This window comes from Kitasatospora sp. NPDC001309 (genome assembly GCF_042896295.1).
Lineage (GTDB): Bacteria > Actinomycetota > Actinomycetes > Streptomycetales > Streptomycetaceae > Kitasatospora.
The window spans coordinates 1-54,475 of record NZ_JBIAXC010000029.1 but is presented as its reverse complement, the minus strand read 5'-3'; the positions used below and the strand labels follow the sequence as shown (position 1 = coordinate 54,475).

Below are 54,475 nucleotides of genomic sequence, written 5' to 3'. Positions count from 1 at the left end.
GCACCGGTGTCGGTGCCCCACACCTCTTCGTCCTCCGCCAGCCAGGTGGTGCGCTGGCGGTCCTTCTCCCCCTGGCCGGCGCCCATGCCACCGCCGCCCATCGGCCCCATCGGCATCCCGCCGCCGCTGGTCTGCATCGAGCGGCCACGCATCGCGGCCTCCTCGGCGGACATCGCGGAGGCCTTCTGCATGGCCGCCTTCTCGGCTGCGGCGGCCTCGGCCGCGGCGGCGGCCGCCGCCTTGCCGCCCGGAGCCAGCCCGCCGCTGTTCTCGACGGCCCGCGCGCTCAGCCCGCCGCCGGAGCTGACCAGCTTGGGCAACTGGCCGCCGCCCGACCCGACGCCGCCCCCGCCGATGCCGCCCGCTCCCCCGCCGCCCAGCAGACCCGAGTAGGCGCCCAGCCCGCCGGCGCCCGCGCCCGAGCCGTGGTCGTCGAAGGCGCTGCCCAGGTCCAGCTTCCAGTCGGAGCCGGTGGTCGGCAGCCGGGTGCCGCCGCCCGACCCGATACCGCCGCCCCCACCCCCGCCGCCGCCTCCGCTGCCCATGATCGTGTCGATCGCGTGCTGGCGGTCGGTGTAGCGCTGGGAGACGTCGGAGATCGGGCGGCCGGTGGAGTCCAGCAGGGTGCCGTCGGCGGCGATGGAGCCGCCCTTGGCCAGCACCACCGGGTTGCCGTCGCGGTCCAGGACCTCCTTGCCGTCGGGCCCGATGACCGTCCCGTCCTCGCGGACCCTGGAGCCCTTGGGCACCTTGGCGTTGGTCCCGTAGATGCCGCCGCCGGTGCCGGGCGGCACGTCCGAGCCCGGCGGGACGACGACGGGCTTGCCGTCCTTGCCGATCACCTTCTGGCCGTTGGCGTCGTAGACCTGGCCGTCCTTGCCGATGTAGCCGCCCGGGGGCAGCAGCACCGGCTTCTTGTCGGCGCCCAGGACGGGCTTGTGATCCTTGTCGAGGATCGGTGTGCCGGCGCCGTCGCCGATGCCGGAGCCGCCGCCACCGCCGGGGCCGATGACGGGGGGCGGTGGCGGCAGGTGGGTCTTGTCGCCGCCCTTGCCGCCCCCCGCACCGCCACCGGCACCGCCTGAGCCGCCGCCCAGGTCGAACTTGCCGTTGCCGTCCTTGCCGTCGCCCCCGCCGCCGCTGCCGCCGCCCAGGTCGATGTTGCCGTCCTTGCCGCCGTCCTTGCCCCCGTCCTTTCCGCCGTCCCCGGCGCCGGTGGGCGGGCCGGTGGGCAGGTCGAGGGTGGCGTTGCGGTAGCCGAAGCCGAAGTCGGCGTCCAGCCGGTTGAAGGCGTCCTGCAGGACGAGCATCGGGTCACCCACCTTGCGCAGGCTCACCGCGGCCGTGTTGGGATCCTCCGTCTGGAAGGCGTAGGACCGGTCGTCGAGGTACTTCTTGACGTTGTCCAGCCAAATGGACTTGGCCTTGAGCTCCAGCTGGTCGTAGAAGCCCTGTTCCCGGGGGTCGCCGAGGGGGGTGGTGATCGAGCTGATGGCGTGCGCGGTGGAGTCCAGTTGCGGCACGACACCCACCAGGGCCGTCGACAGGGCCTCGTAGATGGCGTGCGAGGGCCACAGCTTCCCGCTGTCCCACCAGCGCTGGTGGACGGTGTGGAGCTTGTCGACGGTGGCGGGGAGCAGGTCGGCCACCGCCCTGAGGTCGGCCTCGTACGGGCTGTTCTCCAGCTGGACGCGGACGGTCTCCAGCTCCAGCGCGTACTGCTTGAGCAGCACCTTGAACTCCCCGGCCGCGTCACCCTGCCAGTTGCTGTCCGGCCCGTTGACCAGCTCCGCCCAGTGCTGCACCCGCGGGTGCCAGAGGTCCAGCCACGCCCGCACCTGGGCGATGCCGTCCGCGGCGTACCGCAGGCTCTCGGGCTTGACCGTGTCGTTCCCGGGCCCGCCCGAGCCCAGCGGCGCGAAGATCCCCTCGTGCTGGTGGATGAACTGGGACAGCGGCTTGTCCGCGTCGTTGCCCCAGTCCGTGTAGTTGACGCTCACCGTGATCCGGATGCTGTGCGCCAACGTGCCGTGCATGTAGTTCCACGCCCACCAGACGTCGGGGGTGCCCATCCCCGAGACCGCGCCCTTGTCCGTGGTGCCGTTGTAGAAGTTGTTGAAGTCGAAGACCAGCTTGTCGATCGGGCGCAGCCAGGGCTTGTCCTTGGAGGGTCCCGCGACCTGGTCCCTGGTGACGATCTTGGAGCTGCGCTGGGCCTCGGAGGCGAAGAAGCCGAGCACGCTCTCCCAGTTCAGATCGGCCATGGGGGTTCGTTTCTCCAAAGGGTGTCGGGCGGTCGGGCCGGGGCGGGGGTGGCGCTAGGACGACGTGCTGGTCTTGGGCGGGGTGGCGGACGAGACCTTGCCGAGGATCGCCATCATGTCGGCGGCCGTCATGGCCTCCTCGTGGGCGGCCTCCATGAGGGTCAGCGCGAGCCGGATCCTCAGCTGGCCCTCGGTCATCTGGGTGCCCATGGTCTTGAGGTCCGTGGAGATGCCCCCGGCGAGGGTCTTGAAGTCGGTCTGGATCTTGGTCGCGATGGACAGCGCCGCCGGCGAGCCGTGCCCCAGCAGCAGCGTGGAGTAGTCGCCGCCGCCCTCGCCGGCGAAGGAGAGCATCGCCCGGTAGCCGGGGTTGCCCGCCAGGTCCTTGAGGAAGGCGCCGAGCTCGGTGTCCGCGAAGTACTTGAGGTCGTCGTGCTTGACGCTGAGGGTGTGGTTGTAGTCCGGCTCGGTGGGCGTGGCCATCAGCCGATACCCGCGGCGGCCCGCTTGTCGGCGTCGCGCAGCAGGCCGTGCATGGTGCGCAGGGCCTCGACGCCGGCGGCGATCTCGTTGTTCATGTCGGTGTTGTTGTTGGACAGCACCGTGTTGAACGCCTCGGCGGCCTGGGCGAGGCTGCCGCTGAGGTGCTCCTGGTTGCTCTTGATGGCCGCCATGCAGCTGGTCATGGCCTCTGCCATGGCCCGGCTGGCCTGCTCCATCTCGTCGGCTGCCTGGTCGATGTTGGCGTGGTTGAGCAGGATGTTCGCCATCGGGGTTCCTCGCTGTGAGTCGTGGTGGTGGTGCTGGTGGAACTTCGGGTCAGGCGGGCCGGGTCAGGGGTTGAGGCCCTTGTAGACGCTGTCGGAGTGCCCGCCGCCCCAGCCGCCGCCGACCCCGGTGGCCTCGTCGTGGGCGTTGTTGACCTGCCGGTGCCCGGCGGCGAAGGCCTCCTGGAAGGTCCGGTAGGCGCTCTGGAGGTTCGCGTACTTGCCCTCCCAGGCGTTGAGGTTGTCCGTGTACTTCGTGCTGCACGCGGCCTGGAAGTGCTGCTGGACCTCGGTGTTGATGTCGTGGATCCGCGCGGCGGCCCGCATCATCGACTCGATCTGTTCCTCCAGGGTGGCGTGGGTGCCCTGGACGGCGTTGTCGTTCACCTTCAGGTTCACGGTGGTTCCTTTCCTCGGCCCGGATTCGGATTTCCGGGTTCATTTCAGGTCAACGGGGTCGTGGGGAGCGTTGGTTCAACGGGCGCACGCGGGGCCCGGTAGGGCGGTGGCGGCGGGGCTCGCGGCGGTACTCGGGGCGGGGCCGGTGAGGGCGGCGGGGTCGAGGCTGGGGCCGGTGGGCAGCAGGGCCAGCAGGGCGGCGGGCACGCCCGCGGGGGTGACGTCGGCGTAGCCGAGCTGCTTGGCGACGGCCGGTGAGGCGAGCGGGTACTTGGCGCCGTTGTCGGTGACCAGGTACAGCGTGGCGCCGGTGCCGGCGGTGGACAGGGCGCGCACCAGGGCGCCGCCGCCGGGGCGTACGGCGATGGTGTCGGCGGGGGTGCAGGCGGCCTCGATGCCGGGCTGGGCGGCGGGGCCGGGGCCCTGGACGGCGGTGTCGTCGACGAGGGTCAGGGTGGTGGTGGGGCCGGGGTCGCCGGGGCGCAGTGCGGTGCACAGGTCGCGGCCCTGGGGGGCGGTGACGAGTTCGGGCACGGTGCTGGGCAGGGCGGCGGCCGGGGCGGGGGTGGCGGGCGCGGTGTGGGCGGCGAGGTCGGCGGCGCCGATGGCGGTGGGGGTGGCGGCGGCCTTCTGGTAGGCGCTCTCCTGGGTACGGGGGTCGGCGAGGACCAGTTGCAGGGCCATCGGGGTGAGCGGGGCGAGTCCGGCTGGGGTGAGCAGGTACGGGTCGCCGCCGGGGCCGGTGAAGAGCTGGCCGACCCGGGTGGGGCGGGTGGCGAGGTCGGGGCCGGGGGTGCCGCGCTGGTCGAGGTCGGGGCCGGCCAGGTCGGGGCCGGCGGGCAGGGCGTCGAGGAAGGCCTGGGTGACGGGCTGGGGGGTGACGGCGGCCTGACCGAGGGCCTGGCGGGCGCCGTTGCGGGTGTCCAGGCGCAGTCGGCGCCCGTGCCACAGCAGGTGCTGGGTGCCGTCGGGGGCGGCGACCAGGAAGGCCTGACGGTCGGTGAGGGCGGTGCCCTGGGTGGTGGGGTCGATGGCCAGGGCCAGGCGGGGGCGGCGGGTGCCGGAGGGGTCGGGCTGCCAGCTCGCGCAGGCGAGCCAGGGGGCGGTGGCCAGGCGCTCGGACTGCGGCAGGCCGTCGGGGGCGCCGGGGATGCCCAGGGGGGTGCCGCGCGGGGTGTCGGCCAGGGAGTGGACGCTGACCTGGTCGACGGTGAGCTGGTCGCCGGCGAGCAGGCGGGCGGTGGCCTCGTTGAGCACGGGGTGGAGGGCGCCGTCGACGTAGAGGTAGCGGGCGCCGCTCTCCTTGACCAGGACGAGGGTGCCGGGCTTCTTCCAGCCGGTGGCGCCGCCGGGGACGAGGACGCCGTAGACGGCGGCGATCAGGGCGGCGAGGGCGGCGACGACCAGACCGGTGACGATGCCTCGGGAAGTGCGCCCGGTGGGGACGTCGGGGGCGTCGGGCTCGCCTCGGAGCATGCCGGTGGCGAGGCGGCCCATCACGAACAGGTGGGCCTGCACCTGGTCGCGCTTCGACTGCATGGTGGCGGTTCTCCTCGGTGGCGGGGCTCAGCGGGTACGGCGGGTGCGGCGGGTCGTTCGGGCTCAGCGGGTACGGCGCGCTCAGCGGGTACGGCGAGTCGTTCGGGCTCAGCCCGCGAGGGCGCGCAGCGCCTGGAAGGCGCCGGCCGCGGCGAGGGCGAGCGGGAGGACGGCGACGGCCGCGAGGGTGTGCAGGAGGTCGGCGGCGCGGCCCCAGTAGGGCAGCAGCCGTCGGCCGGGGACGGTCCAGGAGGCGGCGGCCAGCAGGGCGGCCGCGGCCAGCAGCGCGGCCAGCAGGCCGGTGCGGGTGGCGGGGGCCAGCTCGGTGGCGAGGCGGGCGGTGAGCAGCACGGGGCCCCAGACGGCGGGGACGAGGACGGCCAGCCGCTGGGGGACGGAGCCGATGCCGCGGGCGTGCAGGGCGAGCAGCAGGGCCAGGGTGCAGGTCAGGGCGGTGGGGGCCCAGCCCTCCTGCCCACTGAGGGCGGTCAGGGCGAGGAGGAGGACGGGGGCGAGGGCAAGGTGGAAGGCCGTCAGGAAGCCGTCGGCGACGGTGCTTCGGGCGCGGACGGTGGCGGCGGGGACGGCTTCGATGCCTTCCTGGAGTTCCTCGGCGTTGCGGGGCAGGGCGGGCAGGCGCAGTCCGGACAGGCGGAAGCACACGCCCGGCAGGAAGGCGGCGGTGGCGACGGGGGCGACGGCCAGGGCGGCGGCGGTGGCGGGCACGGTGAGTCCGGCCAGCAGCAGGGCACCGGCCGCGGTGACGTGCAGGGCGAACAGGACCAGGCCGAGGAAGAGCGGGGCGGCGCAGCCGACGGCGGCCATGGCCAGGACGGCGGCTCCGGCGCCGGCGCAGCCGCCGGCGAGCAGGCGGGCGCCGGCGGCGGACGGTCCGGTGTCGGGGGTGAGGAGGGCTCCGGCCAGGGCGAGGTAGGACACGGCGGTGGCGCCCAGGGCGGTGCCGGCGCCGGCGTCGCCGACGGCGCGGGAGGCGCTGAGGGCGCCCAGCAGCAGGAACAGGGCGGTGACGGCGGCGGCACCGGCCCGCAGTTGGGGCGGGCCGGGCAGCAGCAGGAGGGCCAGGCCGCCGGCCAGGACGGTGACGGCCAGGGCGAGGGCGGTGTGGTGGGTGAGGACGGGGCGCCAGGTGTCGGCGCGTTCGCGCATGCCGGTGGCGAGGCCGTCGGGGAGGTCGTCGTAGTGGACCTCGGGGAGCGGGTCGCGGCGGGGGCGCAGGTGGAGGTCCTCGCCGTCGCGCAGGCCGAGGGCGTCGGCGCCGAGTTCCTCGTCCAGGGGGGCCTGGCCGAGGCGTTGGAGGATCCAGCCGTCGTGTTCGGCGCCCTGTTCGTCGAGGCCGTCGCCGGCGTGGTCGAGGACGGCGGGCAGCAGGTCGGCGAGGGGGACGTCGGCGGGGACGACGAGTTCGAACACCGTGTCGGGTGCGTGGAACCTCAGTCGGCACAGTCCGGTTGCCGTGGTCCCGGTGGTGCTCCCGTTCAAGGTTCTCCTCGTGCTCGCGTGCGGCGCTTGCCGTACCCGCCCGTGCGGCGGTTGCCGTACCGCCCGCGGGGCGGCCTCCTTCCCGGGGGACGGGCCGGGGCGGGTGCGGGGTTCAAATCCGGTCCGAACGGGTCGAGCGGGGGCCCGGCTGAACCCCGGAGGGGGTGCCGTCCGTCGCCCCAGGAGGACGGCGTCCCGCGCGGCGGGGCACTTCGCCGCCGTCCTTCCCGGGTGCGAGGAGCGCTTTCGTTGAGTGTGGTAGTGGTCGAGCGTGCGCCGCGGCGCCCCGGGCCGGCGATGCCCGACGGCGAGATCCAGTTGCAGGAGCCGCCGGTCCTGCCGCAGTCGCAGAGCGGCATGTCGAGCATGATCACGATGGCGCCGATGGCGCTGAGCTCGCTGTCGATGGTGTTCGTGTTCCTGCGCCCGGGTGAGGGCGGCGGGATCATGACGTACGTCGCGATGGGCATGATGGGCCTCTCCGCGGTGGGCATGCTGGTGACGTCGCTGCTGCGCGGTTCCAGCGACCGTAAGCGGGAGCTGCGCGCCGAGCGGCGCGACTACCTGCGCTACCTGGCGCAGATGCGCCGTCAGGTGCGCGGGCACATCGTGCGCCAGCAGGAGGCGCTGGCCTGGCGGCACCCGGCGCCGGGCTCGCTGGCCTCGCTGGTGCGCACCTCTCGGCTGTGGGAGCGGCGCGCCGCGCACCCGGACTTCGGGGACGTGCGGGTGGGCGTGGGACACCAGCGGCTGGCGGTGCGGCTGGCGCCGTTGGCGACCAAGCCGGTGGAGGACCTGGAGCCGTTGTGCGCGCACGCGCTGCGCCGGTTCATCCACGCCTACGGCACGGTCGCGGACCAGCCGATCGCGGTGTACGTGCGCGGCTACGCCCAGGTGCTGGTGCGCGCGGACGAGCGGGAGGCGGCGCGGGCGCTGGCACGGGCGATGCTGGCGCAGCTGGCGCTGTTCCACGCGCCGCAGGACCTGCGGATCGCCGTGGTCTGCGAGGCCGGGCAGCGCCGGGCGTGGGAGTGGGTGAAGTGGCTGCCGCACGCGCTGCACCCGGTGGAGACCGACGCGCTGGGGCCGGTGCGGCTGATGGCCGGGTCGGTGGCGGAGCTGGAGCAGGTGCTGGGGGCGGAGTTCGCGGGGCGCGGGCCGTGGGAGCCGGATGCGCAGCCGGGCCGGGACGAGCCGTTCACGGTGGTCGTGCTGGACGGTGTGCCGGTGGGCGCGGGCAGCCGGGCGGCGCTCGCGGGGTGGCGCAACGCGGTGCTGCTGGACCTGGGTGAGGCGCTGGAGTGGAAGCCGCTGCGGCACCGGTTGCGGCTGCGGATCGACGAGGGCCGGCTGGCGATGGTCGGTGCGGACCGCAACCACCGGGACGAGGAGACCGACCTGGGGCGGCCGGACGCGCTGTCGCTGCCGGCGGCGCGGCGGCTCGCGGCGCTGATGGCGCCGTACCGGATCGGGGACGGCTCGGAGGGCGGCGAGCCGCTCGCCGGGGACTTCGACCTGGCGTCGCTGCTGGGCGTCCGCGACCTGCACGGGCACGACGTGGCGGCGGGCTGGGCGCGCGGCGTCGCCGACCGGCTGCGGGTGCCGCTGGGGATCGCCGCCGACGGCACGCCGGTGGAGCTGGACATCAAGGAGTCGGCGCAGGGCGGCATGGGGCCGCACGGGATGCTGATCGGGGCGACCGGGTCGGGCAAGTCGGAGCTGCTGCGCACGCTGGTGCTGGCGCTGGCGATGACCCACTCCTCCGAGGTGCTGAACTTCGTGCTGGTGGACTTCAAGGGCGGGGCGACATTCCTGGGGCTGGAGCGGCTGCCGCACACCTCGGCGGTGATCACCAACCTGGCCGACGAGGCGGCGCTGGTGGACCGGATGCGCGACGCCCTGCACGGGGAGCTGGTGCGCCGTCAGGAGCTGCTGCGGGCGGCGGGCAACTACAGCTCGCTGCTCGACTACGAGCGGGCCCGGGCCGGCGGGGCGGCGCTGGAGCCGCTGGCGACGCTGTTCGTGGTGGTCGACGAGTTCTCCGAACTGCTGGCCGCGCACCGGGACTTCATGGACCTGTTCATCATGATCGGACGACTGGGGCGCTCGCTGGGGGTGCACCTGCTGCTGGCCTCCCAGCGCCTGGACGAGGGGCGGATGCACGCCCTGGAGTCGCACCTGTCCTACCGGATCGGCCTGCGCACCTTCTCCGCGATGGAGAGCCGGGGCGTGCTGGGCGTCCCGGACGCCTACCACCTGCCCTCGCAGCCGGGCAACGGGTTCCTGCGCAGTGACATCGCGACGCTGACCAGGTTCAAGGCCGCGTACGTCTCCGGGCCCTACCGGGCGCCGCGCCCGGTCGCGGCCCGCCGTCAGGCCGCGGCCGGGCAGGTCGCGGCGTACGGCACCGAGTACGTGGCGCCGCGTCAGCCCGCCGTCCTCCCGGCGGAGGTGCAGGAGGCGCAGGAGGAGGAGGCGTCCGGTCGCAGCCTGCTGGAGATCGCGGCCGAGAAGCTGGTGGACGCCGGTCCGCCGGCCCACCCGGTGTGGCTGCCCCCGCTGGGTGTGCCGCCGACCCTGGACCAGCTGCTGGCGCCGCTGGCGCCGGTGCCCGGGTGCGGGCTGACCGCCGAGGACGATCCGGGCCGCGGCGCGCTGCGGGTGCCGGTCGGCGTGGTGGACAAGCCCTTCCAGCAGGTGCGCGACCTGCTGGTGGCGGACCTGTCCGGGGCGGGCGGGCACGTGGGGGTCGCGGGCGGGCCGCAGAGCGGCAAGTCCACCCTGCTGCGCACCCTGGTCGCGGCGCTGGCGCTCACCCACACCCCGCGCGAAGTGCAGTTCTACTGCCTGGACTTCGGCGGCGGCACGCTCTCCTCGCTGCGCGGCCTGCCGCACGTGGGCGCGGTGACCGGCCGGCACGACCCGGAGCGGGTGGTGCGCACGGTCGCCGAGGTCAACGCCATCCTGGCCCGGCGCGAGCAGAGCTTCGCCGAACTGGGCCTCGACTCGGTGGCCGCGTTCCGGCGCGCCCTGGCCGAGGGCGCGCTGCCCGGGGAGGGCCACGGTGACGTGTTCCTGGTCGTCGACGGCTGGAACACCGTGCGCCAGGAGTTCCCCGACCTGGCGCCGGCGCTGACCCTGATCGCCCAGCGCGGCCTGAACTACGGCATCCACCTGGTGGTGGGCACCACCCGGTGGGGCGAGGTCAGCGGCGCGCTGCGCGACCTGCTGGGCACCCGCTTCGAGCTCCGGCTGGGCGACCCGGTCGACTCCGCGATCGGCATGCGCATCGCGGCGACCGTGCCCAAGATCCCCGGGCGCGGGCTCACCGGTGAGGAACTGCACTTCCTCACCGCACTGCCCCGCCTGGACGGCCGCGGCGCCACCGAGGACCTGGGCGAGGGCGTCGCGGACCTGGTCGACGCCGTCGCCGAGCACTGGACCGGCCCGCGCGCGCCCGAGGTCCGGATGCTGCCGCTGCACCTGCCCGCCGCCGCGCTGCCCGCCCCCCAGGGCCGGCTGCGGGTGCCGTTGGGCCTGCAGGACGTCTCGATGGACACCCTCTGGCACGACTTCGAGGAGTCCCCGCACCTGGTCGTCGTCGGCGACAGCGAGGCCGGCAAGACCAACCTGCTCAAGCTGGTGGCCGCCGGCATCACCGGCGCCTACCGGCCCGACGAGGCGCGGATCATGCTGGTCGACTACCGGCGCGTCCTCCAGGGCGCGGTGCCGCCGGAGTACCGGCTCGGGCACGCCGTCGCCGTGGACGTGCTGCGCCAGATCGTCGACGGCGCGGCCCGGGCGATGGCCAACCGGCTGCCCGGGGCGGACATCGCCCCCGAGCGGCTGCGGCTGCGGGACTGGTGGGAGGGCCCCGAACTGTTCATCCTGGTCGACGACTACGAACTGGTCTCCGGCTCCCCCGGCGGCATGCAAGCCCACCCGTTCGCGCCGCTGCTGGAGTACCTGGCGCAGGGCGCCGAACTGGGCCTGCACCTGATCGTGGCCCGCAGCGCCAACGGCGTCGGGCGGGCCTCCTCCGACCAGCTGCTGCGCAAGCTCGAAGAGGTCAACACCCCGGCGCTGCTGCTGTCCTGCCCGCCCAGCGAGGGCTTCCTGTTCGGCAACACCAAGCCGCGGGCGCTGCCGCCGGGCCGGGCCCTGCACATCACCCGACGCCGGACCGTACAGGTGCAGACCGCGCTCGTCGACGACGGGGGCGGCGGGGGCAGCGCGGACGGGGAAGGGGAGTCGCGTCAGTGAGCACCATCGAACAGGCCTCCGGGGCACGCCGCTGGCTGAACCGCCGGCGCACGGACAACGACACGGCGGCCGAACCGGCGGGCCCGGCCGCGCTGCACGAGGTGGGAGCGCACTTCGTCATCGCGCCCGGCACCGACGCGGCTGCGCTGCCCGCCGCGCTCACCGACGCGCTGGCCGCGCTGGAAGCCGTACCCGGCACCGTCACGGTGCTGGCCGCGGCCCCCGATGCCCAACCCGTCCTACTCGGCCGCCTCGACGACCTCGCCCGCACCGCCGCCGACCGCAACGCCGCCACCCTGGTCCTGGCCGCCTCCGCCCTCGCGGCGACACCCGCCTCCGGGCGCCGGCCCGCGCAACGGCTCGCCGAACTGGCCGCCACCAGCATCGTCGCTCCGGACGGGCTCGTCACCCTGCGCCCCGACGGCACCCTGCTGGCCAGCGGTGCCACCGACGCCGATCCGTCCTCCTGGTGGCTGTTCACCCCGGACGGACGCACCCGCCGACTCGGGCCCGTCTGGCCGCTGCCCCGAGCAGGCACGGGCACGGCGCCCGGGCGCGCGGGCACCGGCGCGGCGCCCGGGGGCGCGGGCACCGGCAGCTCCGGGAACGGCACGACAGCAGCCGTGACGGTCACCGCAGCCGCTGTGGCGGCCACGGCGGCTGTGGCGGCCACACCGACGGCACCCGCGACGACCACGGCGGGAGCGTCCGGCGAGCACCTCGGCGCCCCGCACCCCCTCGAAGCGGACCCCACCCCCCGGCCCGCCACACCGGCCCTACCGGCGGCGGGCCCGCTGCCCTCCCCCGCCGCCCCCGTGCCCCGGCAGGCGGCCCAGCAGGCCGCCGTACCGGACCCAACTCCCCTTCCCACCAATCCCGTCGGAACGAGCGCCCCGGCACCCCGCGCCGGGGAGCCGACCGTGGCCGGGCCCGCGGAGAGCACGGTCGAGGCGCTGACGGCCGTACTGCCGCACGGCTTCTGGTTCCCCGGCACGACCGTCCCGGCCGCCGTGCCGGACCCCCTGCTCCGGGCCGCCACGGCGCCCGGCACCCCGGTGCTGGTGGTAGGCCGACCGCACGCGCCCTTGCCACCGGCCGCCGACGTCGCCGCAATCGCCGCCGCCGCCGTCGCCGCTGCCCGGCCCGGCCCGCCCGGCGCCCGTCCCGCCGAGCTGCTGATCAGTGCGCCCTGGGCCGACCCCGCGCAGCTCGTGGCCCTGACCGGGGCGCTCGCGGCGGCCCTGGGCCACGACGTGCGGGCCGCTGTCGGCCTGCCGACACGGACCGCGAGCGGCTGGTCCGCCCGTGTCCTGGGCGCCGACGGGGCCCCGGGCTGGGAGCCGTGGCTGACCGAGCTGACCGCCTGCCGCGAGCTGGGGCGGGTGATCGCCTCCGCGTGGCGCCCCCTGCCCGCGGCCTTCGCCGACTGCGGGCCGGCGCTCCATCAGGCCCCGGTCGCGGGCTGGCGCCTGGAGGCCGTTCCGGCCGGGCTGTGGCTGCGGCCCGACCAGGTGCCGGACGACCGCGGCCCCCGCCTGCTCGCCCCGGACCCGACCCGGCCGACCCTGATCGCGGGTTCGGCCGACCGGCCGGCGCCCGCCGAGGTCCTCGCCGTCCTGGAGGACCTGGTGTCCGCCCTCACCGAACCGGGCGCCCCCGCCCCGCGGCTGCTCCTGCCCGCCACCCCCACCGTCCGACGAACCCACCCGGCCACCCCTGCCACCCCCACCCCGCCGGAACCCATCGCCCCGGCCACCGCCGCGACCGTCACCACCCAGAGCACCACCCCCGACACCCCCGCACCGACCCCCGAACCGCACACCCCGCCCGAACCCATCACCCCCGCCACCGCCGCGACCGTCACCACCCAGAGCACCACCCCCGACACCCCCGCACCGACCCCCGAACCGGCCGGCCCGCAGGACCCGCCCACCCCGCAGGCCGAAGGGGCGGGCCCCGGCGAGCCACCGGCCCCGCCGCAGGGCGCCATCGTCCCCGGCTCCCCCGACTCCCCCGACACCCCCGGTCGTGCCGCCGCGCCCCGCCTCCTCGTCCCGCCCACCGTCGGCACCACCGCCGCCGGCCGCGCGTCCACGCCCGCCGAGCGGGCCGCCTTCCGGGCCCTGCTGGGTGCGGACTTCCACCGCTACGCCGGCCGCGCCGAGCAGGCGGCGCTGCGGATGCCGGCGCTGCGCGCCCAGGCGCGGGACGACCTGAAGGACGACCTGGCGGCGGTCTACCTGCACCACGCCGACACCGGTATCCCGGTGCACCGCGCCGAGTTGGTCGAGGCCGCCCGCCGCGGCGACCACGCCACCGGGCCGCTGGCCCCGTACCTGGCCTGTCTGGGGTCCGGGTTGCGGCGGCTGCCCAACCACCGGGGCGCGGTGCTGCTGGGCGCCGAGGCCGGCGAGGAGGTGCTGGCGCAGTACGTGCGCGGCGCGCTGCTGGTGGAGCCCGCGCCCGTGGTGGGGACCGCGGAGGCGGAGGTGGTGCCGGGCACGGGCGTGGAGTTCCTGGTGTGGTCCGCCACCGGCCGCCGCACGTCCGTGATCGCCGAGGAGGGGGATCCCGAAGTGGTGTTCCCGCCCGGCACCCGTTTCCTGGTGCTGGACGTCCTGCCCGCCGGCGAGGACCGCCCGGCCCGGGTGCTGCTGCGGGAGACCGGCCAGGCACCCGCGCCGGAGGGGGAGGGGGCCGGGGACGAGCAGGACCGTTCCCGTCTGCTCGCCTGGCAGGCCCGCCGTGACCAGCTGCCGCCCGAACGCCTGCGGGCCCCGGCCCGCCCCGAGCGCCTGCGCCTGACCCCGGGCGTGCGGCCCGACGACCCACGAGGAGTTCCCTCATGACGCATCAGGAGCAGTACACGCTGTACCGGCAGGAGGCGAAGCTGCTGGCCGCGGTCGGGGAGCACGTCCACCACCAGGTCGGCCGGGTCACGGTGCGCCTGCCCGCGGAACTGGCCCGCGCCGCGATGGCGGCCTGGGAACGCGACGACGAGGGCGAACTCGGCGAGGAGACCTGGGAGGAACGTGAACAGAGGGACCAGGCCGGCGAGTTGGCACTGATCGGCCTGGCCCTCACGGAGGACGGCCGCCACGATGGCGGGGAGGTCGTCGTCGACCTGCACGTCAGCTCCGCCGGGGCCGCCTTCCGCGCGTACATCGAGGCGGCGGGGCCAGCGTTCCGGCAGACGGGCCCGGCCTACCCGCCGCCCCCGCAACCGGACCCCGACGCCTGACGCCCGTACCACCCCCCGGCGCCCGGGGCGCGGCGGCGCGCCCCTGTCGGATGTCAGGGACCGCCCTGGCCCGCACGTTCCTACGCTGGCGAGCACTGGCCCCGACCGCAGGTGGGGGCCGCCGCACCAGCGAGGGAGTACACCATGCGAAGGATCACCCGTGCCCTGACCGCCGTCGCGATCACGGCCGCCGCACTGACCGCCGTGGGCACCGGCGGCGCCGGCGCCGCCGTCACCGGCGACTGGGCGGGCTGCCCGTCCGGCGCCGTCTGCGTCTACCCGCAGGACCAGAACCCGGCCGTCTCCCCCAGCGCCGTGTACTGGAGCTACGGCGCCCACAACCTCAGCGGCCAGTACGGCAACCACTGGGTACTGAACAACCAGACCGGCGGCGCGCACGCCCACCTGTGCAAGAGCAGCGGCGGCGGCAACTGCGTGTACGACATCCCGGCCCAGAACGGCGTCTACTACGACCTCGGGCCGATCAACTCCATCACCCTCGACCGGCCCTGACGATTCGTCAGGTCGGGCTGTCCGACGACCGTGAGGTGCCCGCCGCATCAGGGGAGCGGCGGGCACCTCGCCGTCTCCCCGGCAGGACGGCGCGGCACTCCTGCCGCACGGCACCGGGCTCCCCCCGCCTACCGAGAAGCCGAGCCGTTATCCCGACACCACCATCATGTCAAGCGCACACGCCGGGAAAACCAAAAGCGTTCACGAAGATAACGAATAGCAGGCGTTCGCTCGGAGTCTGGTTTTACTTCTTGACGCCATGTACGCGGTCAGGGTTGACTCCCCCCACCCCGCCGCACCGTCGCGGCGCCCCAGGGAGAGGCACCCGTATGAACGCCGTACTGCGTCGCGTACTCGTCCCGACCGTCGGCCTCGCGCTGGCGCTTTCCATGACCGCCGCCTGTGGCAAGGCCGGCGGCGACAAGAAGGACTCCGCCGCCTCCGGCGACAGCACCTCCATAGGCCTGCTGCTGCCCGAGAACGCCTCCTCCGTGCGCTACGAGTCCTTCGACCGGCCCTTCATCGAGGCCAAGGTCAAGTCCCTGTGCGCGGGCTGCAAGGTGCTCTACAACAACGCCGAGGGCAGCGCCGCCAAGCAGAAGCAGCAGTTCGACACCCTCCTCACCCAGGGCGTCAAGGTCATCATCCTGGACGCCTTCGACGCCAAGTCCACCCAGAGCTGGGTGCAGGAGGCCGCCGCCAAGGGCGTCAAGGTCCTCGCCTACGACCGCCTGGCCACCGGCCCCGTCTCCGCCTACGTCTCCTTCGACAACGAGAAGGTCGGCGAGCTCCAGGGCCAGGCCCTGCTGGACGCCCTGGGCCCCCAGGCTCCCGACGCGAACATCGTCATGATCAACGGCGACGAGGCCGACCCCAACGCCGCCCAGTTCAAGACCGGCGCGCACAAGGTCCTCGACGGCAAGATCAAGAAGGTCGTCTACGAGCAGTCCGGCCAGTGGAACCCCACCGTCGCCGGCCAGAAGATCGCCGCCGCCGTCACCCAACTCGGCAAGAACGGCTTCCAGGCCGTCTACTCCGCCAACGACGGCATGGCCGGCGCCATCATCACCCAGCTCCAGGGCTCCGGCATCAAGGTCCCCGTCGGCGGCCAGGACGCCGGCCTCGACGCCATCCAGCGCGTCGTCAACGGCGACCAGGCCTACACCATCTACAAGGCCTACAAGCCCCTCGCCGAGTCCGCCGCCGAACTGGCCGTCGACCTCCTCCAGGGCAAGGACGTGAAGTCCGTGGCCACCACCACCGTCGACAGCTCCACGGACAAGAACATCCCGGCCAAGCTCCTGGACGCCAAGGTCGTCACCAAGGCCGACATCGCCCAGACCGTGATCGCCGACGGCCTCTACAAGGCCTCCGACATCTGCACCGCCGACTACGCCGCCGCCTGCACCGCCGCCGGCCTCAAGTAGCCCACCGCCCCCGAACATTCAGGATGGTTCATGTGACAGGCGCACCCGTCCTCCAGCTGCGCTCGGTCTCCAAGCGCTTCGGCGCCGTCCAGGCCCTCACCGACATCGACCTCGACGTCCACCCGGGCGAGGTCCTCGCCCTCGTCGGCGACAACGGCGCCGGCAAGTCCACCCTCGTCAAGACCATCGCCGGCGTCCACGCCGTGGACGAGGGCACCATCACCTTCCGCGGCACCCCCGTGCGCCTGGCCCGCCCCCAGGACGCCACCGCCCTCGGCATCGCCACCGTGTACCAGGACCTCGCCCTCTGCGACAACCTCGACGTCATCGCCAACCTCTTCCTCGGCCGCGAACAACTGCGCCACGCCCTGCTCGACGAAGTCGCCATGGAGCAACGCGCCCGCGACCTGCTGGACACCCTCGCCATCCGCATCCCCGACGTGCACGCCCCCGTCGCCGCCCTCTCCGGCGGCCAGCGCCAGGTCGTGGCCATCGCCCGCGCCCTGGTCGGCGAACCGTCCCTCGTGCTGCTGGACGAACCCACCGCCGCGCTCGGCGTCGAACAGACCGCCCAGGTCCTCGACCTGGTGGAACGCCTGCGCGACCGCGGCCTCGCCGTGATCCTGATCAGCCACAACATGGCCGACGTACGGGCGGTGGCCGACACCGTCGCCGTCCTGCGCCTGGGCCGCAACAACGGCGTCTTCCCCGTCGCCGACACCACCCAGGAACAGATCGTCGCCGCCATCACCGGCGCCGACGACAACGCCCACGCCCGCCGCCGGGCCCGCCGCGCCGAGGAGGAGGACGCCGCATGACCGCCCCCGCCCCCGACCCCCGCCTGCACGTCACCGCCCCGACCTGGGCCGGACGAGCCGACGCGGCCCGGCGCCGGCTCGCCTCCGGCGAACTGGGGTCGCTGCCCGTGGTCGTCGGACTGGTCGTCATCGCGATCGTCTTCCAGTCCGTCACCCACCACTTCCTGCAGGCCGACAACCTCACCAACATCACCCGCTTCATCGCCGGACCGGGGCTGATAGCCGTCGGCGTCGTCTTCGTCCTCATCCTCGGCGAGATCGACCTCTCCCTCGGCTCGGTCGCCGGCGCGTCCTCCGCCATCACCGCCGTCCTCGCCGTACGCCAGGGCTGGCCGGAATGGCTCGCCATCGCCGCCGCCCTCGCCGCCGCCTGCGTCATCGGCGCCCTGCACGGCCTGCTCTTCGCCCGCGTCGGCGTCCCCGCCTTCGTCGTCACCCTCGCCGGCATGCTCGCCTGGAGCGGCCTCCAGGAATGGGTCCTCGGCGACGCCGGCACCGTCAACAACCCCCACGACGGCATCGTCGCCGGCCTCGACTCCACCTTCCTCGGCGACGGCGACATCGCCTACGCCTGGGGCCTCGCCGTCCTCGCCCCCGCCCTCTACCTGCTCGCCCAACTGCGCACCGCCCGGCGGCGGTCCGCCGCCGGCCTGGCCTCCCGGCCGCTCGCCGACACGGTGCTGCGCACCGCCGCGCTGGCGGTGCTCGCCCTGGCCGCCGCGTACGCCCTCAACCAGGACCGCGGCCTGCCGCTGTCCCTGGTCGTCCTGCTCGGCGTGGTCGTCGCCACCGACTTCACCCTGCGCCGAACCCGCTTCGGGCGGCAGATCTTCGCCCTCGGCGGCAGCGTCGAGGCGGCCCGGCGCGCCGGCGTCAACGTCGCCCGCGTCCGGGTCACGGTGTTCATGCTCTCCGCGCTGCTGGCCGGCCTCGGCGGCCTCTTCTACGCCTCCCAGCAGGGCTCCGCCGACAAGCAACTCGGCAGCGGCAACGTCCTGATGATGGCCATCGCCGCCGCCGTCATCGGCGGCACCAGCCTCTTCGGCGGCCGCGGCAACACCTGGTCCGCGCTGCTGGGCATCCTGGTCATCCAGTCCATCACCACCGGCCTGGACATGGTCCACGCCGCCCAGGCCATCCAGTACATGATCACCGGCGCGGTCCTGCTCGCGGCCGTCGTCCTCGACTCCCTCACCCGCCGCACCCGGGCCGCCCGCAGATAACCCCGGCCGCCCGTCAACCCGCTCCCCGCCACCCCGCCACCCCGGGACGGCGGGGAGTGACCGTTACTCCTCAGGGGCGGTCGGATCCTCGCCGACCGGCACGCCCTGAACGAAGGTGACGTCGGGTTCGGAGGCAGGGTTGATGGGAGTTCGGCGAGGTCTGAACCTACGGCAGCCTTCCGCACCGCCGCCCCGGAAGCCGGGGCGGCGGGGCTTCGTCGTCGGCCGGCCTCAGGCCGGGTGGAGGCCCGGGTTGCCGGCCTCGGTCACGAAGGACGCGGCCGTGGAGACCGTTCCGCCGGGGCGGGTGATGTGGGAGACGGTGCGGTAGTCGGCGCGGGCCCGGTGGCGGTCCAACGTCAGGGTGGTGTAGCCGCGGCGGCCGTCGTAGAACTTCATGTGGGGGTTGGCGGCCGTCAGCGTGGCCCAGTTGGAGGGCTTCTCCTCGCCGTCGCCGTCGCTGCTGACGGAGGTGCCGACGATCTCCACGCCGACCGTCCGGGAGCCCGGGTCGTCGAAGTCCCGCTTGACGTCCATCGCGTAGGCGACGTGGACGTCTCCGGTGAGCAGCAGCAGGTTCTTCGTACCGGCCTCGTCGACGGCCTTGAGGAAGCGCTCGCGCGCCGCCGGGTAGCCGTCCCAGGCGTCCATCGACAGCTTCGAGCGCTCGGCGGTGGTGTTCTTGCGGCGGGAGAACACCACCTGCTGGGGCACCACGTTCCAGGTCGCCCGGGAACGCCGCAGCCCCTCGGCGAACCAACGCTCCTGGGTGGCGCCCATCAGGGTGCGGCGCGGGTCCTGGGACTCGGGTGTCGGGTACTGCCAGCCGTCGCCGTTGGCCTGGTCGTCGCGGTACTGGCGGGTGTCGAGGATGTCGAACTGCGCGAGCTGCCCGCAGTGAACCCGCCGGTAGAGGGTGAGGTCGGTGCCGCGAGGCTGGGGCAGGCGCAGCGGCTGGTTCTCCCAGTAGGCGCGGTAGGCGGCGGCACGGCGGGCGACGAAGGGGGCCGGGTCCTGGTTCTTCTCGGGGATGCCGGCGGCGTAGTTGTTCTCGACCTCGTGGTCGTCCCAGGTGACGTACCAGGGGTGGGCGGAGTGGGCGGCCTGGAGGTCGGGGTCGTTCTTGTAGAGGCTGTAGCGCAGCCGGTAGTCCTCCAGGGTGACGGTCTCGTGGTCGAGGGCGGCGGGCAGGACGCGGTCGGTGTACTTGCGGTCGCCGCCGGCCGCGTCGATGGCGTACTCGTAGACGTAGTCGCCGACGTGGAAGACGGCGTCGAGGTCCTCGTCGGCGAGGTGGCGGTAGGCGGTGAAGTAGCCGTCCTCGTACGCCTGGCAGGAGACGACGGCGAAGCGGGTGCGCTCCGGGCAGCGGGTGCGGGCGGGGGCGGTGCGGGTGCGGCCGACGGGGCTGGCCCAGGCGCCGACGGTGAAGCGGTAGAAGTAGCCGCGGGCCGCGTCGAGGCCGTCGACGTCGACGTGGACGGCGTAGTTGAACTCGGCGTGGGCGCGGACGGAGCCGCGTCGCTCGACGCGGCGGAAGCGCTCGTCGCGGGCGATCTCCCAGCCGACCCGGACGGATCCGGCCGGGGGCAGGCCGCCGCCGGGTTCCAGGGGGCGCGGAGCGAGGCGGGTCCACAGCACGACGGCGTCGGGCAGCGGGTCGCCGGAGGCCACGCCGAGGGTGAACGGGTCGTCGGTGATCAGGCGCGGCGCGAACTCGGGGGTGTCGGCGTGGGCGGAGGGCAGGTTGACGGTGAAGGCGAGCGTGGCGGCGGCCGAGGTGACGGTCAGGAAGCGGCGCCGGTCCAGGCGCGCGGCGGCCTCGCGCAGCAGGCGGTCGGGCGAGGGGCGTTCGGCGGGACGGGGCATGGCGGGGCGGCCTTTCGCTGCTGGGGGCAGTTCGACTCCGGGGGGTGTGCGAAGGAATTGGAGTGGACCGCTCCGTACGCTGGAGGTCCGGACCCGGGCGGCGGGGTGATCATCCGATGGGAGATTGGTGAAGGTCCGACAGATGCCGTGATACCTGGAGGAATCCGGGCGATGAGCCTCCTTTCGCAGGACACGGGACGGACCATCGTGCGGGAACGGTGCACGCCCGGGCCGTTTCCGGCCCGGGCGTGCAAGGGGTTGGTCAAGCGGGTGTCCTGGGGATCGGTCAAACGGGCGGGCCGCGCCGGATCCTTCCGGACAGTCAGATCCTGCCGGAGAAGGTGTCGCACTGAGTCATGTCGCCGCCGCGGTAGCCGGTCGTGAACCACGCCTTGCGCTGCGCGGAGGAACCGTGCGTCCACGCCTCCGGATTGATCCTCCCGGTGGCCTGCTTCTGGATCCGGTCGTCACCCACCGCCGCCGCCGCGTCCAGGCCCTGGGCGATGTCCTGATCCGTCAGCACCGAGATCAACGGACGCCCCGTGGAGGCCTGCGGGGTCGTGGTCGCGTGGTGCGCCCACACCCCCGCGTAGCAGTCGGCCTGCAGTTCCAGGCGTACCGAGGCGCTGTCCGCGCCCTGCCGGTCGTTGCCGACCTTCTGCATGGTGCCGAGCAGGTTCTGCAGGTGGTGCCCGTACTCGTGCGCCACCACGTACGACTCCGCGAACGGGCCGCCCTTGGCGCCGAAGCGGCTGGACAGCTCGTCGAAGAACCCCAGGTCGAAGTACGCCATCCGGTCACCTGGACAGTAGAACGGACCCACCGCCGACGTCGCCGGACCGCAGGCGGTGGAGACCCGGTTGGTGAACAGCACCGTCTGGGCGGGCTTGTACGCCACCTTCGTACGGGCCGGCAACTCCGCCCCCCAGAACTCCTGCAGGCTGTTGGTCACCGCCGTGATCCGGCAGTCCTGACGCTTGTTCGCGTCCACACCCTTCTTGCAGGACTCGCGCACCTCGCTGTCCGTCCGCGCCCCGGTGGTGGAGGAGCCGCTGCCACCGCCGTCGGACAGGCCCAGCAACTGCGGATCGACCCCCAGGATGACCGCGAACAGCACCGCGATCAGGCCCACCGCTCCGCCGCCGAGGGCGACCTTCCCACCCGGAATGCCCCGCCGGTCGTCCACCTGCGAGGTGTCGAGGTCGCCCTCGTCATCGAACTGCATCGCCCCTGCCTGCCCGCTTCTGTCGATCCATCGGTGTGCCGGTGTGCCGGTGTGCCGAGGTGTCGGTGTGTCGACGTGTCGGCGTGTCGCGTTGGTGACGTTCTGTTCCGTCCCCGGCCCGCTCAGCCTACGGGGCGCCGGGCCGGACACGCGGCAGCCGGCGCAGCACGCGAGCGAGGTCACACCCGCCCGCACCGGACCGACGCTCCGACCGACCCTGCGGGCGGGCGCACGGTCCGCACGCCCGCCCGGGCGTCACACCCCGGCACCGACCACCCGCAGCAGCTCCAGCCGCGAGGCGCTCTCGCTGCCCACCGCGGCCGTGTGCACCAGCAGCAACTGGTCCTCCCCGCCCGCGGCCAGCACCTCGCACTCCAGCACCAGTTCCCCCACCACCGGATGGCACACCCGTTTGGCCCCACTGCGCCTGCGCGCCACCTCATGGCGCCCCCAGTGGGCAGCGAACTCCGGTCCCGTCGCCAGGAGTTCGGCGAGCAGTCCGGCCACCCGCGGATCACCCGGGCGGGCCGCGTACGCCGCGCGCAGGCCCGCCACGTGGGCGCGGGCCAGGGACTCGTGGTCCTCCGACGGGAAGAGCGCCCGACTCGCCGGGTCGGCGAACCAGCGCAGCAGCAGGTTGCGCCGGCCGGAACCACCGGCGTCCCCGAACACCGCCGCCGCCATCGCGTTCTGCGCCAGCACGTCCCCCGCGTCCGAGACCACCTGTGCGGGCACGTCGTGCAGGCGGTCCAGGATCAGCAGCAGTCCGGGCCGCACGTGCGCGTGGGCGCCGTGGCGGCGCGGCGGCTCGTGGCCGGCCAGGTGGAACAGGTGGTCGCGCTCGTCCTCACTCAGACGCAGCGCCCGCGCCAGGGCCGCCAGCAACTGCGGGGAGGGCTGCGGGCCGCGGCGCTGCTCCAGTCGCGCGTAGTAGTCCACCGACAGTCCGGCCAGCTGCGCCACCTCCTCCCGGCGCAGCCCGGGCGTACGGCGCCGGGCACCGGGCGGCAGGCCGAGGTCGGCGGGCGTCAGACGGGCACGGGCGCGGCTGAGGAAGTCGGCGAGGGCCTCACGGTCGATCATGGTGCCCAGCATGGCGCGCTCCGGGGCCGGTAGCCAGGGCCTACCGGTCCGGGGCTGGGCGGGCTCCAGGGTCGGTCGGGCTCCAGGGTCGGTCGGGCCTCGGGTGGTCTAGAGTCGTGGCCCGTGTCCGGATCCTCGTCACCCTCCTCCTCGTACCTGCGCACGACCGCCGACGCCTACGACGCGCTGGCGGAGCGCTACGCCGACTTCGTGAGGGACGGCCTGGCCCACCTGCCGCTGGACCGCTCCCTCGTCACCGCCTTCGCCGACCTGGTGCGCGAGTCCGGGTCCGGCCAGGTCGCGGACCTGGGCTGCGGGCCCGGCTACCTCACGGCCGCGCTGGCCGAGCACGGCCTGGACGCCTCCGGCATCGACCTCTCCCCCGCACTGATCGCCATCGCCCGCCGGCGGTACCCGCGGCTGCGCTTCCGGACGGGATCGATGGATGCCCTGGCGGTGGGCGACGGAGGGCTGGGCGGGGTCGTGTCCTGGTACTCGCTGATCCACACCCCACCCGAGCAACTCCCCTCCTACCTGGCCGAGTTCCGCCGCGTGCTGGCCCCGGGCGGGTACGCGCTGCTCGGGTTCTTCGAGTCCGAGGGCGATCCCGTCACCCCCTTCGACCACAAGGTCACCACCGCCTACCGCTGGCCCGTCGACCACCTCGCCCACCTCGCCCGCGAAGCCGGCCTCACCGAGAACGCCCGCCTGCTGCGTGAGCCCGGCGAGGGCGAGCGCTTCCGCCACGGCCGGCTCCTGCTGCGCGCCGTCTAGTGGCTCGTCTCCGGCAGGAGCCCGTCGACCAGGTGCGGACACAGCTCCCTCAGCATGGCGAGAATCGCATCCGCGTCCGCGAAGGTCAGCTCCTCGACGAAGAAGGACTCCGCATGCTGCGTCGCGCACTGCGGCGTGGGCCGGTATTCGTCTCCGAAGAGGCAGCGGGCGTGCTCCGTCAGCGTGCTGTGCATGCCGGCCAGCCTACGACGGCATGATCCGCCGGACGGGCGCGGGCCGCCCCCGGGTACGGCGCACAGCACCCGGGGCGCGCCGCGCGGGGCGTGGCGCGATCCGTGGGGTGCTCGTCGTTGACGCCGTCGACGCCGCTCGGACAGCCTGGCAGGCATGCGTCAGGTGGTGTTCGTGGTGTTCGAGGGATTCCAGTCGGTCGACCTGGTCGGCCCCCATGCGGTGTTCCATTACGCACAGGAGGCGGTCGGCGGCTACGACTGCCCGGTGGTGGCCCCCCGCGCCGGTGCGGTCCGCTCCTCCAGCGGGCTGACGATGCACGCCACCCACGGGATCGCGGACCTCGCCCCCGAAGGACTGGACACCCTGGTCGTGATCGGCGGCCCCGGCGTCAACGACGCGCGCCACGACCCCGCCCTGGTCGCCTGGATCACCGCGGCCGCGTCCGGCGCCCGCCGGGTCGCCTCGGTGTGCAGCGGTGCGCTGCTCCTGGCCGCCACCGGCTTCCTCGCCGGACGGCGGGTCACCACCCACTGGGCCCGCGAGCGCCAACTCGCCCAGGAGCACCCCGAACTGACCGTGGACTGCGACCCGATCTTCATCCGGGACGGGCCGGTGTGGACCTCCGCCGGCGTCAGCGCCGGCATGGACCTCGCACTCGCCCTCGTGGAGGACGACCACGGGCCGGAGCTCGCCCTCGCGGCAGCCCGCGAGATGGTGCTGTACCTGCGCCGACCCGGCAACCAGTCACAGTTCAGCGTCCCCCTGTGGTCGGCGCAGCCGACCAGCGGGCCCGTACGCACAGCCGTACGGGCCGTCCAGGACGACCCCGGCGGGCGGCACGGCCTCGCGGAGCTGGCCGCCCGGGCCGGCCTCAGCCCCCGACACCTGCAGCGGCGCTTCGCCGCGGAAGTCGGCACGGGACCGGCCGCCTACGTCGAACGCGTACGGATGGAAGCGGCCCGACGGGCCCTCACCGAGACCGACGAACCGGTCGCCGCACTCGCCCGCCGCCTGGGCTTCGGCACCGCCGAGACCATGCGCCGCACCTTCCACCGCCACCTCGGCATCGCCCCCGACCACTACCGCGAACGCTTCGGCCACTCGACCACCCACGCACTCCCGGAGAACTGACATGAAGGCACAGCTCGTCACCGTGGTCACCGGCGGAAGCCGCGGCATCGGCGCGGCGATCTGCCGGCGCCTCGCAGGCGAGGGCCACGACGTCGTCCTCGGCTACCACACGGACGGCGCCGCCGCCGAGGCCGTAGCGGCGCAGGTCCGTGACCGCGGCCGCACCTGCCTGACCGTACGGGCCGACACCGCCGAGGAGGCGGACGTCGAGCACCTCTTCGACCGGGCCGCACAGCTCGGCCCCCTCACCGCCCTGGTCAACAACGCCGGGACCAGCGGCCCCAACGGACCACTGGCCGAAGCCGACCCGGCCGGGATCCGCCGCGCCCTGGACATCAACATCCTCGGATACCTGCTGTGCGCCCGCCGCGCCGTCCAGGACATGGCACCTACGGGCGGCGGAGCGATCGTCAACATCTCCTCCGCCGCGGCCACCCTCGGCAGCCCCGGACAGTACGTCCACTACGCCGCCTCCAAGGCCGCCGTCGACGCCATGACCGTCGGACTGTCGAAAGAAGTCGCCGGACAGCGCATCCGCGTCAACGCCGTCGCCCCCGGCACCATCTGGACCGACTTCCACCAGGACCCCCAACGCCCCGCCAAAGCCGCCGCCAACATCCCCCTCGGCCGCGCCGGCCAGCCGGAGGAGATCGCCGCGGCGGTCTCCTGGCTGCTGTCACAGGACGCCTCGTACACGACCGGGGCGATCCTCCGAGTAGCGGGCGGACTCTGACCCGAACCCGACACCCAGGGGGGTACCCCCCACTCACCAGAATGACAACGGGACGCCGCACGTGGACCCCGCAGGAACGCGCCATGCACCCCTGACACCCCGCCCGGCCGTCACGGCCGGAGCTGGCGGGCGAGCCCGGCACAGGTCGTTCGAGAGAGCCCGACCGACGGACCGGGCACCTCGCGATCAGACGTTCGCCGGCCCAGGACGAGACCCTGCGCATCGGCGAGAGCCGCCCCCGCCCACCGCGCGGAGCGTTGCCAGTCGCCTTGACCGAGTCGGCCAGAACCGCCGCCGACCGGGCGAGGGGGCCGCGCGCGGCGGCGGGGCGGCGGAGCCGGTGCCGGGGTGCGGCCGGACACTGGTGGGCCCGGACGCCAGGCAGGAGAAACCCCATGGACGAGCGCAGCCTCCCCCACCTCCCGGGCCGCCCGGACCCCGGCGGGAGCCGGCCGGGCGGCGGGCAGGCCGGGGTGCTGGGCACGGCGCTGGCCGGGGTGCTGGCGGCCGCGCTCGCCTCGGGGTCCTGGCAGTGGTTCTCCACCTACCTCGGGCTGACCCTGCTCGCCGTGGTCTTCGCCTTCGCCGACCCGCCACTGCGCTCAACCCGTGCGCACGGTACGCCCGGTACGCCCGGTGCGGGGTTCGGCGGCGGTCGCCTGCGGTCGCTGGCGGCCTACTCGCTGGTCGTCGGCCTGTGCGCGGCCCTCGTCCTGGCCCCGGCGATGCAGCGCTGGGCCTGGCTGCTGCCGATGCCGGGCACCCGCGCCGAGTGCGCGCGCCTGGGCGACTACGCGGCGCTGAACGCGCGGGCCGCCCTCGGCGCGCTCGCCGACCAGGGGGCCGACGCGCTGGCCTCCGCGCAGCGCACCCAGGGCCGGGTCGCCGTGAACGACTGCCTGGCCTCGACGACGACGCTGTGGCTGCCGGTGTACGCGTCGGCGGCGGCGCTGCTGACCGCCCTCGCCGTCCACCTCGCGGGCCGCCCCCGCGCGGCACGCAGCGGCCCGGGCCGCACAGGCGACAAGGAGCGGTAACAGGACCGGCGGTCCCAACCAGGGATCGGGAATCCCTGGATCAGCGGGTCTCTGTCGGCGGCCGGGCGGGGCGGGCAAGCTGGTGCACGTCGGAGAGCACAACTCCTGTGAGGGGAAGCAAGCATGACGAAGATCCTGGTGACGGGGGCGACCGGTTCGGTGGGGCAGCGTCTGGTGCCGCGCCTGGCGCGGTGGGCCGGGGCCGAGGGTGGCTCGGTGCGGGTGCTGGTGCGGGACGCGGCCAAGGCGCAGGCGGTGGGGCTGGAGCTGGACGGGGTGGAGACGGTGGTCGGGGACGTGTGCGAACCCGCCGACCGGGCGCGGGCGTTGGCGGACGTCGACGTGGTGCTGAACGTGGCGGCGGCGCTGCGCGGGGTGCCGGACGAGCAGGCGTGGGCGGTCAACCGGGACGCGGCGATCGCGCTGGGCCGGGAGGCCGCGAAGGCCGGGGTGGCGAGGTTCGTGCACACCAGCACCAACCTGGTGTACGGGCGGGGACTGGGCCGCCCGGCCGTGGAGGAGGACCGGTTGGCGCCCGACCCGGCGTGGGGGGTGTACGCGCAGTCCAAGGCGCAGGCCGAGGCGGGACTGCGCGAGCTGGCGGACGAACTGCCGCTGGTGGTGGCCAGGTTGGCGTTCGTGTACGGGGAGGGCGATCCGCACCTGGCGCAGTCGCTGCACTGGGCCGCGTCCTGGCCGGCCCACCAGCGGCTGGCGGTGGTGCACCACGCGGACGTGGCGCAGGCGCTGTGGCGGGCGGTGGTGACCCCGGGGATCGAGGGCCGCACCTACAACGTGTCGGACGACGCGCCGCTGACCGCCTGGGACCTGCACGTCCTCAACGACCGCACCCACCCCGGCACTTCGGCGCCGGAGGCGGAGTTCGACCCGTGGGAGGGGCAGGTGTCGACCGCGGCCGCCCGCCGGGACCTGGGCTGGCGTCCGCTGTTCCCGTCGGCGTGGGCGGCGGCACAGGCCGGGACACTGTGACCACCGCCCACCCCGGGCCGACCGGCGATCAGGCGCTCGGGTCCCAGTCGATGAGCTGCTGGAAGACCTGACGGTCGCCGTCGATGTTCATGGCGTCCAGCGAGAAGCGGCCGTAGCAGAAGAGGACCAGCTCGGAGGCAATGCCACGGGCGGAGACATCCGCAGGCGTGGCGGCGGCCCCGGTCGGGTGGTCGGTCAGGCGCTCGACCTGGACGCCGTCGGCGCCCAGGTGCAGGCGCCAGGAGCGGCCCTCGGTGGCGTGGTAGTCGATGACCGCGGGGGTGTGCGGCCAGGCGACGGGGGTGGCGACGCAGGTGAACTGGAACTCCTCGACGCCGTCGAGCGCGACCTCCTCGGGCAGCATCTCGGCCGCGCCGTTGGCGAGTTGGGCGTCGTAGGTGTGCACCGCGCTCTCCTGGACCCGGTGGCGGGCGACGCCGCCGGCGCTCTGCGGGGTCTGCGAGCCGGGCCACCACGTCCAGCAGTCGGCCTCGGCGCCGACGGCGCGCAGGGTGTCCAGCAGCTGCTGGGTGGAGTCGGCCAGCCAGGCCGTCAGGGCCTCGCGCTCGCGGGGTGCGACGATGGCGGCGCGAGCGGCGACGGCCTCGGCGGGGGGCCCGTCGGCGGGGCCGGCGGCGACGATCGCGGCCCAGAAGCGGTCTCCGCTGCCCAGGTGCCGGGCCAGGTCGTGGAGCGTCCACTCGGGGCAGCTGGGGACCTTGGCGTCGAGGTCGGGGGCGGCGGCGATCGCGGCGCGGAAGGCGGCGGAGCGGTCGTCGATCAGACGCAGCAGGTCGGGGAAGTCCGGGTTCTTGTGCACCCGGGAGTTCTACCACCGTACGGCGACGGCGGACCAGCGGTTTTCTCGGGAGGCAGGGCCCGGCCCTCCCCCGGACGGGGAGGGCCGGGCCGCGCCTCAGCGGGCCGCCCGGCCGGCCGCGGGGGCCGCGGGAACCGTGGGGGCCGCGGGCGCCGAAGCCGCTGCGGGCGCCGGGGCGTAGCCGGCCGGCCGGGTGGTGAAGGTGCCGCGCCCCTGGGTACGGCTGCGCAGCCGGCCCGCGTAGCCGAAGAGTTCGGCCAGCGGTACGAGGGCGTCGACCTGGGCGGTGCCGCCCGGGCCGGGCCGGGTGCCCTGAACGGTGGCGCGGCGGGCGGCGAGGTCGCCCAGGACGGTGCCGAGCGCGTCCTCGGGCACGGTGACGCTCACCTGCGCGAGGGGTTCGAGCAGGTGGAGCCGGGATGCGCGCAGCGCCTCGCGCAGGCCCTGGCGGGCGGCGGTACGGAAGGCGAGCTCGGAGGAGTCCTTGGGGTGGGTGAGCCCGTCGGTGAGCGTGACCGCGACGCCGGTGACCGGGTGGCCGCCGAGCGGGCCCTCGGAGAGGGCGTCGCGGCAGCCGGCCTCCACGGCCTGGACGTACTCGCGCGGGACGCGCCCGCCGGTGACGGTGGAGGTGAAGGCGAAGGCCTCGTCGGCGGGGGCCAGGTCGAGGACGATGTGGGCGAACTGGCCGGACCCGCCGTCCTGTTTGGCGTGCCGGTGGGTGAAGCCGGTGACGCCTTCGACCAGCGTCTCGCGCAGCGCGACACGGGGGCGGCCGGCGACGGCCTCGACGCCGGCGTCGCGGCGTACCTTCTCCACGGCGACCTCCAGGTGCAGTTCGCCCAGGCCGGACAGGGTGCGTTGGCCGGTTTCGGGGTCGGTGGCCAGGCGCAGCGAGGGGTCCTCGTCGGTGAGGCGGGCCAGGGCGGCGGTGAGCTTGTCGGTGTCGGCGCTGCGGCGGGCCTCGACGGCGACGGTGACGACGGGTTCGGCGCTCACGGGTGCCTCCAGGAGGATCGGGTGGTCGGGGTCGCACAGGGTCGCGCCGACGCGGGTGTGCTTGGGGCCGATGACGGCGACGATGTCGCCGGCCAGGGCGTGGTCGGTCTCGGTGTGGTGGTCGGCCTGGACGCGCAGGATGCGGGCGATGCGTTCGGTGCGGCCGGTGGCGGCGTCGAGCAGGGTGGCGCCCTTGTGCAGGGTGCCGGCGTACAGGCGCAGGTAGGTGAGGCGGCCGGTGGGCGCGGTGGTGACCTTGAACGCGAGGGCGGTGACGGGCTGCCCCGGGTCGGGGAGGCGCTGTTGGGAGCCGTCGGCGGCGGTCACGGGCGGGGTGTCCAGGGGTGAGGGCAGGTAGGCGAGGGCGGCGTCCAGGAGGGGTTCGACACCGCGGTTGCGGTAGGCGGAGCCGGCCAGGACGACCACGGCATCGCCGGTGCGGGTGAGGTCGCGCAGGGCGGTGGTGAGGGTGTCGGTGCCGAGGGTGGCGTGGGTGCAGAACTCCTCCAGGGCCCGGGGGTCGAGTTCGGCCACGGCTTCCTCCAGAGTGCGGCGGCGGGCGGCGGTCTCGGCCGCGAGGTGGTCGGGGACGGGGCCCTCCGTCAGGGTGCCGTCCGCGTCCCAGGTGAGGGCACGCAGGCGGACGAGGTCGACGAGGCCGGTGAAGGCCTCCTCGGTGCCGATGGGCAGGTGGACGGCGAGCGGGTGGGGGTGCAGGCGTTCGCGGATGGAGGCGACGGCGGCGTCGAGGTCGGCTCCGGCGCGGTCGAGCTTGTTGACGAAGGCGATCCGGGGCACGCCGTGGCGTTCGGCCTGGCGCCACACGGATTCGCTCTGCGGCTCGACGCCCGCGACGGCGTCGAAGACGGCGACGGCGCCGTCCAGGACGCGCAGGCTCCGTTCGACCTCGTCGGCGAAGTCGACGTGGCCGGGGGTGTCGATGAGGTTGATCCGGTGCCCGGCCCAGGCGCAGCTGACGGCGGCGGCGAAGATCGTGATGCCGCGGTCGCGTTCCTGGGGGTCGAAGTCGGTGACGGTGGTGCCGTTGTGGACCTCGCCGCGCTTGTGGGTGGTACCGGTGAGGTAGAGGATCCGTTCGGTGAGGGTGGTCTTGCCGGCGTCGACATGGGCGAGGATGCCGAGGTTGCGGACGGCGGCGATCGCGGCGGTGCCGATAGTGGTGGTGGTGTGGGTGCGCATGGCCCGGTGCCTTTCGAGGCGGTGCTACGGGTGGAAGCGCGATTGGCACAGTGCTGTCGCTGAGTTCTGACATTCCGTCAGATCATTGACGAGAATGGGCCCTTGACAAGTTTCTACGGGCGGCGTTCTCAGACGGTGACGGCACTGTTCCGGTGCCGGCCGCGCAGCGGGCACCGGAAGGGCGAGGACACCAGGATCACCTCGTACCGCGAGGCGGGAGAGGGAGCGGCGGCGCTGTGCTTCGGCATGGCCGTCCCGCCCCCTCTCCGATTGCTGTCGTCACGGTCGGCCGCGCATTCGAGGCGCGGCTGCGGGGCGAGTCTAGGGAGGGCGGACTCGCGTCGGCGAGGGGTTTTACGGTGCGCGGAAGCGCAGGACCGGCCCCGACCAGTCCTCGCGGCCGCCGACTCCGGTGTCCAGGGCGGCGTCCAGAGCGGCGCCGATGGCGCGTTCCTCGTAGGCGAAGTGCGACTCCATGATGGCGGCGAGGCCGTCGAGTTCGCGCCCGACGGCCTCCAGGTCCGCAGCCCGTACGGCCTGTTCGGCGAGGTCGCGGACCCGGGCGAGGATGTGGGTGATGAGGTCGTGGTCCTCGGCGAGTTTGGCGACGGTGGGGGCGAGGTCGGGCCGCTCGCGCACCAGGGCGGCGAACAGGCCCTGATCCTCGCCCTGGTGATGGTTCGTCAGGGCTGTGCAGAAGGCGAGGCAGTGGGCGCCCAGGGAGTCATCGGGCATGGTCCGGCGGCCCAGGCCCGTGCGGAGGTTGGTCAAGCGGCGGCGCAACTCGTTGTGCGCCTGGGAGAGTTGGAGACTGAGAGCGGCCGTTCGGCCGCGCGAGTACGGGGAGGCCACGAGCGGGCGGTCCCTTCGGTTCCGCACCTCCATGCCTGGCGCGGTCCGCCATCGGCACGCGATGCTGCCCGCCATCCGATCACGTGCCACGACACCGCCGCAAGCCCGGCCCCGAGGCCGAGGCCGTCGGCGCCGTGGGGTCGGCGGACGCACCGGTGTCCGGCACGGCCGCGCGGGTGCGGGGGCGCCCGAGCAGGATCCCGGCAGCCACCAGCACCAGGCCCGCCCCCTGCCGCAGCCCCAGTGTGTCGCCGTCCAGCGCGGTGCCCAGCAGCACCCCGGCCAGCGGGTTGAGCAGTCCGAGCAGGCCGACGGTGCCGGCCGGCAGGTGCCGCAGGCCCGCGAACCAGCAGGCGAAGGCCAGCGCGGTGGCCACCAGCGTGACGTAGCCGAAGGCCAGCAGGGTACGAGCCGAGAGCGCCGGCGGGGCGCCCTCGGCGAGGACGGCCGGAGGGAGCAGCAGCAGGCCGCCGGCCGTCAGCTGCCAGGCGGTGGCGGCCAGCGGGTCGGCGCCCTCCCGCCAGCGGGCGGCCAGGACGTAGCCGACGCAGGAGACCAGCATCGCGCCCGCCGAGGCCGCCAACCCCCTCCCGTCGGGCATCCCGTCGCCGCCGAGGACGGTGAGCGCCACCCCGCCCAGGCCGATCATCGCCCCGGCCAGGTGGGCGCGGTGCGGGTGCTGGCCGGCCAGCACCCGGGCGGTGAGCAGCATGGCCAGCGGGGAGGCGGCCATGACGGTGGCGGCGGTGCTGGTGGGCAGCAACTGGGAGGCGAGGTAGAGCAGGACGAAGAAGACCGCGGTGTTGAGCAGGCCGAGCACGGCGCTGCGCCACCACCAGGGGCCGCGGGGGCGACGGCGGGCGAGGGCGAGCAGCAGCAGTCCGGCGGGCAGGGCGCGCAGGGCGGCGCCCCACAGGGGCTGGTCGGCGGGCAGGTAGGCACGGGTGACCCAGTAGTTGGTGCCCCAGGCGAGGGGGGCGAGGGCGGTCAGCAGGACCCACCGGGCATTGGCTTCCATGGAAGACAATATAGCTTCCTTGGAAGCTACTGGAGGTAGGATGGGCCCATGGACCCCACGGACCACGCTGATCACACCGATCACGCCGACCACGTCGCCCTCATCCAGGCCCAGTGGCACCGCGAACGCCCCGACCTCGACGTCTCCCCGCTGGCCGTGATCGGGCGCCTGCACCGCCTCGCCGACCGCCTCACCGCCGAACTCACCCTCGTCTTCCAGCGCTACGGGCTGAGCGAGGGCGAGTTCGACGTGCTCGCCGCGCTGCGCCGCGCCGGCACCCCCTACGAGCGCGCCCCCGGGGAGCTCGCCGCCCACACCATGGTCACCACGGGCGCGATGACCAAGCGGATCGACCGCCTGGAACGCGCCGGCCTGGTCACCCGCCGCCCCGCCGAGGACGACCGGCGCGGGCGCGTGGTCGCCCTCACCGACGCCGGGGTGCGCCTGATCGACGAGGCGTTCACCGCCCACCTGCGCAACGAGCACCGCCTGCTCGCCCACCTCGCCCCCGAGGAGGCCGCCGCCCTCCAGGCCCTGCTCACCGCCTGGCACCGGCGCCTGGACGCCCCCGGAACGCCGGGGCCCGGCACGACCCTTCCGGCTGCTCCCGACCCCGGCCCGGGCTCCGACCCCGACTCCGGTCCCGACCCCGACCCTGACCCTGACCCTGACGACGGTCCCGGCCACGGGCGCCGGCCGCGCACAATGTGACGCATGAGCACCCCTCCCTCGCCCGGCCCCGACCCCGACCCCGGCCGCCCCGACGAGTCCTCACCCCCGCCGCCGGGCTGGGAGAACCCGGCCGTACGGGCCGACCGACGCCTGGTCGAACTGCTCCAGGAACTACGGGTGCTGCAGACCGGCGTCCAGATCGTCTTCGCGTTCCTGCTCGGCGTCGCCTTCACCCCGCGCTTCTCCGAACTCTCCGACGCCCAGCAGGACATCTACGTCACCACCCTGCTGCTGACCGTCGTCGCCGCCGCCGTCCTGGCCACCCCCGTCGCCCTGCACCGCGGCCTCTACCGCCACCCCGGCAAGGCCCGCATCGTCGACGTCTCCGCCCGCATCGCCCAGTACGGCCTGCTGCTGCTCGCCAGCGCCCTGACCGGCGCCGTGCTGCTGGTGCTGGACGTCGTCCTCGGCCCTGCGCCCGCCGTCGCCATCACCGCCGTCATCGCGCTGATCTTCGCCACCCTCTGGTTCGCCCTGCCGTGGGCGGTGCGCCGCGCCGCCACCCGCGAGCGGCCCTGACGGGCCCCGTCGGCCCCGTCGCCCCCGCCCGGGTCGCCGGACCCGTTGGCCGTCGCCCGCGTGCCCGTAGCGAGTACGGGCACGCGGGCGGCGGCACCGGGACCAGACCGTGGGCCGGCTTCCGGGCGCCGGGGGCCTGGCCGCGGGGCGCCGCTCACCGGGCGTCCCGCCTTCCCCACTCCATAGAGTCCACCGGCACCCGAAAACGATTACCGCCCTCCTCTAATGTGACGGTATGCACACCGACCACCGTCCCTGGGACGTCCTGCTGATCGGCGGCGCCTCCGGCCTCGGCAAGAGCCGCGCCGCCGAGCGCCTGGCCGCCGAGCACGGCGCGTTCACGGTCGAGTTCGACGACGTCGTCGCCGCCCTGCAGGCCGCCACCACCCCCGCCACCCACCCCGCGCTGCACCACTTCGCCCCCTACCGCGACCCCGAGCGGGAACTGGGCGCCGACCGCGTCCTGGAACTGCAGATCGCCACCGCCCACGCCCTGGACGAAGCACTGCTCGGCGTCGTGCGCAACCGCCTGAGCGTGGACGTGCCGGCCGTCGTCGAGGGCGACTACCTCACCCCCGCGGCCGCCGTACGGGCCGCCGCCGAGGCCGCCGCCCTCGGCCGGCGCCTGCGCGCCGTCTTCCTCCACGAGGGCGACCCGCGGCGCATCAACGCCAACTACGCCCACCGCGAACCCGACGCCGGACCCCAGGACGCCCGCGCCGACGTCAGCGCCCGCTACTCCCACTGGCTCGCCGACCGGGCCCGCGCCGCCGACCTGCCGGTGGTCGAGTGCCGCCCCTACGACACCCTGCCCGCACGACTGACCGCCGCCCTGGCCTGAACCCGCGGCAGCCTCCCCCTACTGGCCTCCGGCGGGGGCGTCCTCGATGTCCGAGATCAGCTTGGTGCTCAGGTCGCTCTGCACCGCCAGCCGGGTGTGCCCGGCGTCGGGGCCGGTGCCCCAGGTGAGCGTGACCGTGGTGAACAGGTGCCCGGCGCCCGAGTCGTGGTAGCGCACCTCCCAGGCCGTGGGCACGTCCTGGGCACGCAGCACGCCGTCGGCGTGGTTGGCCTCCTCCCACGCCGCCAGGCGCTGACGGAAGTCCTCGGTGAGGTAGTGGGCGCGCAGGCCGTCCGACAGGTCGTCGGTGCCGTCGGAGACGGCGTCGATGTAGGCGCCGTAGAAGTCGGCCACCCGGTCGACCGCCGAGTCCGGGCTGCCGCCGCGCACCGCGTCCCCTGGCTGGGTCATGATGGTCCCCTCCGTTTCGTACGGGCCCGCGCGCCGTCGAGACGCCGCCCGGGCGGGTCGGGCCGGTCCGTCGGTCCGCCCACCGGTCCCAACGATCGCCGGGCGCCGGAGGTTTCGGGTACGAAGTCCCAACGGGCTTGACCGGCGAGCGGGTTGGACGGGAGGCAGGCGTTGCTGATCGTGGTGAGCGGCGGGCCGGGCAGCGGCAAGACGACGCTGGCGCACGCCCTGGCCCGGGCCGTCGGCTGCCCGGCGGTCGTCCGCGACGAGTTCAAGGAGGGCCTGCTGCACGCGGGCACCCGTACGCCCGAACCCGACCTGGCGGTGCGCGACGCGTTCTTCGACGTCCTGGGCGTACTGGTGGACGCCGGGATCAGCGTGGTCGCCGAGGCCGCCTACCAGGACCGCCTCTGGCGCACCGGCCTGGCCCCGCTCGCCACCCGCACCGACCTGCGCATCGTGCACTGCCGGGTGGCCCCCGCCCTGGCCCGGCGCCGCATCGCCGAACGCCTGGCCACCGGCGCCCACCGCGCCGCCCACGCCGATCACGCCCTGCTCGCCGCCCCGACCGGCCCGGGCAACCTGATCGACGACTTCACCCCACTGTCCCTGCCCGTACCCCACCTGCACGTGGACACCACCCACGGCTACCACCCACCACTCCCGGACATCACCGCCTTCACCCGCCCATGAGCGCCGGGCGCTGGAGCCCCAACCCAGGCAGCCCGCGCACCGGAAGTCGGCCCCGCCGACTTCCCGCGCAGGCGCCGCCGAGCAACCGGTGGCCGGACCGGCCGTGCTCACGAGAGCGCGGTGAACACCCCCCTCGACCAACACCGGCACCACGGCACTGGCGTCCAGCTCGACCGCGACCTCCACATCCTCCGCGAGACCACTGTGCGTCAACTTCCGCCTCGACACGCACCCGTACCACCTTCCCCGACATGACCTACCGAGGCTCCATCCGACAGGATCGGTGCCTGGTAGCCGCCGGCAGGTGGGCCTCATCTCCGGCGACAGCGCCGACGCCCAGGGAATCAAGGTCGTGACGCGCGCACAAGACCCTGATCTGGGAACGCACCCGCATCACGCAGCGGCTGCGGCACGCCCTGCTCGACTACTTCCCCGCCGCCTTGGAGGCGTCCGACGACCGCCACCGGGATCCAGCTTGGTCCCAGCGGGCCCACGCACTCGCCGCGTGACGCTACAGCTCGGGCAACCGGTCAACGGGGGTGGGGGACTGCCGCTCCTCCAGCCAGTAGAGGTAGATCCGCAGGTCAGTTGCCAGATCACCGGCGATGTAGCGCTCGAAGTCGCGAACGGCAGCGGCTATGCCCTGGTCTGCCCGGGCATCGCTCTCATCCCACTTGCTCCGCTGATCGGACAGGTATTGCACGACCTGGCCGCGATTACGCCACCACTCCCGGACCGTTTCCGGTGTCCATCGGGAGTCGCCGTCACAGCCGTACCCGAGGAACGGGTCGCTGCCTGCCGCCTCGACCAGCAGCGCGGTGTCCGCAGGCGTTCGGGGCTGGCGATAGACGTACTCGCTGAGGTACTCGCCTCCGTAGAGGACGTGGGCGGGCGCCGAGAGCCGTCCCGTCCAGCAGGTGTCAGTCTCCCCGCCGTAGAAGGGCCCGGGGACGTTGAGCCACAGTCGGTCTTCCCAACGGCCCCGAAAGGCATCGCGGTCGTTGCCGAGGACAGCCACCGGGTCGAAGTAGAGCGTCATCCGCCGAGACTAGGGCATTCGTTCGAGCTGAACGACGGGCCGCCGATGGGAAGGGGACTGCCTCGCCCCGGCTCCCGCAGCGCCGCTGTCACCACGCCCGCACCCAACAGCTCCCCCAGTGCCGGACGCAGCGTGCCGTCGGGCCAGGGTGGTGGCACTGCGCAAGCAGGCGGCCACGACGGTGGCGCCGGCCCGGTGGGTGGTCGCGTATGGCGGGCGATCCTGCTACGGGCAAACCGTTCTGACGATGGGTCAGTTCCGGCGCCAGGGCATGGTGAGCGCGGCGGTACGGTCGCTCCACCGTTCGGCCGTCCAGCCCTCGACGCCGTAGCGCGCGCCCCAGTTCGTGCCGTCCCAGTCGTGCCCGGGCGTCCACGGCGGGCGTGGCGGCTGCCATCCTCCGGGGGTGGGGGTGACCAGCAGTTCGTCCTGGTGGGCGTAGCCACCGGTGAGGACGGTGGTGACGAACTGGGCGAAGCCGCCTTCGTGGACGTCCAGTGCGCCGTTGAGGCCGCCGCAGTCGAAGACCGCCACCGGCCACCGGTCCGGGTCGGGGCCGGTGGTCAGCCAGCAGCAGTGGGCGTGGTTGCTGTTGACGGCCCAGGAGAGCAGGCCGCCGGGGTCGGGGAAGACCGGGGTGTGGTCCTGGTCCCAGAACTCGTCCTCGCCGTGGACGAGTTCGCGCAGCTCCCCGTCGCTCCGGGTGCGCCAGTCGGCGAAGCCGTCGGGTGTGCCGTCGGGGCGGGTGCGGACCGGGGCGGTGAGGCCCCACTCGCCGTTGAGGTTCACCGCCCCGTAGAGATCGATGAACGCCCGGTAGTCGGAGGGCAGTTGGACGCCGAGTTCGGCGGGGGCGAGTTCCCAGGGGACCTGTGCGGGGGTGTAGGCGGGCTCGCCCATGATCGCCCGCAGCCGCTCGAACGCCGCTCCTGCCATGTGTCCCGCCTCGCCATCCTGCATCCGCTGCCCCGACTGCCCAACTGCCCGGCCTGCCCGGCCTGCCCGGACGGCTCGTACTGTAGGCGAACCGTCCGACAGCCGGGCGAGCCGGGCGGGCGTCAGCGGGATGCGGCGTCCTGGCGCAGGCGCTTCTTGTCGGGCTTGCCGACGGAGGTGAGCGGGATGGCGTCGACCAGGTGGAGGGCTTCGGGGGCGTAGAGGCGGCCCTTGTTGGCGGTGACGAAGGCGCGGACGTCCTCCAGGTCGGGCCGCTGGCCGGGGGCGGGGACGACGGCGACGTGGACGTGTTCGGCCTGCTGGTCGTCGCGGACGCCGTAGACGGCGCACTGGGCGATGGCCGGGTGGGTGAGGAGGAGTTCCTCGACCTCGGTGGGGTAGACGTGGCCGCCGACGACGATGATCAGGTCCTTGAGGCGGTCGGCGAGATAGAGGTAGCCGTCGGCATCGAGGTAGCCGATGTCGCCGGTGTCCAGCCAACCCTCCCGCAGGACCTGGGCGGTGAGCTCGGGCTGCTTCCAGTAGCCGGCCATCAGGGTGGCGGAGCGGACGTGGATCTCGCCCTGCTCGCCGGCGGGCAGCACGGTGCCGTCGGCGGCCCGGATCTGCACCTGGACGCCCGGCAGGGGGCGGCCCACCGACAGCTGGCCGCCGAGGCCGGTACGGTCGTGCTCGTGCGGGCCCAGGACGGCGATGTTCTGCGCCTCGGACATGCCGTAGCCGCTGACCAGGACGGGCCCGAACGCCTTGAGGGCCTCGCGGACGCGGGCCGGGGAGGCCGCGCAGCCGCCGTAGGAGAGGCGGCGCAGGCCGGACAGGTCGGTGCGGACCAGGGCCGGGTGGTCGAGCAGCCGGTACAGCAGCGGGGGCAGGACGAACAGGTCGGTGATGCGTTCGCGCTCGATCGCGGCGAGGACCTCGCCGGGCTCGAAGCCGCGCTGGAGGACGACGGAGCCGCCGTGGTGCAGGGTCAGGTCGGCGAGGACGCCGGCGAGATGGGCGAGGGGGGTGGCGGCGAGCAGCCGGGGCTTCTCGTCGGTGGGGCGGGCGTCGGAGAAGGCGGGGAAGTCGAAGGCGCTGCGGTAGGGGCCGTGGAGGCTGAGGATGCCCTTGGGGATGCCGGTGGTGCCGCCGGTGTGGCGGATGCCGAGGTCGTCGCCGGGGCCGAGGGCCACGGCCGGGTCGGTGGCGAGGTGGACGGCGCTGGCGGCGATGGCGTCCTCCCCGATGCTCCCGATGCCCCCGGTGCCCCCGGTGGTGTCGGGGCCGGGGCCGAGGGTGAGGACCGTCGGAACGTCGATCAGCGGCAGCAACTCGGCGGCGCCCGCGTACCGTTCGGCGTCGACGAGGAGCACGGTGGTGTCCACGCTGGCCACGATCTCGGCCAGCACGGGGGCGCTCATCCCGTCGTACAGGTTGACCACCCGGGCCCCGGCCAGACCGGCCGCGTAGCGGGCCGCGAGGGCCTCGGGGGTGTTGCCGGTGAGCAGGGTGACGGTGCTGCCGCGACCGGCACCGCGGGCCAGGAGCTCGTGGGCGAGGCGGTAGGCGGTGGCGGCGAAGTCGCCGGCGGTGATCCCGTCGCCGTCGGCGGAGGTGATGGCGAGCCGTTCGGGGTGCGAGGCGAGGGAGCGCAGGATCAGGGCGGGGGCGCTGACGAACTCCCGGGCGCTGTCGGCCGCTTGTGCTGCGGAAGGGGCAACCATGGTCCCCACCCTAGCCCCGGCACTGCCGTGCCCCGGCGCGGGCGCGAAAACCGGGGTGCGGGCGGCGCCGGCTCCCGGCACACTGGGCCGATGATCACCGACCACTGGCCGTTGAAGGGCCTGCGCGTCACCACGCCGCGCCTGGAGCTGCACCTTCCCCGCGAGGACGAGCTGTCCGAGGTCGCCGACCTCGCCGCGCGCGGGGTCCACGCGCCCGGCCAGCGCCCCTTCCTCACCCCGTGGGGCGAGCTGGCGCCCGCCGAACGGGCCCGGCACGTCCTGCAGATGCACTGGCGGCGGATGGGGCGCTGGACGGCGCAGCACTGGGCGCTGGACCTGGTGGCCTTCCACGAGGGGCGGCCGGTGGGCGTGCAGGACATGCGGGCCCAGGAGTTCGCGGTGCGGCGCGAGATCACCTCCGGTTCATGGGTGGGCCTGGAGCACCAGGGCCGTGGGCTGGGCACCGAGATGCGCGCGGCGATGCTCCACCTGGCGTTCGCCGAGCTGGGCGCCCGCTCGGCGACGTCGGTGTCCTTCACCGACAACCACTCCTCCCTCGCGGTCTCCCGCAAGCTCGGCTACCACGACGACGGCATCACCCTCGACGTCCTCGACGGCCGGGTGGTGGAGTCCCAGCGCCTGCGCCTGTCCCGCGACCACTGGCAGGGCCCGCCCGCCCCCGTCACCGTCACCGGCCTCACCCCCACCTGCCGCACCCTCTTCGGCGCCGACACCCCACCCTCCTGACCCCCTGCCCGCCGTCCCCCGGGGCCGGCAAGCCCCGCGCACCAGAAGTCGGCCCGGCCGACTTCCCCCGCGCTCCGGCCCCACGGGGGAACACCCGCCGCCAAGCCAGCCGAGGTCAACGGCACTCCCCCGCACAGGAAGTCGACGCCACCGACCTTTCGTGCAGGGGCCACCGCCGAGAAGCCCCACAACGCGATGGGGCGCGGCCCTTGTCAACGCTCTCTGAACTTGATCCCCGGTGTGGATTGTCAGCGAGCGCCCTGGCTGTGTCGGCAAGGCTGCCAGCCGAGACACGTGCCCAGTTCGTCGACGCCGTGGCGCGAGCAGTGATCCGTTGCTTCGACGAAGTCGCCACGAGGTACGGCGAGAGCGGATATCGCGGCAAGTGGGGCGAACACTTCCCCCGCGCCGAGCTCGAAGCCCTCAGGTCGCTCTGGCGTACGCACCGGTCCGACGCGGCATCCTGAACCCCCGGGGCCCGTGCGGGCCGAGGGGTGCCGGAGGTCAGGGGGCGGGGAGGGCGGCGAGGGCGGGGGCGAGGGGGTGGAGGGTGTGGAGCACGTGGATGCCTTCGGCGACCGGGGTGGTGGTGGCGGCGCGGTCGAGCCAGAAGGCGTGGAGGCCGGCCGCGTGGGCGCCTTGGGCGTCGACGGTGTAGTTGTCGCCGACGTAGGCGACTTCGTGCGGGGGCAGGCCCAGGGCGATGCAGGCGGCGTGGAAGATGCTGGGGGCGGGTTTGGCCTCGCCGTGCTGGTCGGAGCAGACGATGACGTCGCCGACGTGCCCCAGCAGGCCGATGGCGCGCAGTTTGCGGCGCTGGTGGTCGGTGTCGGAGTTCGAGACGATGCCCAGGCGGTAGTGGGGGGCGAGGCGGCGCAGGGTGGGTTCGGCGTCGGGGAAGGCGCGCCAGGCGGCGTCGCGGTGGGCGGCGTAGCCGGCGAACCAGGCGGTGGCCTGGTCGTCGGTGAGGTGTTCGGCGCCGTCCTGGCCGAGGTGGGCGAGGAAGCGGCGGGTGCGTTCGCACTGCTGGCCGCGCAGGGTGAGTTCCCGGGCGAGGTAGCGGGCGTAGCTGTGCTCCATGACGGCGCGCCACAGGTCCAGGGCGGCCCGGGGGCTGGGGAACCGTTCCAGCAGGCCGACGTCTCGCAGGTGGGCGAGGATGCCCGCCTCTTCCGAGTGGGTGTAGTCGAACAAGGTGTCGTCGATGTCGAAGAGCACGCCCCTGATCGGCATGGACCGTCCCCCTTTTCCGTGTGTCCGCGGTGCGTCCTGCACCTTACGCGGCTGGTGGGGGCGCTGAGGCGCCGAGGGTGCTGTCGGGCCGGTGCGGCACGGGCGTGATCGGCCACCACTCCCGCCGGGCGGCTACGTCGCGGCGTCCGATCGCCGTCGTCACCACGGACGGGACTGGGGCCGGACCCTGGGCAGGCCCCAGGGTTGGACGGCTTCGCTGGTCAGGTCGGCCAGGAACTGCACCAGGCCGCCGCCGTAGTGCCACCAGGCTCCGCTGCGCGAGGCGACCGTGACCGTCCACTCCTGCGGGCCCGCCGGGCTGGTGCTCCACAGGAACACGTCGCCCTGGTTCGAACCGCCCCACGGGAGGAAGCCGCCCGGGCTCGGGTACGGGCGCAGCGGGATGACGGGGTCGCTGTCCTCGCACCACTCCGCCACAGTCTCCAGATCGTCCTGGAGCCACTGCGGCCACTCCCGCTCGCGGCCGGCCGTCGGGTGGTGGACGGAGAGGAAGTCGCCGAGCACGAACGGGGGGTAGAGCTCGCAGAGGCGCTGGTAGTCGGCGGGCACCGGGGAGCCCAGCGCGGCCTCGAGGGCCGGCCAGTCGAAGGTCGCGGGCGCCGCGAGGCGCAGTGCGTCGAAGCCGGGTACGGCGCGTTCGAGTTCCGCGATCGCCTCGTCAGGGTCGAGCAGGCGGCGGTGCGGTGTCTGGGTAGCGATGAGGTCCTCCACCGGACCAGGCTGTCACGACGGCGGCACCGGTCTGTTCCCGGGTGGCCCGGCGACCGCGGGGACGGGGCGCCCTCAGGCGTCGGCGGCCGCCACCGCCGTCGGCCGCGGGGCGGAGGCGAGGAGGGCGTCGAGCAGCCCCGGGAAGCGGGCGTCGAGGTCGGTGCGGCGAAGGCTGACGAAGCGGTTGCGGCCGGCGACGCGGGTGGTGGTGACACCGGCTTCGCGCAGGACGCGCATGTGGTGGGAGACGGTCGACTTGTGGAGGTGGTCCAGGCCCAGGTCGCGGGGGCCGCAGGAGTGTTCGGCGCCGTCGGCGTAGCTGAGCAGCAGGCGCATGCGCACGGGGTCGCCGAGGGCGTGCAGGACCGTGACGAGGTCGATGTCGGCGGTGGGGGGCTGGGGCAGCCGCTCGTCGTCGGTCATGGGTGGGGCTCCGGTCCTCGGGGTCCCGCACGGGCGCGGGCGACAGCAGGAATGGTTTGACAATTATCCACCAATCCCCGATTGTTTGGCGAGCGTCAAACCGTTGCATGTTCGTCCAACAATTGACCCGGGGGGCTCTCCGTGCCCGTACGCCTGCTCCTGCTCGCCCTCGGCACCTTCGCCATGGGCACCGACTCGATGGTGGTCGCCGGCATCCTCGGACCCATCGCCGCCGACCTGCACGTGTCGGTGGGCGCCGCCGGCCAGCTCGTCACCGTCTTCGCTCTCGGCTACGCCGTGCTGGCCCCGCCACTGGCCGCCGCCACCGCCCGCTGGCCGCGCCGGCGCCTGCTGCTGACCGCGCTCGCCCTGTTCAGCGCCGCCAACGCCCTCAGCGCCCTCGCCCCCACCTACCCCCTGCTGCTGGCCACCCGGGTGCTCGCCGCCGCCGGCGCCGCCCTCTACACCCCCACCGCCAACGCCGTGGCCACCACCCTGGTCGCCCCCGAGCGGCGCGGCCGGGCCCTGGCCACCGTGCTGGGCGGCATGACGGTGGCCACCGCGCTGGGCGTGCCGCTGGGCACCTGGGTGGGACGCACCGACTGGCGCCTGACCATGTGGCTGGTCACCGTCCTCGGCCTGGCCGCACTCGCCGGACTCGCGCTCCTGCTGCGCGACCTGCCCGCTCCCACCGCCGCCCCCACCCTCGCCGCCCGGCTGGCCCCGCTCGCCTCACGCCGCGTCCTCGGCGCCGCCGCCACCACCCTCACCTTCTTCCTCGCCTTCCAGAGCGTCTACATCTACCTCGCCACCGCCGTGCACGGCGCCACCGGCGGCGACGCCGACAAGCTGAGCCTCATCCTGCTCACCGCGGGCGTGCTCTCCGTCGCCGGCAGCTGGCTGGGCGGACGCCTGGTCGACCGCGCCGGGGTGCGGGCCGTCCTGCTGACCGGCTCCGCCGTCGCCGCCTGCGCCTTCACCGCCCTGCCCTGGCTGGGGCGCAGCATGCCCGGAGCGCTGGCGTACGCGGCCGTCGTCCCCCTGGCCGGATGGGCCGTCTCCGTCGCCCTGCCCCACCGGCTGGCCTCGATCGACCCCGCGAACGCACCCCTGCTGATCTCCCTCAACAGCAGCGCCCTCTACCTCGGCACGGCCGCCGGAGGCCTCGCCGGATCAGCCGCCATCACGGTCCTGGGCACCCGCTGGTTCCCGCTGGCCGCGGCCGTACTCGCCCTCGTGGCCTGCGCCACCGCCGCGGCCACCACCCGCGACCAGCGCTCCCCCGCCGAGGCCACCGCCACGCCGCCCACCCCCGCCCGCACCTGAACCACCCCACCGGCCCCCGAACCACTCACGGGCCCGGACGGGCGGACGGCCGGGCGGGCGAGCGGACGACCGGGCGCGCCGTCAGGGAAGCAGGCGGGCGCGGACGGCGTCGTCGCAGAGCGCGCCGGCCAGACCGGCGGCGTAGGCGGCGGAGGCGTCGAGCCCGAGGCCGGCCGCCACGTCGTGCTCACGGTTGAGGTCGGTGCCGAACATGGCCGGGTCGTCGGTGTTGATCGAGCACAGCGCGCCGGCTTCGCGCAGCCGCGGCAGCGGGTGCTCGGAGAGGTCGCGGACGACACCGGTCCGTACGTTGGAGGTCGGGCACACGTCGAGCACCACGCTCCGGTCGACGATCTCGGCCAGCAGCTGCGGGTCCTCCACGGCCCGGATGCCGTGGCGCAGTCTGACCGCGCCGAGGTCGAGGGCCTCCCGGATCGACTCCGGGCCGGCGGTCTCCCCCGCGTGCGGCACGAACGCGAGTCCGCCGTCCTGGGCGATCCGCACGGCCTTGCCGTAGGGCGCGAGCGGACCGCGCCGCTCGTCGCCGCCGATGCCCAGGCCGACCACACCGCGGTCCCGGTAGCGGACCGCGACCCGTGCGCACTCCTCGGCCAGGTCCACGGGGCACCCGCGGTAGAGGTCCGGGGTCAGCCGCACGGTCACGCCGAAGCGCTCCTCGGCCTCGACGGCGCCTTCGCAGTAGCCCGCGAAGATCTCGTCCCAGCCGATCCCGTCCGCCTCCACGCGCTCCGCGGGGGAGAAGATGCCCTCCAGGTAGACCGCGCCCTGGCCGGCCGCCTGCCGTGCGTAGTCGACGACCACCTGGCGGAAGTCGTCGGCGGTGCGCAGGCAGTTGGTCGTCATCACCCACACCTCGATGAAGTGACGGAAATCGGTGAACCGGTAGAGCTCGGCCAGGCCTTCGACCGTGTCGACGGGAAGTGGCTCGTGGTTGCGCCGGGCGATCTCCAGCAGCGTCCGCGGCTGGATCGACCCCTCCAGGTGCACATGCAGTTCGATCTTCTTCGTCGTCATGTGCGGGAGCATTCCACAGATCGGACGGGCGGCCGTCCGGCGGCCGTCCGCGTACGGAGGCGGCCCCGGACGCGGTCCCGGCCTGAGCGCCGGGACCGTGTCCGGGGCCGCCGCCGGGGCCGACGCCCGAAGCCGGGCGGCTCAGCCGCCGAGGACCTCGCCGACCAGGGCGCGGGCCTCCTCCTGCACCCGGCCCAGGTGCTCGGTGCCCAGGAACGACTCGGCGTAGATCTTGTACACGTCCTCCGTGCCCGACGGGCGGGCCGCGAACCAGGCGTTGTCCGTGCACACCTTGAGACCGCCGATGGCCGCCCCGTTGCCCGGCGCGTGGGAGAGCACCGCGGTGATCTTCTCCCCCGCCAGCTCGCCCGCCGTGACCTGCTCCGGCGCCAGACGCGCCAGACGCGCCTTCTGCTCGCGATCCGCCGGGGCGTCGACACGGGCGTAGGCCGGAGCGCCGTGACGCTCCGTCAGTTCGCGGTAGTACGCGCTGGGGGTGGCGCCGGTGACCGCGGTGATCTCGGCGGCGAGCAGGGCCAGCAGGATGCCGTCCTTGTCGGTGGTCCACACCCCGCCGTCACGGCGCAGGAACGAGGCGCCCGCGCTCTCCTCGCCGCCGAAGGCGATCGAACCCTCCAGCAGGCCGTCGACGAACCACTTGAAGCCGACCGGGACCTCCGTCAGCGCACGGCCCAGATCGGCGGCGACCCGGTCCAGCATCGAGGAGGACACCAGGGTCTTGCCGACCGCCGCGTCCCGGGGCCAGTCGGCCCGGTGGCGGTACAGGTAGTCGACCGCCACCGCCAGGTAGTGGTTGGGGTTCATCAGCCCCCCGTCGGGCGTGACGATCCCGTGCCGGTCGGCGTCGGCGTCGTTGCCGGTGGCGATCGCGTACTCGTCCTTGCGGCCGATCAGGGACGCCATCGCCGCCGGCGAGGAGCAGTCCATGCGGATCTTCCCGTCCCAGTCCAGCGTCATGAAGCGCCAGGTCGGATCCGTCACCGGGTTGACCACGGTCAGGTCCAGACGGTGCACCTCCGCGATGCGCCCCCAGTAGGCCACCGACGCCCCGCCCAGCGGGTCCGCGCCGATCCGCAGCCCCGACGCCCGCACCGCGTCCAGGTCCAGCACCGACGGCAGGTCCTCCACGTAGGAGCCCAGGAAGTCGTACCGCTCCGTGGTGGCCGCGGCCAGCGCCCGCGCGTACGGGACCCTCTTCACCCCCCGCAGACCCTCGCGGATCAGCTCGTTCGCGCGGTCCTGGATCCACCCGGTGGCCTGCGACCCCGCCGGCCCCCCACTGGGCGGGTTGTACTTGAAGCCGCCGTCACGCGGCGGATTGTGCGACGGCGTCACCACGATCCCGTCCGCCAACGCCCGCGGACTGCGCCGGTTGTGCGCCAGGATCGCGTGCGAGACCGCCGGCGTGGGCGTGTACCCGTCGGCGTCGTCGATGAGCACCCGCACACCGTTGGCCGCCAACACCTCCAACGCCGTCGCCTTGGCCGGCTCGGACAGCGCGTGGGTGTCCGCGCCGAGGAACAGCGGGCCCGCGACGCCCTGTTCGGCCCGGTACTCGCAGATCGCCTGCGTGGTCGCGGCGATGTGGTCCTCGTTGAACGCCACGTCCAACGAGGAGCCGCGGTGCCCCGACGTCCCGAACGCGACCCGCTGCGCCACCTCCTGCGGATCGGGGCGCAGCGCGTAGTACGCCGTCACCAACCGCGCCACATCCACCAGGTCTCCGGGCTGCGCCGGCTGCCCGGCCCGTGCGTGTCCCATCCGTCCACTCCCGCCGATTCCACGAACACTCGCGTTACGTCCTCGCCCCGCGCTCACCGATCGTAGCCACAAGACGACCGTGCCCCGAACCGTACGGGCGGGTCCGGGGCACGGGAGCGGGATTCCGCGCAGGGCGCGGGTGGGCTACGGAGGAGCGCGGAGGAGTCCGGAGGAACGCGGAGGGAGTCCGGAAGCGGTTCAGAAGGGTTCGGGAGGGGTTCAGGAGGCGGGCAGTTGCTGGCGGTACGCCTCCAGCGCCGGGGCGGTGACGGTGGCCAGGAACTCCGTCACCCGGTACTCGGTCAGGCCCAGCCGGACGAACGGGTCGGTGGCCACCAGCGCCTCGATCGCCGCCCGGTCCTCGCCCACCGCGAGGATCACCCCGCCGTCGCGCGGCACCTTGCGGCCCGAGGCCAGGAAGGCGCCGGCCGCGTAGTGGCCGTTCAGCCACGCCACGTGCGCGGGCAGGGCCTCGTCGATCCGCTCCAGCTCGGCGGTGGTGTACGTCAGCTCCAGTACGAACATGCCGTCAGGCTAGCGGCGCGGGCCGACCGGCGGGGCGGCAGGGCGGAGAACCGGGACACCGGGGCACTGGACCACCGGAGCACCGCGGTTCAGCGGGAGGCCCACCAGGTCGAGGGCGCGGCGACGGTGTAACCCAGCGACTCGTACAGCGGGCGGCCCAGCTTGGAGGCGGTGAGGGTGGCCGGCACCTGGGCGAGGTCGGCGAGCGAGGCGGTCATGACGGCCCGGCCCACACCGCGCGAGCGGAAGGCGGGCGCGGTGCCGACCCAGTAGTGGCTGGCGAGGCCCTCGTCCACGACCCTGACACAGGCGCCCGCGGCGACCCCCTGGTGCGAGGCGAGGAAGACGTCCACGCCCGGCCGGCCGATCAGCGCCGCCGGGAACAGCTCACCGGGGCGGTAGGGCTCGAAGGCGGCCAGCTCGAAACCCTCGATCACGACCCGCTCGGCCGCCCGGAGGTCCTCGCCACCGCTCACCCGCACCACGTCCAGCCCCGACCCGCCCGCAGGGGCAGGGGCAGCGGCAGGGGCAGCGGCGGGCAGGCGCAGCATGACGGGCATCTGCCAGTTGCGCAGGCCCAGATGGCTCAGGTCGGTGGCGCTGAACGGGTCCTCGGCGTTGACCGGTCCGGGGGCCCTGCGCACCAGTTCGGCCAGCTCGGCCAGCTCGCCCTGGTCGAGGTCGTTCTCCTGAACGAGGATCCGCAGGCCGGCGCGCTCGTCGCCGTCGACGGCGAGGAAGCCGCGGCGCCGGATCACCTCGTGGCCGCGGGAGTCGCCGGTCGCGGCCCAGAAGGCGGCCGAGTTACGGGCCTGACGCAGCGGCGCCTCGGCAAGGGTGAGGGATACGGGCTGGTCGGTCGCGGCGGTTCCGGTTGTCATGCTGCCTACCGTAGTACCGAATTGACCGGCCACACAGGGCCAATCAGGCATCGACCCACTGGGCCACCTGGGGATTCGGGGATGGTGCGCGGGAATGGGGTGGGCGAGGGCGGATTCGAACCGCCACAGCCGAAGCGGGGGCTTTACAGGCCCTTGGGCTCTCCAGTGCCCAGCTCGCCCGGGGTCACGTCCGCACCCGGCCCGCAACGCCAGGAGGGCGCGGGCAGCGGGGGACGCTCGTAAGAAGGGAACGCCCGTGGGGAGGGGACGCTCAGCGCGCCGGGCGATAGCCGAACGCGCGCGGGCGGGGGCGATATCGAGCGCCACTGCTGGCCATGGCCCGTTCCCCTTTCCCTGCGCTGCGTCGGTGTGTTCCGCGATCAGCGTGCCGCATGCGCTCCTGGGGGCGCAACAGGTTTTCCGGGCCCGGCCCCGGGAGGGTGCCGACCCCAATCCTGCCAGCTCAGGCCAGGGATCGGTAGGACTCAGCACACCCTTCTTGTGCCTTGCCGCCGCCCCCGCGCACCCCGCACACTCGTGCAACACCCCACTCCCCCGACGGCCTTCGCGCCGCCGCCCGCACTCTCCCGGGCGGCCGGCGCGCACGCCGCCGTGCCCGGACACGGCCGGACACGGCCGCGGCGGCCCGAGAGGAACGGGGTGCGAACGAGAGCAACGACGAAGGGGGACACGCCACATGAACGTCCACGCGGACCTGGTCCTGAAAGCCCGGATCACCCTGCTGAGCCACAACGAGCGGATCCTGGAGGGCGAGGAGGGCCTGCGGGTCTACCGGCCCCTGTTCGCCGTCAACCCCCACGTGTACGCCTACAAGCTCGCCTACGTCCTGCGCACGCTCGCCGAGACCAGCCCTCGCGCGGCAGCCCGGCCCGGCGCCCGGGAGGCGCTGCTGGAGGAAGCCCACGCCGCGAGCGCGCACATCCCCGCCGACGCCCCCGACCACCAGCGCCGCATGTGGGAGCACACCGTGCCGCAGCTCCAGGAGTTCGAGCGCCGGCTCGGGCAGGCGAACGCCCGATGAAGGACGCGGACGAGAACCGGACGCCGCACCCGACAGCGCACCGGACGCCACACCCGACACCGCACCCGACGCCACACCCGGACCTGGTCCTGCGGGCCCGGATCCGGCTGCTGATCCGCGACCACTGGGCCCTCGACGGCGAGGAAGGCCTGTGGGTCCACCGCACCCTCTTCGCCGTCAACCCCCGCGCCCACGCCTACCACCTCACCAGAGTCCTGCTCGGCCTCAGCGACCACCCCCGCCTGGCCGACCAGCCCCACGCACGACGCGCACTCCTCCACGAAGCGGTCGACGCCGCCGCACACATCCCCACCGACGCACCCTGGCACCAGACCAGGTACGAGCAGTTCGCGCGCGGCGCACTCACGCGCCTCGACCAGGAAGGACGGACGCCACGACCGGACAGCAGCACCTGACCGGGCCCGCCCCGGCTCAGGTGTAGAGGGCGGCCGCGCGGCGGGTGGCCTCGGCCAGGCGGGCGCGCAGTTCGGGCGGGCCGAGGGCCTCGGCCTCCGGTCCCAGGCGAAGGAGTTCGAGGTAGCCGATCTCCTGGTCCTCCACGGGCAGGGTCACGGTGACCCAGCCCTCGGCGTCCGGCGGGCCGGCGGTGGCGAGGGCGTCGGCGGCGGCGGTGGCCTCCAGCAGGGCGGCCAGGTTGGCCACGGCCCACGGGCTGAGCCGCACCAGCGCCCGTTCGCGCAGCATGGTCCGGGTGAACGCGCGGGCGGCCTCGTCCCAGTAGGCGGCGAGGTCGAAGTCCGGGTCGCGGTCGAAGCGTTCCTCGCCTGCCTCGGCGGTTTCGAAGCGGTCGACCCGGTAGGAGCCGATGCGCCCCGAGGGGCTGCGGGCCGCGACGTACCACTGCCCGGCCTTGAGGACCAGGCCGTACGGTTCCAGCCGCCGCTGCCGGGTGCCGCCGCGCGCGGCGTAGCGGGCGTGCAGCACCCGGTCTTCCCAGACCGCGCGGGAGACCTCGGCCAGCAGCGGCGGTGTCCCGGCCTCGCGGAACCAGGCCGGGGCGTCCAGGTGGAAGCGCTGGGCGGCGGCCGCGGGGGCGTCGCCCAGGGCGGCGGCGACCTTGAGCCGGGCCGCCAGGGCCTGCCCGGCCAGGCCCATGTCGCGCAGCGGGCCGGGCAGGCCGGCCAGGTGCAGGACGGCGGCTTCGGTTCGCTCCAGACCGGTCAGGCGGGTGCGGTAGCCGTCGACCAGCCGGTAGCCGCCGCCCCGCCCCCGCTCGGCGTACACCGGCACCCCGGCCTCGGCCAGGGCGGCGACGTCGCGCTGCACGGTGCGTTCGGAGACCTCCAGCTCGGCCGCGAGGTCGGCGGCGGTCATGCTGCGCCGGTGCTGCAGGAGCAGCAGCAGCGCGATCGCCCGGCTCGCCCGCACCCCGGCCCTCCTCGTCCGTCCGCCCCTGCTGTCCGCCACCCCATTGTCACCGCCCGCGCCGCACCCGACGCATCCCGACGTACGGGCCGGCGCCGGGCACGGCCACGGTCATGGTCAGGCCCGCTCGGCCCGCTCGGCCCGCTCGGCCCGCTCCACCGTCGCGAGGAGCTCGGCCGGATCGGAGGCGAAGGCGGCCATCCAGTGCGGACGCAGCCGGTAGTAGACGACGTCGTGCTCCCAGTCGAAGACGTCACGGCCGTAGAAGTCCTGGAAGTAGGCCAGGAGTTCGGGCCAGTCGGCGGCCGGCTCGCCATCCCGGGGGTTGAGGGTCTCCACGGTGCCGTGGGTGAACACGCCCAGGTCCTCCCCCCGCAGATGGGCCGCGCTGACGGCGGGCCGGGCCGCCAGGTGACGGGCCTTGGCGGCGGTGCGCGCGGTGCCGAAGTACCACCTGCCGTACAGGAAGTGACCGTCCACCCCGCTGATCCGCGGCTCGCCCTTGGCGGTGACGGTGGACAGCGCGAGCGTGCACATCCCGGTGAGCACCCGGGTCAACTGGACGGCGGTAAGGGTGCGCTCGCTGCTGATGATCGAGCGCAGATGGGCGGTGGAGCGGGCGAGCGAGGCGTCCAGGAGGGCCTGGAGGCGGGCGAGGTCGTCGGGCGTCTCGAGCATGGGATCCCTTGTCCGTGGTACGTGGCCCCGGCCGACGCCGTCACCGCGCCGACCGGTCCCCCTACTCTCGCGGCGAAACCCGACACCTCCTGTCGCCTTTCCCCCTGCCATCTCCGGACAGTACGCCGCCGTCGCCGCTACTGCCCCGCGTTCCGCTCCCGAGTCTTTCGCTGCATCTCCTGCAGCATGGCCAAGGTCTCCGGGTCGACCGGAGCCTTGCTCTCCTCGACGTCCTGCGAATTCTGCCGCGCTTGCGGAAGGAGCTCGTCGTAGCGGGGGTGACCGGGCTCGAACTTGTGCCACCCGTCGTAGAAGTACCCCTCCGGGGCCCGTCCGCCGTACCGCTGCCAGATGGTGACGCCGTCGGCGTCGAGCATTGGGTTCCCGGTGACGTGATAGCTCTCAGAATGCTCGCTCAACATGCTCCTCGGAGAAGACAAGGAGGGAGGAACTCGTGCGCCGGGGGCGGGCGCCTCAGCGGGCCAGGCGGGCCAGGAGGGCGGAGGCGGCGGCGATGCCGGCCGCGGTGGCGGCGGCCAGGACGGCGAAGTCCAGGGGGAGGTGGGAGGGGGTGCCGATGAGGAGGCCGCGGAGGGCGTCGACCTGGTAGCTGAGCGGGTTGGCCTTGCTCACGGCCTGCAGCCAGCCGGGCATCAGGTCGACCGGGTAGAGGGCGTTGGAGCCGAAGAACAGCGGCATGGTGATGGCCTGGCCGATGCCCATCAGGCGGTCGCGGGTGAGGACGATCCCGGCGATGGCCATCGAGAGGCAGGAGAAGAACGCCGAGCCGAGCAGCACCGCGACGACCACACCGAGCAGGCGCAGCGGGTTCCAGGTCATGGCGACGCCGAGGGCGGCGGCGATCAGGACCACGACGACGGCTTGCAGGACGGCTTTGACGCCGGCGGCGAAGGCCTTGCCGGTGACCAGGGCGGCGCGCGGGGTGGGGGTGACCAGGAGTTTGGTGAGGACGCCGGAGTCCCGCTCCCAGATGATCATGATGCCGTAGAAGATCGCGATGAACATCGCGGACTGGGCGATGATGCCCGGGGCCAGGTAGTCGAGGTAGGGGATGCCGCCGGTGGGGATGGCCTTGAGGCGGGTGAAGGTCTCGCCGAAGATCAACAGCCAGAGGGCCGGCTGGACGGCGCGGGTGTAGAGCTCGGTACGGTCGTGGCGCAGCTTCTGGAGTTCCACCGCGCACATCGCGCCGACCCGGGCGGGCACCAGGCGCCAGCCGGTGCGGGCGCGCGGGGGCACCAGCAGCAGGCTCAGGTCCGGGACACCGGCGGGGGTGGTGCCGGGGGTGGGGGGCTCAGCCGACGCGGCTGGCGGTGCGGCGGGTGCGGCGGACATCGCCGAAGTCTCCTTCCGTGGCGTCGGCCAGGTCACGGCCGGCGAAGTGGCGGAACACGTCGTCGAGGGTGGGTTCGTCGCCGCCGGGGAGGGCGTCGCGGATGCCCTCCTTGAGCTCGGCGGGGGTGCCAAGGGCCCGGATGCGGCCGCGGTCCATCAGGGCGATGCGGTCGCAGTGGCGCTCGGCCTCGTCCATGTAGTGGGTGGTGACCAGGACGGTCATGCCGGTGGCCCGGCGCACGGCGTCCACGCGCTCCCACACGCCGGTGCGGGCGATGGGGTCCAGGCCGATGGTGGGCTCGTCCAGGACGAGCAGGCGCGGGGCGCTGACCAGGGCCTGGGCGAGTTCGAGGCGGCGCACCATGCCACCGGAGTAGGTGCCGGCCATCCGGTCGGCGGCGTCGGTGAGGTCGACGGCGGCCAGCGCCTGGGCGACGCGGCGGGCCCGCTCCGTCCTTGGGACGTCGAAGACCCGGGCGAACAGGGCGACGTTCTCCCGACCGGTCAGCCCGGCGTCGGCGGACAACTGCTGCGGCACGTAGCCGAGCAGGCGCCGTACCTCCATGGGGCGGCGGGCCGCGTCGTGGCCGAAGACGCGCACCATGCCGGGGCCGGCGGGCAGCAGGGTGGTGATCGCGCGGATGGTGGTGGTCTTGCCGGCACCGTTGGGGCCGAGGAGGCCGAAGACCTCACCGGTCCGTACGGTCAGGTCGATGCCGTCCACCGCGCGGGTGGTCCTGCCACGGCCGTGGGTGAAGCTGTACTCCAGGCCCCGGCACACCACGGCCTCCGCCGCTCCTGGTGTTCCCGGCGTTCCCGGTATTCCTGGTGTTTCCGGTGTTCCTGCTGGTTCCGGTTCGGTCATCGCGGGTCCTCCTCGGGCAGGTCGCGCAGCCCCTGGGTGAGGGAGCGCAGCGCGGGCAGGGCGGCGGCCAGCGCGGCCCGTTCGGGGCCGGGCAGGCCCGCGACCAGCTCGCCGGTCAGTGCCCGGCGCCGCTCGCGCCAGGCCTCGATGCGCTGGTGGGCGGCCTCGGTGGCGTACAGCAGGGCGGCCCGGCGGTCGGCGGGGTCCACCTCGCGGCGCAGCATGTCCTGGGCGACGAGCTGGTTGACGAGGGTGGAGACCGAGTTGCCGGCCAGACACAGTTCCTCGGCGGCGGCGGAGACCCGCAGGCCCGGGGTGTCCATCACCAGGTGCAGCAGTTCGACCTGGGCCCCGCGCAGGCGGGGCTGGTCCAGGCCCTGGCGCAGGCGGCGGCGCAGCATCCGCTGGATGCCGGTGAGGAGGGTGGAGAACTCGTCGGCGAGGGCGCCGTCGGGCGGGTGGGTGGGTCCTGTCTCCATACTCCGATTTTAGCTCTCAGTAAGAGGTATCTGTCGAGAGGGCGGACCGGGGCGGACGGAGGCGGACACAGGGGCGCGGTGAGGTGCGGACGGCGGACGGCGGACGGCGGACGGCGGACGGCGGACGGCGCGCAGCAAAAGGCCCCGCACCGGCGCTTGCTCGCCGGTACGGGGCCTGTGTGCGGGGCCTACGTGGGCCCGCCTGGTCAGATCGCGCGGACCTGCTCGGCCTGCGGGCCCTTCTGGCCCTGCGTGACCTCGAACTCGACCGGCTGGTTCTCCTCCAGGTTGCGGTAGCCGCTGCCCTGAATCGCGGAGAAGTGGACGAAAACGTCCGGGCCGCCGTCGTCCTGCGCGATGAACCCGTAGCCCTTCTCCCCGTTGAACCACTTCACAGTACCCGTGGCCATGCCGATCTCCCTTCGGGACGAAGGGGTGCGCGCTGCTGCGCACCCCTCACGGTGGTCGCGTCCAGAAACAGTGCGTTCAGCAGTACCGCGGACAGCGAATTTCAATGATCATGCTACCGACCGGTCGCCGTCCACATCCGGCTTTCGCCCAGATCCGGCCACTTCCAACCCGCCCACCCCGGCCAGGCGTTCGCACATCGGCACCGCGGCTCCGGGCGCCGGGCCGGCCCGCCCCTGCCGGCACCCGTCCGTTCCTTGCTCAGGATTCGCTCAGATACCGGACCATCCCGGACGTTCCGTGCAAGGATCTTCACAGTCCCCGGAAGGGGCCCGCCGCCACCGGCCGGGCCCGACCCGGGACCGGAACAAGGGGGAACGAGAACATGGGCACCGTCGTCCTGCTCCTCGCCGCACTGGTCGCCACCATCATCGGTACCACCGTCGTCCTGATCCGCCGGGAGAGGGCCCGCGGCACACACTCCGAAGACGCGGGGCTGCTGGTCGAGTTGGAACGCACCCGCCAGGCCACCCACCTGCGCAGCACCTACTCCAGCCGCGCCGTCCACCACGGCACCGGCATGGCCTCGGACGACCTCCACAAGTACTACTCCTAGCCCGGCCGGCCCCGGGCGCACCCGGGCGGAACGTGCACATCCGGTGCTCAACCTGTGGTGCAGAGGTGTTGCAGCGGGCATGGCGGGGCCCGTCCCGTAGTAGCGTCTGCCATGAAGTCGCGCACCGTGCGCGGCGGTTGACGGGGGTTCGACTCGGAACGGGGGCCAGGCGTGGGAAGGGGT

General features: G+C 74.1%; 52 protein-coding genes, 1 tRNA gene and 1 pseudogene (1 of these 54 cut by a window edge). 21 read left to right on the top strand and 33 right to left on the bottom strand.

The annotated features are described in order from the left end of the window. The 6 genes from ACFY2K_RS26760 to eccD all read right to left on the bottom strand — a co-directional run. A protein-coding gene (locus ACFY2K_RS26760) for a hypothetical protein (RefSeq protein ID WP_380522857.1) crosses the window boundary here: on the bottom strand, window positions 1-2,264 show its 5' portion. The gene continues 25 nt to the left of window position 1, outside the view; 2,264 of the gene's 2,289 nt are visible here — the first part of the coding sequence; it begins with the start codon at window positions 2,262-2,264; the stop codon falls past the left edge of the window. Window positions 2,265-2,318: 54 nt separating this feature from the next. Continuing rightward, window positions 2,319-2,747, bottom strand: a complete 429-nt coding sequence (locus ACFY2K_RS26755) for a hypothetical protein (RefSeq protein WP_375895399.1) — start codon at window positions 2,745-2,747, stop codon at window positions 2,319-2,321. Next, the gene (locus ACFY2K_RS26750) at window positions 2,747-3,034 is read right to left on the bottom strand and encodes a hypothetical protein (protein ID WP_375895397.1); all 288 of its coding nucleotides are present in this window, start codon (window positions 3,032-3,034) and stop codon (window positions 2,747-2,749) included. The genes ACFY2K_RS26755 and ACFY2K_RS26750 overlap by 1 nt, the downstream gene beginning before the upstream one ends. A 63-nt stretch (window positions 3,035-3,097) precedes the next feature. Beyond that, window positions 3,098-3,430 (bottom strand): hypothetical protein, encoded by a 333-nt coding sequence (locus tag ACFY2K_RS26745; protein WP_375895395.1) that lies wholly within the window; start codon window positions 3,428-3,430, stop codon window positions 3,098-3,100. Window positions 3,431-3,505: 75 nt separating this feature from the next. Beyond that, window positions 3,506-4,969 carry a type VII secretion protein EccB gene (gene eccB / locus ACFY2K_RS26740; protein WP_380522856.1) on the bottom strand — a complete coding sequence of 488 codons (1,464 nt, stop codon included), beginning with the start codon at window positions 4,967-4,969 and terminating at the stop codon, window positions 3,506-3,508. 108 nt (window positions 4,970-5,077) lie between these two features. Next, complete coding sequence (gene eccD / locus ACFY2K_RS26735) at window positions 5,078-6,469, bottom strand: type VII secretion integral membrane protein EccD (protein ID WP_387714635.1); 1,392 nt, start codon at window positions 6,467-6,469, stop codon at window positions 5,078-5,080. A gap of 249 nt (window positions 6,470-6,718) precedes the next feature. Between eccD and eccCa the strand changes: the two genes are divergently transcribed. The 7 genes from eccCa to ACFY2K_RS26700 all read left to right on the top strand — a co-directional run bounded on the left by eccCa (window position 6,719) and on the right by ACFY2K_RS26700 (window position 17,954). After that, on the top strand, window positions 6,719-10,732 hold the full coding sequence (eccCa, locus tag ACFY2K_RS26730; protein ID WP_387714632.1) for a type VII secretion protein EccCa: 4,014 nt from the start codon (window positions 6,719-6,721) through the stop codon (window positions 10,730-10,732). Then, window positions 10,729-13,581 (top strand): hypothetical protein, encoded by a 2,853-nt coding sequence (locus ACFY2K_RS26725; RefSeq protein ID WP_387714629.1) that lies wholly within the window; start codon window positions 10,729-10,731, stop codon window positions 13,579-13,581. Before eccCa ends, ACFY2K_RS26725 begins: the two co-directional genes overlap by 4 nt. After that, window positions 13,578-13,973 (top strand): hypothetical protein, encoded by a 396-nt coding sequence (locus tag ACFY2K_RS26720; RefSeq protein WP_380590600.1) that lies wholly within the window; start codon window positions 13,578-13,580, stop codon window positions 13,971-13,973. Before ACFY2K_RS26725 ends, ACFY2K_RS26720 begins: the two co-directional genes overlap by 4 nt. Before the next feature lie 144 nt (window positions 13,974-14,117). Further along, the gene (locus ACFY2K_RS26715) at window positions 14,118-14,486 is read left to right on the top strand and encodes a hypothetical protein (protein WP_380522852.1); all 369 of its coding nucleotides are present in this window, start codon (window positions 14,118-14,120) and stop codon (window positions 14,484-14,486) included. A gap of 329 nt (window positions 14,487-14,815) precedes the next feature. Continuing rightward, window positions 14,816-15,913, top strand: coding sequence for a sugar ABC transporter substrate-binding protein (locus ACFY2K_RS26710; protein ID WP_380590597.1), 1,098 nt, complete (start codon window positions 14,816-14,818; stop codon window positions 15,911-15,913). Window positions 15,914-15,936: 23 nt separating this feature from the next. Next, entirely contained in the window at window positions 15,937-16,731 is a 795-nt protein-coding gene (locus ACFY2K_RS26705) for an ATP-binding cassette domain-containing protein (protein WP_375895376.1), read from the top strand. After that, window positions 16,728-17,954, top strand: coding sequence for a sugar ABC transporter permease (locus ACFY2K_RS26700; protein WP_380522850.1), 1,227 nt, complete (start codon window positions 16,728-16,730; stop codon window positions 17,952-17,954). Before ACFY2K_RS26705 ends, ACFY2K_RS26700 begins: the two co-directional genes overlap by 4 nt. A 231-nt stretch (window positions 17,955-18,185) precedes the next feature. Here the strand turns inward: ACFY2K_RS26700 and ACFY2K_RS26695 are convergent, their stop codons facing one another. The 3 genes from ACFY2K_RS26695 to ACFY2K_RS26685 form a co-directional block, all read right to left on the bottom strand. Next, window positions 18,186-19,823: an alkaline phosphatase D family protein gene (locus tag ACFY2K_RS26695; RefSeq protein WP_380522849.1), complete on the bottom strand. Its 1,638-nt coding sequence runs from the start codon at window positions 19,821-19,823 to the stop codon at window positions 18,186-18,188. Window positions 19,824-20,145: 322 nt separating this feature from the next. Then, window positions 20,146-21,048: a neutral zinc metallopeptidase gene (locus ACFY2K_RS26690; RefSeq protein ID WP_380522848.1), complete on the bottom strand. Its 903-nt coding sequence runs from the start codon at window positions 21,046-21,048 to the stop codon at window positions 20,146-20,148. A gap of 255 nt (window positions 21,049-21,303) precedes the next feature. Next, window positions 21,304-22,128, bottom strand: a complete 825-nt coding sequence (locus ACFY2K_RS26685; RefSeq protein ID WP_387714762.1) for a helix-turn-helix transcriptional regulator — start codon at window positions 22,126-22,128, stop codon at window positions 21,304-21,306. A 126-nt stretch (window positions 22,129-22,254) separates the two neighbouring features. On the opposite strand from ACFY2K_RS26685, the gene ACFY2K_RS26680 reads away from it, so the two are divergent. Further along, window positions 22,255-22,905 carry a class I SAM-dependent DNA methyltransferase gene (locus ACFY2K_RS26680; RefSeq protein WP_387714622.1) on the top strand — a complete coding sequence of 217 codons (651 nt, stop codon included), beginning with the start codon at window positions 22,255-22,257 and terminating at the stop codon, window positions 22,903-22,905. On the opposite strand, the gene ACFY2K_RS26675 is transcribed toward ACFY2K_RS26680, so the two are convergent. Further along, window positions 22,902-23,099, bottom strand: a complete 198-nt coding sequence (locus ACFY2K_RS26675) for a hypothetical protein (RefSeq protein ID WP_375895363.1) — start codon at window positions 23,097-23,099, stop codon at window positions 22,902-22,904. The two genes, ACFY2K_RS26680 and ACFY2K_RS26675, sit on opposite strands and share 4 nt — an antisense overlap. A gap of 154 nt (window positions 23,100-23,253) precedes the next feature. On the opposite strand from ACFY2K_RS26675, the gene ACFY2K_RS26670 reads away from it, so the two are divergent. The 4 genes from ACFY2K_RS26670 (at window position 23,254) to ACFY2K_RS26655 (ending at window position 26,991) form a co-directional block, all read left to right on the top strand. Then, complete coding sequence (locus ACFY2K_RS26670) at window positions 23,254-24,231, top strand: GlxA family transcriptional regulator (RefSeq protein ID WP_380522845.1); 978 nt, start codon at window positions 23,254-23,256, stop codon at window positions 24,229-24,231. Window position 24,232: 1 nt separating this feature from the next. Next, window positions 24,233-24,964, top strand: coding sequence for an SDR family NAD(P)-dependent oxidoreductase (locus ACFY2K_RS26665; protein ID WP_387714618.1), 732 nt, complete (start codon window positions 24,233-24,235; stop codon window positions 24,962-24,964). A 395-nt stretch (window positions 24,965-25,359) separates the two neighbouring features. After that, window positions 25,360-26,001 carry a hypothetical protein gene (locus tag ACFY2K_RS26660; RefSeq protein ID WP_387714616.1) on the top strand — a complete coding sequence of 214 codons (642 nt, stop codon included), beginning with the start codon at window positions 25,360-25,362 and terminating at the stop codon, window positions 25,999-26,001. Between the two features lie 123 nt (window positions 26,002-26,124). After that, window positions 26,125-26,991, top strand: coding sequence for an NAD-dependent epimerase/dehydratase family protein (locus tag ACFY2K_RS26655; protein ID WP_387714613.1), 867 nt, complete (start codon window positions 26,125-26,127; stop codon window positions 26,989-26,991). Window positions 26,992-27,019: 28 nt separating this feature from the next. On the opposite strand, the gene ACFY2K_RS26650 is transcribed toward ACFY2K_RS26655, so the two are convergent. From ACFY2K_RS26650 to ACFY2K_RS26635, 4 genes are all read right to left on the bottom strand, one after another. Beyond that, a complete protein-coding gene (locus ACFY2K_RS26650; RefSeq protein ID WP_380522839.1) occupies window positions 27,020-27,811 on the bottom strand; it encodes a maleylpyruvate isomerase family mycothiol-dependent enzyme in 792 nt (263 codons plus the stop codon). Window positions 27,812-27,907: 96 nt separating this feature from the next. Beyond that, window positions 27,908-30,010, bottom strand: a complete 2,103-nt coding sequence (fusA, locus tag ACFY2K_RS26645) for an elongation factor G (RefSeq protein ID WP_387714610.1) — start codon at window positions 30,008-30,010, stop codon at window positions 27,908-27,910. 354 nt (window positions 30,011-30,364) lie between these two features. Beyond that, complete coding sequence (locus ACFY2K_RS26640) at window positions 30,365-30,895, bottom strand: hemerythrin domain-containing protein (RefSeq protein ID WP_387714607.1); 531 nt, start codon at window positions 30,893-30,895, stop codon at window positions 30,365-30,367. 46 nt (window positions 30,896-30,941) lie between these two features. After that, window positions 30,942-31,880: a DMT family transporter gene (locus tag ACFY2K_RS26635; protein WP_387714604.1), complete on the bottom strand. Its 939-nt coding sequence runs from the start codon at window positions 31,878-31,880 to the stop codon at window positions 30,942-30,944. Between the two features lie 48 nt (window positions 31,881-31,928). Between ACFY2K_RS26635 and ACFY2K_RS26630 the strand changes: the two are divergent. From ACFY2K_RS26630 to ACFY2K_RS26620, 3 genes and pseudogenes are all read left to right on the top strand, one after another. Beyond that, window positions 31,929-32,450, top strand: a pseudogene (locus ACFY2K_RS26630) (MarR family winged helix-turn-helix transcriptional regulator); the annotation flags it as partial. Between the two features lie 144 nt (window positions 32,451-32,594). Then, window positions 32,595-33,131, top strand: a complete 537-nt coding sequence (locus ACFY2K_RS26625; RefSeq protein WP_380644552.1) for a DUF6328 family protein — start codon at window positions 32,595-32,597, stop codon at window positions 33,129-33,131. Between the two features lie 235 nt (window positions 33,132-33,366). Continuing rightward, entirely contained in the window at window positions 33,367-33,972 is a 606-nt protein-coding gene (locus ACFY2K_RS26620; protein WP_387714601.1) for an AAA family ATPase, read from the top strand. 18 nt (window positions 33,973-33,990) lie between these two features. Here ACFY2K_RS26620 and ACFY2K_RS26615 read toward each other — a convergent pair whose 3' ends face one another. Beyond that, a complete protein-coding gene (locus ACFY2K_RS26615; protein ID WP_375897391.1) occupies window positions 33,991-34,383 on the bottom strand; it encodes a hypothetical protein in 393 nt (130 codons plus the stop codon). A 180-nt stretch (window positions 34,384-34,563) separates the two neighbouring features. Here ACFY2K_RS26615 and ACFY2K_RS26610 point away from each other — a divergent pair, with 180 nt between their 5' ends. Then, complete coding sequence (locus ACFY2K_RS26610) at window positions 34,564-35,076, top strand: AAA family ATPase (RefSeq protein WP_387714759.1); 513 nt, start codon at window positions 34,564-34,566, stop codon at window positions 35,074-35,076. Between the two features lie 511 nt (window positions 35,077-35,587). On the opposite strand, the gene ACFY2K_RS26605 is transcribed toward ACFY2K_RS26610, so the two are convergent. The 3 genes from ACFY2K_RS26605 to ACFY2K_RS26595 form a co-directional block, all read right to left on the bottom strand. Further along, window positions 35,588-36,115: a ferredoxin gene (locus ACFY2K_RS26605; protein WP_380590560.1), complete on the bottom strand. Its 528-nt coding sequence runs from the start codon at window positions 36,113-36,115 to the stop codon at window positions 35,588-35,590. Between the two features lie 252 nt (window positions 36,116-36,367). Beyond that, window positions 36,368-37,051 carry a hypothetical protein gene (locus ACFY2K_RS26600; protein ID WP_380522833.1) on the bottom strand — a complete coding sequence of 228 codons (684 nt, stop codon included), beginning with the start codon at window positions 37,049-37,051 and terminating at the stop codon, window positions 36,368-36,370. A 122-nt stretch (window positions 37,052-37,173) separates the two neighbouring features. Further along, entirely contained in the window at window positions 37,174-38,778 is a 1,605-nt protein-coding gene (locus tag ACFY2K_RS26595) for an AMP-binding protein (RefSeq protein WP_387714597.1), read from the bottom strand. 90 nt (window positions 38,779-38,868) lie between these two features. Here ACFY2K_RS26595 and ACFY2K_RS26590 point away from each other — a divergent pair, with 90 nt between their 5' ends. Beyond that, window positions 38,869-39,525, top strand: coding sequence for a GNAT family N-acetyltransferase (locus ACFY2K_RS26590; RefSeq protein WP_387714594.1), 657 nt, complete (start codon window positions 38,869-38,871; stop codon window positions 39,523-39,525). Window positions 39,526-40,029: 504 nt separating this feature from the next. On the opposite strand, the gene ACFY2K_RS26585 is transcribed toward ACFY2K_RS26590, so the two are convergent. From ACFY2K_RS26585 to ACFY2K_RS26575, 3 genes are all read right to left on the bottom strand, one after another. After that, window positions 40,030-40,758, bottom strand: a complete 729-nt coding sequence (locus ACFY2K_RS26585) for an HAD family hydrolase (protein WP_387714591.1) — start codon at window positions 40,756-40,758, stop codon at window positions 40,030-40,032. Between the two features lie 159 nt (window positions 40,759-40,917). Beyond that, window positions 40,918-41,490, bottom strand: coding sequence for an SMI1/KNR4 family protein (locus ACFY2K_RS26580; RefSeq protein WP_380522828.1), 573 nt, complete (start codon window positions 41,488-41,490; stop codon window positions 40,918-40,920). Between the two features lie 72 nt (window positions 41,491-41,562). After that, the gene (locus tag ACFY2K_RS26575; RefSeq protein WP_380522827.1) at window positions 41,563-41,913 is read right to left on the bottom strand and encodes an ArsR/SmtB family transcription factor; all 351 of its coding nucleotides are present in this window, start codon (window positions 41,911-41,913) and stop codon (window positions 41,563-41,565) included. A 141-nt stretch (window positions 41,914-42,054) separates the two neighbouring features. On the opposite strand from ACFY2K_RS26575, the gene ACFY2K_RS26570 reads away from it, so the two are divergent. Then, on the top strand, window positions 42,055-43,239 hold the full coding sequence (locus tag ACFY2K_RS26570; RefSeq protein WP_380645031.1) for an MFS transporter: 1,185 nt from the start codon (window positions 42,055-42,057) through the stop codon (window positions 43,237-43,239). Window positions 43,240-43,320: 81 nt separating this feature from the next. Here ACFY2K_RS26570 and add read toward each other — a convergent pair whose 3' ends face one another. The 5 genes from add to ACFY2K_RS26545 form a co-directional block, all read right to left on the bottom strand. After that, complete coding sequence (add, locus tag ACFY2K_RS26565) at window positions 43,321-44,274, bottom strand: adenosine deaminase (protein ID WP_380522825.1); 954 nt, start codon at window positions 44,272-44,274, stop codon at window positions 43,321-43,323. A 141-nt stretch (window positions 44,275-44,415) separates the two neighbouring features. Further along, window positions 44,416-46,056, bottom strand: coding sequence for a phosphoglucomutase (alpha-D-glucose-1,6-bisphosphate-dependent) (gene pgm, locus ACFY2K_RS26560; protein ID WP_375893838.1), 1,641 nt, complete (start codon window positions 46,054-46,056; stop codon window positions 44,416-44,418). A gap of 219 nt (window positions 46,057-46,275) precedes the next feature. Next, window positions 46,276-46,581, bottom strand: a complete 306-nt coding sequence (locus tag ACFY2K_RS26555) for a YciI family protein (protein ID WP_387714585.1) — start codon at window positions 46,579-46,581, stop codon at window positions 46,276-46,278. A gap of 89 nt (window positions 46,582-46,670) precedes the next feature. Then, window positions 46,671-47,462 (bottom strand): GNAT family N-acetyltransferase, encoded by a 792-nt coding sequence (locus ACFY2K_RS26550; protein WP_387714582.1) that lies wholly within the window; start codon window positions 47,460-47,462, stop codon window positions 46,671-46,673. Window positions 47,463-47,562: 100 nt separating this feature from the next. After that, window positions 47,563-47,642: transfer RNA gene (locus ACFY2K_RS26545), tRNA-Tyr, on the bottom strand. Window positions 47,643-48,159: 517 nt separating this feature from the next. Here ACFY2K_RS26545 and ACFY2K_RS26540 point away from each other — a divergent pair. Further along, the gene (locus ACFY2K_RS26540; RefSeq protein ID WP_380593262.1) at window positions 48,160-48,504 is read left to right on the top strand and encodes a hypothetical protein; all 345 of its coding nucleotides are present in this window, start codon (window positions 48,160-48,162) and stop codon (window positions 48,502-48,504) included. Continuing rightward, window positions 48,501-48,920 (top strand): hypothetical protein, encoded by a 420-nt coding sequence (locus tag ACFY2K_RS26535; RefSeq protein ID WP_380593263.1) that lies wholly within the window; start codon window positions 48,501-48,503, stop codon window positions 48,918-48,920. Before ACFY2K_RS26540 ends, ACFY2K_RS26535 begins: the two co-directional genes overlap by 4 nt. A 16-nt stretch (window positions 48,921-48,936) precedes the next feature. Here the strand turns inward: ACFY2K_RS26535 and ACFY2K_RS26530 are convergent, their stop codons facing one another. From ACFY2K_RS26530 to ACFY2K_RS26500, 7 genes are all read right to left on the bottom strand, one after another. Beyond that, complete coding sequence (locus ACFY2K_RS26530; protein ID WP_387714578.1) at window positions 48,937-49,893, bottom strand: helix-turn-helix transcriptional regulator; 957 nt, start codon at window positions 49,891-49,893, stop codon at window positions 48,937-48,939. A 114-nt stretch (window positions 49,894-50,007) separates the two neighbouring features. Continuing rightward, window positions 50,008-50,568 carry a pyridoxamine 5'-phosphate oxidase family protein gene (locus tag ACFY2K_RS26525; protein WP_387714575.1) on the bottom strand — a complete coding sequence of 187 codons (561 nt, stop codon included), beginning with the start codon at window positions 50,566-50,568 and terminating at the stop codon, window positions 50,008-50,010. A 137-nt stretch (window positions 50,569-50,705) separates the two neighbouring features. Further along, window positions 50,706-50,987 carry a hypothetical protein gene (locus ACFY2K_RS26520; RefSeq protein ID WP_387714572.1) on the bottom strand — a complete coding sequence of 94 codons (282 nt, stop codon included), beginning with the start codon at window positions 50,985-50,987 and terminating at the stop codon, window positions 50,706-50,708. Window positions 50,988-51,042: 55 nt separating this feature from the next. After that, a complete protein-coding gene (locus tag ACFY2K_RS26515) occupies window positions 51,043-51,924 on the bottom strand; it encodes an ABC transporter permease (RefSeq protein WP_375893819.1) in 882 nt (293 codons plus the stop codon). Continuing rightward, window positions 51,884-52,789 carry an ATP-binding cassette domain-containing protein gene (locus ACFY2K_RS26510; RefSeq protein WP_387714569.1) on the bottom strand — a complete coding sequence of 302 codons (906 nt, stop codon included), beginning with the start codon at window positions 52,787-52,789 and terminating at the stop codon, window positions 51,884-51,886. The genes ACFY2K_RS26515 and ACFY2K_RS26510 overlap by 41 nt, the downstream gene beginning before the upstream one ends. After that, the gene (locus tag ACFY2K_RS26505; protein ID WP_375893813.1) at window positions 52,786-53,268 is read right to left on the bottom strand and encodes a MarR family winged helix-turn-helix transcriptional regulator; all 483 of its coding nucleotides are present in this window, start codon (window positions 53,266-53,268) and stop codon (window positions 52,786-52,788) included. Before ACFY2K_RS26505 ends, ACFY2K_RS26510 begins: the two co-directional genes overlap by 4 nt. Window positions 53,269-53,474: 206 nt before the next feature. Beyond that, window positions 53,475-53,678 carry a cold-shock protein gene (locus ACFY2K_RS26500; RefSeq protein ID WP_375893810.1) on the bottom strand — a complete coding sequence of 68 codons (204 nt, stop codon included), beginning with the start codon at window positions 53,676-53,678 and terminating at the stop codon, window positions 53,475-53,477. Between the two features lie 383 nt (window positions 53,679-54,061). Between ACFY2K_RS26500 and ACFY2K_RS26495 the strand changes: the two genes are divergently transcribed. Further along, window positions 54,062-54,292, top strand: coding sequence for a hypothetical protein (locus ACFY2K_RS26495; RefSeq protein ID WP_375893807.1), 231 nt, complete (start codon window positions 54,062-54,064; stop codon window positions 54,290-54,292). The last annotated feature ends 183 nt before the right edge of the window (window positions 54,293-54,475 follow it).

What these genes read in the sequence shown, in the direction of transcription:
- ACFY2K_RS26755 (WP_375895399.1), bottom strand. Translation starts at nt 2,747, where the DNA reads ATGGCCACGCCCACCGAGCCGGACTACAACCACACCCTCAGCGTCAAG.
- ACFY2K_RS26750 (WP_375895397.1), bottom strand. Translation starts at nt 3,034, where the DNA reads ATGGCGAACATCCTGCTCAACCACGCCAACATCGACCAGGCAGCCGAC.
- eccB (WP_380522856.1), bottom strand. Translation starts at nt 4,969, where the DNA reads ATGCAGTCGAAGCGCGACCAGGTGCAGGCCCACCTGTTCGTGATGGGC.
- ACFY2K_RS26720 (WP_380590600.1), top strand. Translation starts at nt 13,578, where the DNA reads ATGACGCATCAGGAGCAGTACACGCTGTACCGGCAGGAGGCGAAGCTG.
- ACFY2K_RS26715 (WP_380522852.1), top strand. Translation starts at nt 14,118, where the DNA reads ATGCGAAGGATCACCCGTGCCCTGACCGCCGTCGCGATCACGGCCGCC.
- ACFY2K_RS26710 (WP_380590597.1), top strand. Translation starts at nt 14,816, where the DNA reads ATGAACGCCGTACTGCGTCGCGTACTCGTCCCGACCGTCGGCCTCGCG.
- ACFY2K_RS26705 (WP_375895376.1), top strand. Translation starts at nt 15,937, where the DNA reads ATGGTTCATGTGACAGGCGCACCCGTCCTCCAGCTGCGCTCGGTCTCC.
- ACFY2K_RS26700 (WP_380522850.1), top strand. Translation starts at nt 16,728, where the DNA reads ATGACCGCCCCCGCCCCCGACCCCCGCCTGCACGTCACCGCCCCGACC.
- ACFY2K_RS26695 (WP_380522849.1), bottom strand. Translation starts at nt 19,823, where the DNA reads ATGCCCCGTCCCGCCGAACGCCCCTCGCCCGACCGCCTGCTGCGCGAG.
- ACFY2K_RS26690 (WP_380522848.1), bottom strand. Translation starts at nt 21,048, where the DNA reads ATGCAGTTCGATGACGAGGGCGACCTCGACACCTCGCAGGTGGACGAC.
- ACFY2K_RS26675 (WP_375895363.1), bottom strand. Translation starts at nt 23,099, where the DNA reads ATGCACAGCACGCTGACGGAGCACGCCCGCTGCCTCTTCGGAGACGAA.
- ACFY2K_RS26670 (WP_380522845.1), top strand. Translation starts at nt 23,254, where the DNA reads ATGCGTCAGGTGGTGTTCGTGGTGTTCGAGGGATTCCAGTCGGTCGAC.
- ACFY2K_RS26665 (WP_387714618.1), top strand. Translation starts at nt 24,233, where the DNA reads ATGAAGGCACAGCTCGTCACCGTGGTCACCGGCGGAAGCCGCGGCATC.
- ACFY2K_RS26660 (WP_387714616.1), top strand. Translation starts at nt 25,360, where the DNA reads ATGGACGAGCGCAGCCTCCCCCACCTCCCGGGCCGCCCGGACCCCGGC.
- ACFY2K_RS26655 (WP_387714613.1), top strand. Translation starts at nt 26,125, where the DNA reads ATGACGAAGATCCTGGTGACGGGGGCGACCGGTTCGGTGGGGCAGCGT.
- fusA (WP_387714610.1), bottom strand. Translation starts at nt 30,010, where the DNA reads ATGCGCACCCACACCACCACCACTATCGGCACCGCCGCGATCGCCGCC.
- ACFY2K_RS26640 (WP_387714607.1), bottom strand. Translation starts at nt 30,895, where the DNA reads ATGGAGGTGCGGAACCGAAGGGACCGCCCGCTCGTGGCCTCCCCGTAC.
- ACFY2K_RS26635 (WP_387714604.1), bottom strand. Translation starts at nt 31,880, where the DNA reads ATGGAAGCCAATGCCCGGTGGGTCCTGCTGACCGCCCTCGCCCCCCTC.
- ACFY2K_RS26625 (WP_380644552.1), top strand. Translation starts at nt 32,595, where the DNA reads ATGAGCACCCCTCCCTCGCCCGGCCCCGACCCCGACCCCGGCCGCCCC.
- ACFY2K_RS26620 (WP_387714601.1), top strand. Translation starts at nt 33,367, where the DNA reads ATGCACACCGACCACCGTCCCTGGGACGTCCTGCTGATCGGCGGCGCC.
- ACFY2K_RS26615 (WP_375897391.1), bottom strand. Translation starts at nt 34,383, where the DNA reads ATGACCCAGCCAGGGGACGCGGTGCGCGGCGGCAGCCCGGACTCGGCG.
- ACFY2K_RS26605 (WP_380590560.1), bottom strand. Translation starts at nt 36,115, where the DNA reads ATGACGCTCTACTTCGACCCGGTGGCTGTCCTCGGCAACGACCGCGAT.
- ACFY2K_RS26600 (WP_380522833.1), bottom strand. Translation starts at nt 37,051, where the DNA reads ATGGCAGGAGCGGCGTTCGAGCGGCTGCGGGCGATCATGGGCGAGCCC.
- ACFY2K_RS26595 (WP_387714597.1), bottom strand. Translation starts at nt 38,778, where the DNA reads ATGGTTGCCCCTTCCGCAGCACAAGCGGCCGACAGCGCCCGGGAGTTC.
- ACFY2K_RS26590 (WP_387714594.1), top strand. Translation starts at nt 38,869, where the DNA reads ATGATCACCGACCACTGGCCGTTGAAGGGCCTGCGCGTCACCACGCCG.
- ACFY2K_RS26585 (WP_387714591.1), bottom strand. Translation starts at nt 40,758, where the DNA reads ATGCCGATCAGGGGCGTGCTCTTCGACATCGACGACACCTTGTTCGAC.
- ACFY2K_RS26575 (WP_380522827.1), bottom strand. Translation starts at nt 41,913, where the DNA reads ATGACCGACGACGAGCGGCTGCCCCAGCCCCCCACCGCCGACATCGAC.
- add (WP_380522825.1), bottom strand. Translation starts at nt 44,274, where the DNA reads ATGACGACGAAGAAGATCGAACTGCATGTGCACCTGGAGGGGTCGATC.
- pgm (WP_375893838.1), bottom strand. Translation starts at nt 46,056, where the DNA reads ATGGGACACGCACGGGCCGGGCAGCCGGCGCAGCCCGGAGACCTGGTG.
- ACFY2K_RS26555 (WP_387714585.1), bottom strand. Translation starts at nt 46,581, where the DNA reads ATGTTCGTACTGGAGCTGACGTACACCACCGCCGAGCTGGAGCGGATC.
- ACFY2K_RS26550 (WP_387714582.1), bottom strand. Translation starts at nt 47,462, where the DNA reads ATGACAACCGGAACCGCCGCGACCGACCAGCCCGTATCCCTCACCCTT.
- ACFY2K_RS26540 (WP_380593262.1), top strand. Translation starts at nt 48,160, where the DNA reads ATGAACGTCCACGCGGACCTGGTCCTGAAAGCCCGGATCACCCTGCTG.
- ACFY2K_RS26535 (WP_380593263.1), top strand. Translation starts at nt 48,501, where the DNA reads ATGAAGGACGCGGACGAGAACCGGACGCCGCACCCGACAGCGCACCGG.
- ACFY2K_RS26525 (WP_387714575.1), bottom strand. Translation starts at nt 50,568, where the DNA reads ATGCTCGAGACGCCCGACGACCTCGCCCGCCTCCAGGCCCTCCTGGAC.
- ACFY2K_RS26515 (WP_375893819.1), bottom strand. Translation starts at nt 51,924, where the DNA reads ATGTCCGCCGCACCCGCCGCACCGCCAGCCGCGTCGGCTGAGCCCCCC.
- ACFY2K_RS26510 (WP_387714569.1), bottom strand. Translation starts at nt 52,789, where the DNA reads ATGACCGAACCGGAACCAGCAGGAACACCGGAAACACCAGGAATACCG.
- ACFY2K_RS26505 (WP_375893813.1), bottom strand. Translation starts at nt 53,268, where the DNA reads ATGGAGACAGGACCCACCCACCCGCCCGACGGCGCCCTCGCCGACGAG.
- ACFY2K_RS26500 (WP_375893810.1), bottom strand. Translation starts at nt 53,678, where the DNA reads ATGGCCACGGGTACTGTGAAGTGGTTCAACGGGGAGAAGGGCTACGGG.
- ACFY2K_RS26495 (WP_375893807.1), top strand. Translation starts at nt 54,062, where the DNA reads ATGGGCACCGTCGTCCTGCTCCTCGCCGCACTGGTCGCCACCATCATC.